At 57.3% G+C, this 57671-nt stretch carries 41 protein-coding genes, 5 tRNA genes and 2 pseudogenes (2 of these 48 running past the window's edge); 17 read left to right on the plus strand and 31 right to left on the minus strand.

Translation table 11 applies throughout. The features are described 5' to 3' along the window. The 14 genes and pseudogenes from ybeY to lepA form a co-directional block, all read right to left on the minus strand. A protein-coding gene (gene ybeY, locus HMPREF0576_RS05475; RefSeq protein WP_004007262.1) for an rRNA maturation RNase YbeY crosses the window boundary here: on the minus strand, window positions 1-362 show its 5' portion. It extends 91 nt beyond the left edge of the window; only the first 362 of its 453 coding nucleotides appear in the window; the start codon lies at window positions 360-362; its stop codon lies off the left edge, out of view. A 2-nt stretch (window positions 363-364) separates the two neighbouring features. Then, entirely contained in the window at window positions 365-1375 is a 1011-nt protein-coding gene (locus HMPREF0576_RS05480; protein ID WP_004011039.1) for a PhoH family protein, read from the minus strand. Between the two features lie 2 nt (window positions 1376-1377). Continuing rightward, window positions 1378-2280 (minus strand): RsmE family RNA methyltransferase, encoded by a 903-nt coding sequence (locus HMPREF0576_RS05485; protein ID WP_004011040.1) that lies wholly within the window; start codon window positions 2278-2280, stop codon window positions 1378-1380. Continuing rightward, window positions 2277-3398, minus strand: coding sequence for a molecular chaperone DnaJ (gene dnaJ / locus HMPREF0576_RS05490; RefSeq protein ID WP_004007265.1), 1122 nt, complete (start codon window positions 3396-3398; stop codon window positions 2277-2279). The genes HMPREF0576_RS05485 and dnaJ overlap by 4 nt, the downstream gene beginning before the upstream one ends. Window positions 3399-3466: 68 nt before the next feature. After that, a complete protein-coding gene (gene hrcA, locus HMPREF0576_RS05495) occupies window positions 3467-4546 on the minus strand; it encodes a heat-inducible transcriptional repressor HrcA (RefSeq protein WP_004007266.1) in 1080 nt (359 codons plus the stop codon). Window positions 4547-4674: 128 nt separating this feature from the next. Continuing rightward, on the minus strand, window positions 4675-5814 hold the full coding sequence (locus HMPREF0576_RS05500; RefSeq protein ID WP_004011041.1) for a hypothetical protein: 1140 nt from the start codon (window positions 5812-5814) through the stop codon (window positions 4675-4677). Continuing rightward, the gene (locus tag HMPREF0576_RS05505; RefSeq protein ID WP_236585834.1) at window positions 5811-6581 is read right to left on the minus strand and encodes a hypothetical protein; all 771 of its coding nucleotides are present in this window, start codon (window positions 6579-6581) and stop codon (window positions 5811-5813) included. Before HMPREF0576_RS05505 ends, HMPREF0576_RS05500 begins: the two co-directional genes overlap by 4 nt. Window positions 6582-6709: 128 nt before the next feature. Continuing rightward, window positions 6710-10567: a cell wall-binding repeat-containing protein gene (locus HMPREF0576_RS05510; RefSeq protein WP_245527346.1), complete on the minus strand. Its 3858-nt coding sequence runs from the start codon at window positions 10565-10567 to the stop codon at window positions 6710-6712. Window positions 10568-10948: 381 nt separating this feature from the next. Next, a pseudogene (locus HMPREF0576_RS09185) lies at window positions 10949-11143 on the minus strand (Txe/YoeB family addiction module toxin); the annotation flags it as partial. 67 nt (window positions 11144-11210) lie between these two features. Continuing rightward, complete coding sequence (locus tag HMPREF0576_RS05515) at window positions 11211-11468, minus strand: type II toxin-antitoxin system RelB/DinJ family antitoxin (RefSeq protein ID WP_004011044.1); 258 nt, start codon at window positions 11466-11468, stop codon at window positions 11211-11213. 375 nt (window positions 11469-11843) lie between these two features. Then, on the minus strand, window positions 11844-13283 hold the full coding sequence (locus HMPREF0576_RS05520) for an ATP-binding protein (RefSeq protein WP_036324286.1): 1440 nt from the start codon (window positions 13281-13283) through the stop codon (window positions 11844-11846). Between the two features lie 125 nt (window positions 13284-13408). After that, window positions 13409-14824: a radical SAM family heme chaperone HemW gene (hemW, locus tag HMPREF0576_RS05525; RefSeq protein WP_004011046.1), complete on the minus strand. Its 1416-nt coding sequence runs from the start codon at window positions 14822-14824 to the stop codon at window positions 13409-13411. Next, on the minus strand, window positions 14824-15771 hold the full coding sequence (trmB, locus tag HMPREF0576_RS05530; RefSeq protein ID WP_004011047.1) for a tRNA (guanosine(46)-N7)-methyltransferase TrmB: 948 nt from the start codon (window positions 15769-15771) through the stop codon (window positions 14824-14826). The genes hemW and trmB overlap by 1 nt, the downstream gene beginning before the upstream one ends. Further along, window positions 15771-17621, minus strand: coding sequence for a translation elongation factor 4 (lepA, locus tag HMPREF0576_RS05535; RefSeq protein WP_036324289.1), 1851 nt, complete (start codon window positions 17619-17621; stop codon window positions 15771-15773). Before lepA ends, trmB begins: the two co-directional genes overlap by 1 nt. 239 nt (window positions 17622-17860) lie before the next feature. On the opposite strand from lepA, the gene rpsT reads away from it, so the two are divergent. Beyond that, window positions 17861-18124, plus strand: coding sequence for a 30S ribosomal protein S20 (rpsT, locus tag HMPREF0576_RS05540; protein ID WP_036324291.1), 264 nt, complete (start codon window positions 17861-17863; stop codon window positions 18122-18124). Between the two features lie 318 nt (window positions 18125-18442). On the opposite strand, the gene HMPREF0576_RS05545 is transcribed toward rpsT, so the two are convergent. Further along, window positions 18443-18919, minus strand: a complete 477-nt coding sequence (locus HMPREF0576_RS05545; protein WP_004011050.1) for a hypothetical protein — start codon at window positions 18917-18919, stop codon at window positions 18443-18445. Window positions 18920-19136: 217 nt separating this feature from the next. Here HMPREF0576_RS05545 and HMPREF0576_RS05550 point away from each other — a divergent pair, with 217 nt between their 5' ends. From HMPREF0576_RS05550 to HMPREF0576_RS05565, 4 genes are all read left to right on the plus strand, one after another. Further along, complete coding sequence (locus HMPREF0576_RS05550) at window positions 19137-22058, plus strand: leucine--tRNA ligase (protein ID WP_004011051.1); 2922 nt, start codon at window positions 19137-19139, stop codon at window positions 22056-22058. Between the two features lie 89 nt (window positions 22059-22147). Further along, a complete protein-coding gene (locus HMPREF0576_RS05555; protein ID WP_004011052.1) occupies window positions 22148-23086 on the plus strand; it encodes a metal ABC transporter substrate-binding protein in 939 nt (312 codons plus the stop codon). Then, on the plus strand, window positions 23083-23889 hold the full coding sequence (locus HMPREF0576_RS05560) for a metal ABC transporter ATP-binding protein (protein ID WP_004007282.1): 807 nt from the start codon (window positions 23083-23085) through the stop codon (window positions 23887-23889). The genes HMPREF0576_RS05555 and HMPREF0576_RS05560 overlap by 4 nt, the downstream gene beginning before the upstream one ends. Continuing rightward, window positions 23886-24779, plus strand: coding sequence for a metal ABC transporter permease (locus HMPREF0576_RS05565; RefSeq protein ID WP_004007283.1), 894 nt, complete (start codon window positions 23886-23888; stop codon window positions 24777-24779). Before HMPREF0576_RS05560 ends, HMPREF0576_RS05565 begins: the two co-directional genes overlap by 4 nt. Window positions 24780-24788: 9 nt before the next feature. On the opposite strand, the gene HMPREF0576_RS05570 is transcribed toward HMPREF0576_RS05565, so the two are convergent. Continuing rightward, window positions 24789-26264: a hypothetical protein gene (locus HMPREF0576_RS05570; RefSeq protein WP_004011056.1), complete on the minus strand. Its 1476-nt coding sequence runs from the start codon at window positions 26262-26264 to the stop codon at window positions 24789-24791. A 159-nt stretch (window positions 26265-26423) separates the two neighbouring features. On the opposite strand from HMPREF0576_RS05570, the gene HMPREF0576_RS05575 reads away from it, so the two are divergent. Then, window positions 26424-27452 (plus strand): ComEA family DNA-binding protein, encoded by a 1029-nt coding sequence (locus HMPREF0576_RS05575; protein ID WP_004011057.1) that lies wholly within the window; start codon window positions 26424-26426, stop codon window positions 27450-27452. An 867-nt stretch (window positions 27453-28319) separates the two neighbouring features. Continuing rightward, window positions 28320-29036: pseudogene (locus HMPREF0576_RS09560) on the plus strand (ComEC/Rec2 family competence protein); the annotation flags it as partial. Between the two features lie 43 nt (window positions 29037-29079). Here the strand turns inward: HMPREF0576_RS09560 and holA are convergent. Beyond that, window positions 29080-30168 (minus strand): DNA polymerase III subunit delta, encoded by a 1089-nt coding sequence (gene holA, locus HMPREF0576_RS09565; protein WP_004011059.1) that lies wholly within the window; start codon window positions 30166-30168, stop codon window positions 29080-29082. An 86-nt stretch (window positions 30169-30254) separates the two neighbouring features. Here holA and HMPREF0576_RS05595 point away from each other — a divergent pair, with 86 nt between their 5' ends. Beyond that, entirely contained in the window at window positions 30255-30755 is a 501-nt protein-coding gene (locus HMPREF0576_RS05595; protein WP_004011060.1) for an HIT family protein, read from the plus strand. A gap of 177 nt (window positions 30756-30932) precedes the next feature. Next, window positions 30933-31008, plus strand: a tRNA-Lys gene (locus HMPREF0576_RS05600). Between the two features lie 300 nt (window positions 31009-31308). Here HMPREF0576_RS05600 and nusG read toward each other — a convergent pair. The 6 genes from nusG to HMPREF0576_RS05630 form a co-directional block, all read right to left on the minus strand. Continuing rightward, entirely contained in the window at window positions 31309-32124 is an 816-nt protein-coding gene (gene nusG, locus HMPREF0576_RS05605) for a transcription termination/antitermination protein NusG (protein WP_004007289.1), read from the minus strand. 45 nt (window positions 32125-32169) lie between these two features. Further along, the gene (gene secE / locus HMPREF0576_RS05610) at window positions 32170-32430 is read right to left on the minus strand and encodes a preprotein translocase subunit SecE (protein ID WP_004007290.1); all 261 of its coding nucleotides are present in this window, start codon (window positions 32428-32430) and stop codon (window positions 32170-32172) included. A gap of 164 nt (window positions 32431-32594) precedes the next feature. Continuing rightward, a tRNA-Trp gene (locus HMPREF0576_RS05615) sits at window positions 32595-32670 on the minus strand. Between the two features lie 180 nt (window positions 32671-32850). After that, window positions 32851-34056: a pyridoxal phosphate-dependent aminotransferase gene (locus HMPREF0576_RS05620; protein ID WP_004011061.1), complete on the minus strand. Its 1206-nt coding sequence runs from the start codon at window positions 34054-34056 to the stop codon at window positions 32851-32853. Between the two features lie 90 nt (window positions 34057-34146). Next, window positions 34147-34473: a hypothetical protein gene (locus HMPREF0576_RS05625; RefSeq protein WP_004007292.1), complete on the minus strand. Its 327-nt coding sequence runs from the start codon at window positions 34471-34473 to the stop codon at window positions 34147-34149. Window positions 34474-34778: 305 nt separating this feature from the next. Beyond that, window positions 34779-35924 carry a tyrosine-type recombinase/integrase gene (locus HMPREF0576_RS05630; RefSeq protein ID WP_004011062.1) on the minus strand — a complete coding sequence of 382 codons (1146 nt, stop codon included), beginning with the start codon at window positions 35922-35924 and terminating at the stop codon, window positions 34779-34781. 85 nt (window positions 35925-36009) lie between these two features. On the opposite strand from HMPREF0576_RS05630, the gene mnmA reads away from it, so the two are divergent. Both mnmA and HMPREF0576_RS05640 read left to right on the plus strand, forming a co-directional pair. Next, window positions 36010-37239, plus strand: a complete 1230-nt coding sequence (gene mnmA / locus HMPREF0576_RS05635) for a tRNA 2-thiouridine(34) synthase MnmA (protein WP_004011063.1) — start codon at window positions 36010-36012, stop codon at window positions 37237-37239. Window positions 37240-37389: 150 nt separating this feature from the next. Then, entirely contained in the window at window positions 37390-39978 is a 2589-nt protein-coding gene (locus tag HMPREF0576_RS05640; protein ID WP_004011064.1) for a glycogen debranching protein, read from the plus strand. 27 nt (window positions 39979-40005) lie between these two features. Here HMPREF0576_RS05640 and HMPREF0576_RS05645 read toward each other — a convergent pair whose 3' ends face one another. Together HMPREF0576_RS05645 and trpS are read right to left on the minus strand one after the other, a co-directional pair. After that, window positions 40006-40341: a hypothetical protein gene (locus HMPREF0576_RS05645; RefSeq protein WP_004011065.1), complete on the minus strand. Its 336-nt coding sequence runs from the start codon at window positions 40339-40341 to the stop codon at window positions 40006-40008. Then, entirely contained in the window at window positions 40341-41468 is a 1128-nt protein-coding gene (trpS, locus tag HMPREF0576_RS05650) for a tryptophan--tRNA ligase (protein ID WP_004007297.1), read from the minus strand. The genes HMPREF0576_RS05645 and trpS overlap by 1 nt, the downstream gene beginning before the upstream one ends. 207 nt (window positions 41469-41675) lie before the next feature. Here trpS and HMPREF0576_RS05655 point away from each other — a divergent pair, with 207 nt between their 5' ends. Continuing rightward, a complete protein-coding gene (locus tag HMPREF0576_RS05655) occupies window positions 41676-43289 on the plus strand; it encodes a cell wall-binding repeat-containing protein (protein ID WP_004011066.1) in 1614 nt (537 codons plus the stop codon). Window positions 43290-43513: 224 nt separating this feature from the next. Here HMPREF0576_RS05655 and rpmG read toward each other — a convergent pair whose 3' ends face one another. The 3 genes from rpmG to HMPREF0576_RS05665 all read right to left on the minus strand — a co-directional run bounded on the left by rpmG (window position 43514) and on the right by HMPREF0576_RS05665 (window position 43921). Beyond that, window positions 43514-43684 (minus strand): 50S ribosomal protein L33, encoded by a 171-nt coding sequence (rpmG, locus tag HMPREF0576_RS09190; RefSeq protein WP_004007299.1) that lies wholly within the window; start codon window positions 43682-43684, stop codon window positions 43514-43516. Between the two features lie 53 nt (window positions 43685-43737). Then, window positions 43738-43811: transfer RNA gene (locus tag HMPREF0576_RS05660), tRNA-Met, on the minus strand. A gap of 37 nt (window positions 43812-43848) precedes the next feature. Further along, window positions 43849-43921 (minus strand) — tRNA-Thr (locus HMPREF0576_RS05665). Window positions 43922-44288: 367 nt separating this feature from the next. Between HMPREF0576_RS05665 and HMPREF0576_RS05670 the strand changes: the two genes are divergently transcribed. The 3 genes from HMPREF0576_RS05670 to HMPREF0576_RS05680 all read left to right on the plus strand — a co-directional run bounded on the left by HMPREF0576_RS05670 (window position 44289) and on the right by HMPREF0576_RS05680 (window position 45658). Next, window positions 44289-44912: a vitamin K epoxide reductase family protein gene (locus HMPREF0576_RS05670; RefSeq protein ID WP_245527348.1), complete on the plus strand. Its 624-nt coding sequence runs from the start codon at window positions 44289-44291 to the stop codon at window positions 44910-44912. 16 nt (window positions 44913-44928) lie between these two features. Continuing rightward, window positions 44929-45552 (plus strand): hypothetical protein, encoded by a 624-nt coding sequence (locus HMPREF0576_RS05675; RefSeq protein ID WP_004011068.1) that lies wholly within the window; start codon window positions 44929-44931, stop codon window positions 45550-45552. Between the two features lie 25 nt (window positions 45553-45577). Next, window positions 45578-45658 (plus strand) — tRNA-Leu (locus HMPREF0576_RS05680). A gap of 976 nt (window positions 45659-46634) precedes the next feature. Here the strand turns inward: HMPREF0576_RS05680 and HMPREF0576_RS05685 are convergent. From HMPREF0576_RS05685 to HMPREF0576_RS05695, 3 genes are all read right to left on the minus strand, one after another. Then, window positions 46635-49451, minus strand: a complete 2817-nt coding sequence (locus HMPREF0576_RS05685; protein WP_004011070.1) for a sulfide/dihydroorotate dehydrogenase-like FAD/NAD-binding protein — start codon at window positions 49449-49451, stop codon at window positions 46635-46637. A gap of 18 nt (window positions 49452-49469) precedes the next feature. Beyond that, window positions 49470-54491, minus strand: a complete 5022-nt coding sequence (locus HMPREF0576_RS05690; protein ID WP_004011071.1) for a 2-oxoacid:acceptor oxidoreductase family protein — start codon at window positions 54489-54491, stop codon at window positions 49470-49472. Between the two features lie 172 nt (window positions 54492-54663). Then, entirely contained in the window at window positions 54664-55368 is a 705-nt protein-coding gene (locus HMPREF0576_RS05695; protein ID WP_245527349.1) for a PKD domain-containing protein, read from the minus strand. Between the two features lie 315 nt (window positions 55369-55683). Here HMPREF0576_RS05695 and HMPREF0576_RS05700 point away from each other — a divergent pair, with 315 nt between their 5' ends. Continuing rightward, window positions 55684-56478 (plus strand): endonuclease domain-containing protein, encoded by a 795-nt coding sequence (locus HMPREF0576_RS05700; protein ID WP_245527350.1) that lies wholly within the window; start codon window positions 55684-55686, stop codon window positions 56476-56478. 965 nt (window positions 56479-57443) lie between these two features. Next, window positions 57444-57671, plus strand: the beginning of a protein-coding gene (locus HMPREF0576_RS05705) for a cell wall-binding repeat-containing protein (RefSeq protein WP_004011077.1). 1632 nt of this gene lie beyond the right edge of the window; only the first 228 of its 1860 coding nucleotides appear in the window; its start codon is at window positions 57444-57446; the stop codon falls past the right edge of the window.

Below are 57671 nucleotides of genomic sequence, written 5' to 3' on the forward strand. Positions count from 1 at the left end.
AGGTGCAGCAATCCGTGAACCGTCAACAGCAACATTTCTTCAATAGGAGCGTGCCCGGCGTCACGGGCCTGTTCCGCGGCGACGTCAGGGCACAGCACAATGTCCCCCAGCACCCCGGCGGCACTGGGCACCCCCTCGCGCCCCGGTGTCAGTTCATCCATCGGAAAGCTCAACACATCGGTGGGACCGGGCAAATCCATCCACTTGACGTGCAGGTCAGTCATAGTCTTAATATCTACAAACATAATGTTGACCTCAGCGGCAGGAGACACATAGAGCTGTTCCAGGCAATACGACACCAGGTCTACGAACTCACTCATCTCCAGTTCCCACGCGGTTTCGTTATTGATTTCCACACTCATGGTTATTTCCTTCCCAAGCCCTGTGGGCTGCGCAATACGGTTTGGCTTTCGTAGGTGTCATAAGCGTTGATGATTTCCCCGACCAGCGAGTGACGCACCACGTCGGCTGCACTGAGGTAGCTAAACGTAATGTCAGGAACATCGCTGAGGATTTCGCTGACCTGTTTTAGACCGGAGGGCTGACGAGACGGCAGGTCTATCTGAGTAATGTCCCCGGTCACGACCATCTTGGAGCCGAAGCCCAGGCGGGTCAGGAACATCTTCATCTGTTCACTGGTCGTGTTTTGAGCTTCGTCAAGGATGATGAAACTGCCGTTCAAGGTGCGTCCGCGCATATACGCCAGGGCAGCGACTTCGATGGTGCCGTCGCTCATCATGCGACTAATGGTGCCCGTATCGAGCATTTCGCGCAGAGCATCATAGAGCGGGCGCAGGTAAGGATCGATTTTGTCAGTCAAGGTGCCGGGCAGGAACCCCAGGGTTTCCCCTGCCTCCACAGCCGGGCGGGTTAATATGAGTCGGGTAACTTCCCCTTCCAGCAGCGCTTTTACGGCGCGAGCCATTGCGAGGTAGGTTTTTCCTGTCCCTGCCGGTCCGATACCAAAAGTGATGGTGTGGGAGTTAATGTCGTTGACGTAGCGGGCTTGACCCTCCGTTTGCGGACGAATGACTTTTTCTCGGCTGACGAAAACCGCTCGGTACCGGGCGTCTGCAGCCCGTGCGGGCAGCTCCGAAAGTGCCGGAGCGAGCCGAGCGCGTTGATTAGTTTGCAAACCATAATCCGGTATAATTCGTTTTATCTTGTTAGTCTTAGTGAACTGTGTCTGCACAGTCCGCACCGCCAGTTCCAGGTCCACGTCCGGACCTTGAATAAAAATCTCATTCCCGGCAACCCAAAAGTTAACCATGGGAAACTCTTCTTCCCATTTGTACAGGTTGGCATCATTCACCCCGAGGACTTGAATCATCGGGATTTCCTCCGGAACTTCAACCGTGACTCGTTTCTGGACCATAGTCACCTACTCTCTGGCGGCATGCCCCGCCAAGATCCCAGCTGGGATTGAATAACCGCCAGCGCCGCAGGTCCGGCGGAAGAACAGCGCAAAACAGTCGGTCCCAGCAGTGCTGGACGCGCCCCCGCTGCGGTGAAAGCCGTCAACTCCGGAGCGGTAATACCACCTTCTGGTCCCACAATGACCGCAATGTCCTCCGGGGTCTGACCTGCCCGTGCCAGAGGAATCAGCATTTGCGCCAGGTGCTCCGTGGCGACCTCGTGTAGGACGAACACTGCGGTCCCGCCCTGCACCATCGCCTCGACTTCAGAAAAAATCGTGTTCGCAGCCGGTTTCACCGACTGAGTTTCTGCCCCCTGAGGTTCCGGCACAATGTCCCCGCCGCTTTCCAGGTACTCTGACACTTCTGCCAGCCTCGCCTGACGTGATTGTTTCATAGCAGAAACCGCCAGATTACGCCACTTTTCCCGACCTTTGGCACGCTTCGCGACGGTATCCCAGCGTGAAACCGAGCGCGTAGCCCCCCAGGGGATGACTCGCCACGCACCCATCTCCACTGCGGATTCCAGCGCCTGTAAATCGCGTTTTTCCTTGGCTAATGCCTGAATCAGGGTGAGACGCAAGGGCGGCACGGGGTCTGCCACCGCATCCGCAAGCAGACGCAACCGCAACCTCGAATTCTGAGCCGCAACGACTTCTGCCCCAGCGCGCCAGCCCAACCCGTCGACCACATCGACGACCTCACCCAACCGCAGTCGCTTGACCGTAGCATGATGAGCCTCCGCGCCAACTATAGAAATTTCCTCCCCCTTGCGATAACCGCGCAAACCCGCAAATTCAGTGGCTGGTGATGTGCCCGCTTCCCCCGCGCTATCACCCGAAAACCAGAACGTTTGCCGGGTCATTTCCGACCCTTCCGGTGCACTCCGCCAGTGTTCCCGGAGGAGCTGTCGGCAGGAATCGGGGATTCCTCGCCACGCAACCGCGCCAGTTCGCTGAGCAGCTCACGCTGACGTTCATCCAGCCCGGTGGGGACCTCGATATTGAGGTGCACATACAAATCACCGCGACCTTGGCGGTGCAGCCTACCGACCCCCAAGCCTTTCATAATGATGACTGACTCGGGCTGAGAACCAGCCTCGACAGTGATTTTCTTGGTCCCGTCCAGGGTCTCCAGGGAAAATTCCATGCCCAGTGCTGCTGCAGTCATGGGAATTCGTAAGGAAGTGTGCAGGTCGTCGCCACGGCGCTGCAGGACTTCGTGCGGCAGCTCGTGAATTTCCACGTACAAGTCGCCTGACGCACCCCCGGCAGGTCCCGCTTCGCCTTCACCAGAGAGACGAATCCGCGTGCCGTTTTCCACCCCGGTTGGAATTTCCACCTTAATGTTGCGCGTGGCGCGCACCCGTCCTTCCCCGGAGCAATCCGCACAAGGGCGTTCGATGATGGTGCCGTGACCTTTACAGGTTCCGCACGGGGCGGTAGTCATTACCTGCCCCAGGAAAGACCGCGCCATACGTTGCACAGAACCGGTCCCGCCACAGGTAGAACAGGTTTTAGGGCGGGTTCCCGTCGCGCAGCAGCTACCTTTGCAAGTCTTACATTTCACAAAGGTATTAATCTTAATTTCCCGCTCGGTGCCAAACGTGACGTCTTTCAGCTCCACGTCAATCGTGGTCAGGATGTCTTGCCCGCGCCCCCCGCGCGGTGTAGGTCCACTGGTGGACGAAGCGGCACTAAAGAACTCATTGAGGATGTCCGCAAATCCAAATCCGGCAGCGTTGGCTCCATTGAATCCACTGAATCCGCCCCCACCGAACCCGGAACCACCCAGGTCATATTGCTGGCGTTTCTCTGGGTTGCCCAACACATCGTAGGCAGCACTGACTTCTTTGAATTCTTCCTCGTGTTCAGGACCAGCCACGTCAGGGTGCAGTTTACGCGCTAGTTTGCGGTAGGCACTCTTAATTTCGTCCTGTGTAGCGTTACGGCTCACGCCGAGGGTTTCATAGTAGTCGCTCAAAGTTTTTCTTTCCTGCTTGTCTCTGTTTTCGTCCGCTTCTCTCGGTTACTGGTCCGGATAGCTTTGGTTTACTGGTTTAAGATTCGTGACAGATACCTAGCTACTGCCCGTACCGAACTCATCGAGCTAGGATAGTCCATGCGAGTGGGTCCAATCACCCCCACGTGGGCTTGACCGGCTCCTGCTGGAGCGTAGCTGGAAGACACGATGGCGGTATCTTTCAACACCTCGTGACCAGATTCCTCACCGATAATCACGCTCACTGGCTCGGCTTCGCGCATCTCGCCGAACAGTTTCAACAGCACGACCTGTTCTTCCAGGGCTTCAACCAAAGCGGTCAGGGTTTCGTTAAACGCACCTGAGCGCGACAGGTTCGCCATTCCTGCCATCACGATTCGCGTCTCTACCGCACCTTGCTCCAAGGCCGCCGCGATGTTTTGTGCCAAAATAGTAGCATTTTCTCGCAGGGCTTGATTGCCCACAGTAGCCAGCCATTCTTGCAAAGCAGCCTGTTGGGCAGGAATATCCGACTGTGCAAACACGGAGGTGAGCGGAGTGCCGATAGAACTGAGGTCTGCCTCGCTAACCTCGTGAGGAAGGTTCACCAGAATCTGATCCACCCGTCCCGTTTCGGAAATAATAATCGCCAATACTTTGCAGTCCGGTCCCGCCCCCAAACGCACCAGCTCCAAATGGCGCAGCCCGGAAGGATTGAACGCCGGAAACTCCACTACTGCCGTCTGGTGCGTCATCTGCGCCAAGAGGCGCACCGTACGCTCCATCACGTCCTCCAGTCCCACCGCGGAAGTAAAGAATTCGGTGATGGCTTTTCTCTCGGGTGCGGAAAGTGGTTTGATGGCCTCGATTTGATCCACAAAGTAGCGGTAGCCCTTGTCGGTGGGGATACGACCGGCAGAAGTGTGGGGCTGGCGAATCAGACCTTCTTCCTCCAGCTGCGCCATGTCGTTGCGGATAGTCGCGGCGGAAACTCCCAGTGAGTGCCGTTCTACCAGAGACTTCGAACCGACCGGTTCTTGGGTTTCAACGTAGTCAGAAACGATGGCTCGCAGCACTCCCAGACGCCGATCCGCCGCCTTGTCTGCCATCGTTCCTCCTGTTTCTCTCTGAGCTTGCCAGACAGTCGCCATGCTGACTCACGAGCCTTAGCACTCACAACCTCCGATTGCTAATCTTACCCCGCTTTGGCGCAAAACTCCCATCCCAGACCCCTGCCAACCGACCAAGCCCAGACTTTCCTGTGCCCGGTCCGACCTCACTAGTGCAAAGGAGAGACAGTCAACGGCCACGGCGATGTCCGCGGAGGCAGAACTCGTGCGAAAATGCCGCCGATGACGGCAGCGACAGCGAGCATAGTCAGCAATATACCGGACACGGAGGTCGCTACGGAGGTGGCGTTAACCCCTGCTGTTAGGAACGGACCCAGCAGCGTTACCGTCATGACTGCACCAGCTTCAGAGCCGAGGACTTCACCCAGCAGCAAAGACAACACTGCCGCCCCCAACAGTAGCCAGATGATAGCAGAGCCGCTGGAGACAGCTTCGGCAGGGATGACGCCCGCGGTGTTAATGAGCTGAGCCATCCACAGGGCAGAAGCGGCGGTAGATGCCACGTAAGCGACATTCAAGACCGCCTGCAAGCCGGCATCTGCCAACCACTTATATCCACTGGTAGACAGCGCCATAACCATGACTACCACCCACACGATTCCCCCCAAATCTGCCAAACCAATCGGCGTGGAGAGAGTCAAAACGATGGAAATGAGAACCAGAAGGAAGGGAGACAACAGGATGAGGGCAGCGTGAGTCTTTGACGAACTGCGATGAACGGTGCCTTCCGCCGTCACTTCCGCGGTAGCTTTGGCAGTTTGTTTCCAAGATTCCCCGTCCGCGGAACGCATTTTTTTCATGGTCATTTGGCTGACCTGTGGCGCAGAGAGAATCGCGACCAGTCCCGCGAAAATCGCCAAAATTATCAGCAAAACCAGCATCAGTAACAGCAGGAAATGGTCATCGACTAACCCTGCTCCCGCTACTACCAGCAACAACGCTACGGTGGTCAGAGGCAGACCGTGAATCGAAACGGACCAGGCCTCCCGTCGCTGCCAGGTGACCTGGCGTCCCAGCAGAGTGTGCAGAGCGGACAAATACCGCTCCATCAGCCCGGATTCCACCATGATTCCGCCGATGATCATCCACAGGATGACCCCGGAAAAAGAATACAGATTAAACGCCCCCACCAGGGACCGCAGTCCCACTCCCGTTACTTGGTTACCGGTCATGAGCGCCAGATTTCCGAGCAATGCCGGCACCCCCAGGGCAAACATGATCGGTACTCGGATAGCCAGGAGCAGCACCGCTATCAGGACAGCTAAAACGACGATTACGGTTGCTGTCATTTCGCGCCGCCTTTCGCAGAGCCCGATTTGCGCGGGACGTTTCGACCCGTCGCCTGCACTCGAATGACTTTCGCTGTGTTGCTGGGCGTTTTGCCTCGCTTTGTGGGTTGAGACTTCTCGGTCTTTCCCCGGCGAGTCGCAGAAGGTCGGGGGGACGGTTTTTTGGTGGCGGGCGCCGGGGAGGGCGTGGGGTTCTCTGCTTTAAGTACCCGATATGCCCCGATAAACGAACGCAGCGTGGTGTACAGCATCCCTATTCCGCCGATAAACACCGGTATGACCAGCACCGACATCGAGACACCGAGAGACTTTATTTCTTCGCTACTGACGCTGATGGTGGTGACAAACCCTACCACCGTAGCTAACAGAGCAAATAGCACTCCCATCGCCTCCCCAATCAGATTTTGCAGGGAGGTGCGTTCTTTTGGATCCCCCAGACGCGGTAAGCCCCACACCGTAAGCGCGACGAACAAACTCAGATAGGTGACCCATACCGCCAGGACTCCGCCCCACACTTCGACGGCAAAAAGCGAGATTTTGACAGGATCCGCAGCGGAACCTAACCAGGCTTGCGGCGACGGAAGCTGAAAACCGCCCCACCCGAGGACGGCGATACGGCTCGCTCCATGAAAAATGGAGATTACTGCCAGCACCGCGGACAGTAACATCACGACGAGTCCCGTGAGACGCAGCCACAGCGAACCCGGCACAGCGGAATCTTTCGCGGCTGCGCTCGAGACTGGTACAGTTGGCTGATTTTCACTCACCTTTCGAGTCTATCCGGAAAGCCCCTATCGTTCCTAGTGTTTGAGTCTCAACCCCGAATTTTTCAGCAAATGAAAGGGGGCGACAGTGTTAACACCGTCGCCGACCCAGTTATTCAGTTATTCCGGATTTATTTCTTTCCAGTGGATGGTGTGGTTTTGCCGCTCAATGCCTTGGCCAGGGCATCCAAATCGGAAACTCCCAGCTGACTCATTACGGTCTTGAGAGAATCAGTGTCCTTAATCATCCCCCTGACGCGGTTCAAAGCATCTTGCTTCGCCTTTTCTTCCGCAGCCTTGGTTTGCGCTTCCAGGGCGGCTGATTCTGCCAGGGAGCCTTCCACGACCTTGGAGGCATCGTTGTTCAGTTTGGCACCATTCACCAGTTCAGCAACCTTCGGGCTAACCGCGGACGGACCGCCCACCACGATGGTCTTTTCCGAACCGTGACGGCGCAATGCCTGGTAGGACGGCTCCGGTAGTTCCTTGGCACGAGTCAAAATCAATGCCGCATTTTGATCCGCTGCCAATGCTCCGCCAGAAAGGGCATCGGGGAATGTCTCGCCGCTGACCAGTACCGCAGCCGTGCTACCAGGCTGCGACGCTGCCAGATTTGCCGCGGTTTCATAGCGGTCCCTGCCCATGATCGGTTTGATATTCACCGACATAGTCGTGGGCCAAGGGGTATTTTGCACCGCGCGCACTGCCGGTCCGCCGACCGCAGTAATCTGCAGCGGGCGGGTCTGACCCAACTCTGAGATATAGCTGTAGGTGGCAGGATCCAAGGTGTTGCCTTTGCTCAGCAGCATCAGCGAACCAGTGCGACCAGCTGCTGCCCCGGCGACTAATGCGTCCGGGAAGCCGACGCCATCGGCAATAAACAGGTTCAGCGGCTTGTGCGGGGCTGCCCCGATGAGAGGTTCCGTAGCACGGTTGACCGCCACTGCGGTGTTGAAACGGTCCGGTCCGGCAATACGGTGGATGTTTACCCCGGCATCGCGCAGTTCAAACTCGTCGTAAGGCGTCATCGGTACCTGACCGCCCACCAAGTAAAGGTTCTTCTTGCCCGAAGCCTTAATTTGGTCCATAACTGCGGGCTCCAAGCCGGTCTTCCAAGTGGTCAACAGAATCGGCGCGTGCAACCCGGCAGCAAACGGTGTGGCAGACAAACCGTCAGCAGCCACATTCCCATCAACCAGGACGATGGAATCCCCAGGGAATTTACCGAGCTTCCACGCCGCTATCGCACTCAATACCCGGTTGCTGCCCTCAGCACGCAGGGTGTTCTTCGACAGGGCCTTGGCCAGGCGCTTTTCGTCCGCCTTAGCTTTCTTGTCCCGCTCCGCCTGAGCCTTCTTAGCTTCGTCCGCAGCCTTCTTCGCCGCAGCCTCAGCGGCCTTCTTCTTGGCTTCCTCTTCCTTCTTCTTCTGAGCCTCGTACTTCTCCTTTTCCTTGGGGGACATGCCCGCAGTCGGGTCGTTCGGGTCGGGTTTGACAACTTTATCGTTGACTAACTTTCCGTAGGAGTTGAGGTTTTTCATGTCCTCGGAGGACTTGATAATTTTATTCAGAATATCCGTCAGGTTAAAGAAGGCCTTATTGGTCTTGTCAAGCAGACGGTCCATATCCTGAGCCGTTAAGTTTGGATCAGCCAGTTCATCACGAACTTCGCGCAAATTTTTCTGGTCGCTCTCTGCACCGTTATAGGCCAGGTTTGCGTTGTTATAATCCTTGATTGCCTTCTCATAGCCTTGGTCATGCATCATCTTTTTGAAGCTTTCCGGCATAGCTTCATACATCTTTACCAAGTCGGAATGATATCCCTGCATCTGACCGTATTCATTGGAAATACGCTTCATCAAATCCGCCTGTTTCGCCAAGATGCCCTTGATTTCCTGACGCATAGCCTCACGGTCAGCATCATTAAGGGTCCCACCCTTCTTAAGCAGTTCCGTCATCCGATTCATATTCCAAATCTGATAACGTGCCTCCAACATAATTGGCACAGTTTCGTTGAGCGCCTTGTAGTAGGAATCGAGTTTGCGCGGTACTACTGATTCGGCGGCGCCTTTGGTCAGGTAGGTGTTATAGGGGTTATTATCAAGAATAGTCTGATTAACTGGAACAGGCTTCTTTGGATACCCAGCATCACAGACAGTCTTTGACGTTACTGAATCAACATGGCAGTGAGCCGCATTGTCCGCTTTGAGAGCCACATTGTCTGCTTGCTTTTTCAGCTCCTTGAGGTAGTTGGTCATTGCTTGGGCGTATTTAGTCCGAAAGGCATCGTCTTCCTTCAGCCAATTATTCTGAGCAGTTTCCACCTTGTCACGCACTTCGTTAAGACCTGATTTAACGGCTCCCACCGCATCACTCACAACCGGATCGAGATGCTTGACTATTTGTTCCTTTATCTCAAGTTGTACCTTGTAGGCCTTAATCTTGCTATCTAGGTCTTCCTTGGCTTTTTTCTCCTCCTCAGCAGCAACTTTCCACGCGTCACGGTTCGCGGCATCCGCGGGATCCGCAGTATAAATCGCCTCAGCTTTCGCAGTAGTTGTCTTAGCCTTGTCGTAGGTAGTTTGGGCTTCGTTCTTGGCATTTTCAGCTTCGTCTATTTTACTCTGGACTGCAGCACGCTCTGTGTCATAAACCTTTTGGTCAGCTAAGGCGCGCTGGTACATAATCGACATGTCCAGAGGATTAGCACCATCAGCAGAGGTGCACATTGCCAACAATTCAGCCGGTTCTTTGGCGATATCCTTGATGTATTTAGGGTCTAGATACCCCGGAATTTCATAATTTGGAGCCAAAGTCGTAGGGGATTTGTAAAGCGATTGATTAATTTCGCCCGCGACGGTCGGATACGCACCAGCAAGCTTAGTGATGTACTCGTTGTGAGAAATGACCGAGTTCTTCGTATCAGACTGGTTCGTTTCAGCGTAGTGCTTAAAATCGTCTATCGGACCAGCTGGCGGCGGAGTCACTTGAGAACAGAGTGCATCCCGCAAATCTGTGTACTGCTTGACTAAATCTGCCTCACTGGACGCTTTAGCTTTCTTTTCCAGAACACGCTGCACGTGTTTACGATAAATCCAGTCCGAGACATTAGCTTCACCAGTGTCCATGAATACTGGAGCACCCTCCGTGGAATACCCCACCAAAAGACCTTGCAGCTTACCGTCTGCAGTGATGACCGGAGTACCCAGTTCTTTCACAGGGTCCTTGGATACGCGAGTCCCGTCAATCTTGAAGGCCGGGACAATATCATTCTTATCGCTAGCGCTGGGAATGTCGAGCCGAGGAATTGCCCCGGAGGTTTCCTGGAAATGTTCCCAGGTCATCGGGGACACCTCGTACTTGCCCGTGGCTCGGAAAGCAATCTGTTTGTCCTTCGTATTTATAGTGATGGCAGAAGCACCGGGAGCGGGTACGAAATCTGTGGTTTCCCAGCCCACCATGTTCACTCTGGTTCCGTCTTGCACGACTCCCGTAGCCTTTGTAACTGGCGAGATTCCCTGTACGTCCCGGTCAAGTTGCACAATGGAAAGCCCGTAAGTGGTTTGCGTCGGAGTCTCCACCCGGACAGAGAAATAAACCCGCTTATCCGCATCAGTCGTGCTTGTGGCATCTTTGCCGAATGTCACCCGGGCAGTTTTTGTAGCCAAATCTTCCATTTTGGTCTTAGCGCGGTTGAAGATATCTCCATACGGATCGTTAGAAAAGGAGAAACAGTCAGAGGAAGTCAACACCTCATTTTTGGATACCAACACACCGGTACAGGTCTTGTACTTTAAATCTTTCCCCCCTAGGGGCACTGCGATCTGAGCCACCGCTGCGCCATTTTTCCCCAAGTCACTGGTCTGCCAGTCTGGTCCACGCAGAGCGTTCGCCGGGGCGACGCCCGCAAAAGCTAAACCGAGCGCAAATAGACCCACGATGCCCGCGCGGCGCATTTTCTTCACAACGACGTAGCCGTATGTTTCCACTTTTTCCTCCTCGAATACCATCCATGGATTCGCTCGCTGCACCCTCCGGATGATGACAGCATAGTATTCCGAATACTCAGGCGTTTAGTTCGGCTAGCTACCTTTAATTGTGAGACTTTTAGCATCATTTCAGCGAAACCTCGCACACATCCCAGCGATTTTCCATAATTGCAGGTCAGCACCTCAAAGCGCAGGTCATACGACTGCCAATGCGCAAATCTTTTCCTCGCTTTACTAAATCTTGACCACCATGTCCGAACAAATCCTGTCCGTTGCCCCACGCCCCACCAGGCGGGGCTTCGTTTCGCAGGACCACAAGAGGGACGACCACAACCCCATCCGCCCGGGTGTGCGCGACATTTCCGGTCCCACTCGACAGCGCTAATCCTGGTAGTGTCCTCGGCACTGCAGAATCTCTAAAGTATCTCCTCTAAGACGATAGACCAGCCGGTTTTTCTCATCTATACGCCGACTAAAACACCCTGACAGCTCTCCTTTGAGCGGCTCGGATTTTCCCAATCCAGAAATTGGATCCCGCTGGGTATCCTTCACCAACTTATTAATTCGGCGTAATGTCTTGCTGTCTTGGGTTTACCAATACAGGTAGTCCTCCCAAGCCCCTTCAAACCAAACGAGACGCACCTCACGCCTCGATCAGGTTGCGTTCCACGCCTTCACCGGCATCCAGCGCAGACTTTGCATCGCGCAGATTGCGCAGGTTCGACTCACTATAAAACGGGTCGGGACGTGAGACCTCGAACGGGATGCGGTTTTCCCCGGTCGCTTTCTTTGCGAAAATTGTAAATGCGGTGGTCATGTTCATTCCCAAGTCGCGGCAAAGTTCTTCCATCGCCACTTTCAACTCCATGTCCATCCGAATCGTCACATTTGCTGTAGCCATTGCACTCACCTCGCACACTATTATACAACTAACGCACCACTAATTCACTCATGAATCTGTGCCAAGTCTCACCACCACGCGGGGCTTAGTTTCGCAGGGCCGCAAGGGGAACAACCATCACCCCATCCGCCCGGGTGTGCGCGACCTGGCTATACAGAGTTTTTCGCTAGTTTTATCCAGGGTTTTTCGCCGAACGCGGTAAGGACAAGTGGGCAACTGCACCACACCAGACGCCATAAGACCAGGTAAAACGACCTCTGGCTCCCCTTGCACCGGGTACTTAACCCGAACTTCCCACTTAACATAACACTTGGGGAAGTTAAGTGGGAAGTAAGTGGGAAGTTTCACAGCGCGCTTTTGCCCCATGCGCTCCGCTCAACGAACCGAGAGAGTCCGATAACGCTGTTTAGGGCTACGAGCCGGTTCCATCGGTTCCACCAAACCTTCCTCAATCAGCTGGTTGACTGCCCGCTGTACAGCGGTGCGACTTAACCCCGTAGCCTGAACAATCTCGGTGGTACTGCCAGTCGTGCGCGAATTCAAAATAGCGAGCACATGGTCTTTTGCGCTCGCATAGGTCTCGGTCTTGGCGACATGACGCCGCTCAAAAATAATAGTGAAGCTGGTCAAACTCTCGCGAACTTTTGCTGGAGGCATCAGCGCATCGGCTAGAGACTGCTCTATGACAGCGAAACCAGTGCCACGGTTCTCGGCTACCAATCCCCCATCGGGAGTTCTCACATTTTCCAAAAAAGTCGCTAACCACTGATTTCGAGTCGAACTAAGTCCGTCTTTACCCAAAGAATCCACCGTGACACCCCCGAACAGACCACCCGGACTTGTGATTTCCAACCTGTCTACAAACATATTGACCTGCACCTGCGTCCCCCTCGCGGTCGGAGAGTAGTCCCGGTGCAACAAAGCGTTGACAATAGCTTCGCGCACCGCAACCAGGGGATAATCGGGCAGCTCCTTACGAAAAACGTCATTGATGAGCGCACCCGTGCGCATATTGGCACGCACTTTTCCGATAACCGCCTCCACTAATTCCGGAATAGAGCCCGTGAGATTAGCGCTTTCCAGCAAGCGTAAACCCTTGGTGACATCGCCTTTGGAAGTGCCCGGATACAGTCCAAAAGTCACATTGAGACGCGGGAAAAATTCCTGCGGATACTCCCCCATAGCCAGCAGCGCAGCCAACGACGGGTGACCGTCCTTGGCAACGTGCAGACGCGCATAGGCGGTTTCCGCGCCTTGTGCAAAAGTCTTGGGACGCAAAGACTTTTGTCCCGTCAAGAAATCCCGTAACGCCACCGAGTCGAGGTCCTCGATGCCCGCAAGCTCCACATATTCGGTGTCCCACAGCGGTTGATGCTGTTCCTCTAACAGCCGGTCAACTTCATAGTTACGCATCATTTGGTCGGCATCACCGACCCGCAAATAACTGCCCCGATAAACGCCTTTCTCAGTCACGTATGCGGGACGTTCACTAGCCAGCACCGGCTCGATGGTGGCGACCAACAACTGGATATTTTCAAAAGGGACGATGTCGACCTGCGGGCGCAGGCACGGGGTAATCTGCGAGCACCGATCGATTAGCGCGTTGCGGGCAGCCAGAGCATCGAATTTGTCTACGGGGGTAAAACCGTCCGCTTCGGAAAGTCCGAAAATCAGCAGCCCTCCACTCGCATTGGCGAAGGCGCTGAGGGTCTCTAAAACCGACTTGCCCACCCCGGTCTTGACTTCGACATTTTGTTGATCTGCTCCGATTAAACGCAACTGCGTGATGATTCTGGCGAGTTCTTCCGCGTCCATTTTTGCCCCTTTACGCCCGACACTTAACCCGAACTTCCCACTTAACATAACACTTGGGGAAGTTAAGTGGGAAGTAAGTGGGAAGTTCGACCGCAACAGGTGCGACGGTCACGACCTGGACCTCTCTATGACACCCCTGCCAAGCGCTGAATTACCGTGTCAGCCAGCAGCCGTCCGCGCCGGGTCAGCATCGCTCGACCCGCGCCGCTGGTCAGAGCGTCGGGTGCCGACCTGCTCTGATGCAAAATCTCGTCCTGGTGGGGAAGTCCGTCCCCCTGCGAACACTGTCCGACCGATAGTGAACCGTTCTTTTGCGCCAACTCACGGTCCCTCGACGTGGCATCTTCGGGCAGCAATGCGCCGTCCAGCAAGCCCTCCCCCGCCAACTCGCGCGCCTCAGAAAGTAACGCTGCCTGGTCAACCCCGAATTCGCCGGCATATTCACCCAAATCCAGGCCCTGCCGCAGACGCAAATTCAGCAGGAGTCTCTCCAGGCGGGCGCTGTCCCCCGTGACAATTTCCTGGCCGTCAACAGGCCGGTGTCCCGCCTGCAGGGACTGCATCCACTTTGCGGGGTGACGCAAGTTCCAAAAGCGCGTACTACCCAGGTGTGAGTGGGCGCCGGGACCGAAACCATACCAATCTTGGTCACGCCAATATGCCAGGTTGTGACGGCATTCGTGGCCCGGGCGCGCCCAGTTGGAAATCTCGTACCATTGCAAGCCTGCCGCGCTGAGCGTCTCATCAGCCAGCTCGTATTTATCCGCCTGGTCGTCGGGGTCCACCGGAGGGATGTCACCCTGCGCGAGGGCACGCCCCAGCGCGGTCCCCGGCTCGATAACTAAGGCGTAACAGGAAACGTGGTCCGCCCCAAGCTCCAGCGCCGCATCCAGCGAGGTCCGCCAATCCGCCAAGCTCTCTCCCGGCGTGCCATAAATGAGGTCCACGCTGACCTCGAGTCCCTGCGCGCGCGCTGCCCGCACGCCTGCCACCAGGTGCTTTTGCTGATGCGTCCGATTCAAAGTCGCCAAGACCGCAGGAACCGCCGACTGCATCCCAAAAGACACCCGCGTAAAACCGCCTGCCGCCAGGGCTTCTAAATACTGCGGCGTCACCGTGTCGGGGTTTGCCTCGGTCGTTATCTCCGCGCCCGGCACCAGCCCGAAAGTTTCGCTCAGGCCGCGCAAGACTCGTACCAAATCAGTTGCCGGCAAGACTGTCGGGGTTCCCCCGCCGAAAAACACACTGGTCAGGGCGCGACTGTCTTGGCGACCGCCGCCCTTGTGACTGCCGTCCTGGCGACCAGCGCCACCAGCACCGCCCTCGTGACCGCCACCCTTGTGCCCCCCGTCCGGGCACACCGCGACCGACACGGAACAATCCGGTGCGTACAAACCGATTTCACGGAGCAACGCCGCCGCGTAGCCCCCCACTCCGGGACCCAACGACAGATTCGAGTAAGTATTGAAATCGCAGTAGCCGCAACGCCGCAAGCAATAGGGCACATGCACGTAAGCGGAGAGCGTGCGCGGCGAACCCATCAGGCTTCGTCCGCCCCATACCACGGCTCACGCGGGACGAACCCGGACTCGACGGGCTTCTCCGTCTCGCTAACCCGTCCCAAACGTGCCGTCACTTGGAACGAAGCTGTCTGTTCACGTTCTGCCGCCGAACCGCGCGCCAGGCGCACCACGCACAAATCGTGCACACCGCGACCTTCACGAGCCGCCCGGCGTTCAAACGCCGTCACCACCCGACCGTCGAAACGTGGCGCAAACCCGCCGCGCTGACCTTGTGGATCGCTGACATCGGGACGCTGTCCACCATGCGGATTGGACAACCCGAGGGTGGACTCAACCACGTCACGCTGCTGCCAGGCGTAATCGTCCCAGTCAGTCGCCAGACGCCACCGTCCCCCATCCTCCAGCAGGTCAGCCACGATTGCCGCAAACTCCGGCGCCACCAGACGCCGCTTGTGATGGCGAGTCTTTGGCCACGGGTCGGCGAAAAATGTCCACATTTCGTGTACCGTAGCCGATTCCAGCAGAATAGGCAAGGCTTGCAGGGCGTCGACATCCACAACTTTCAGATTGGGCAAGCCGTCATAGTTACGCACCGCCGAGGACACGATTTTTGCCACTCCCGGCAGCCACACTTCGAATCCCAAGTAATTGTTTTCCGGGTGCAGCGCGGCTGCGTGGGTGATTTGTTCGCCGTTACCGCAGCCGACCTCGACAATGAGGGGAGCTTCACGACCAAATACGACGCGAGGATCCAAGCGTTCCCCTTCGGCTACCATCGTCGGTCCTGCCCCGCGTTTCACATCCAGCAAGTAGGCGTCTTTGAATTTTTCAAAAGTCTTTTCCAGAGTCTGCCCCATGCGATCGCCACGTCGGGCAAAAGTCCGCACCCGCGGGAAAGGACGTTGACGGTCAGGCATTTCATCGTCACTGCCGGACGGGAGGTCGGCTCGAATCGTTTTGCCCATTATTTTTGCGTCTCCTCGTTGGATAGCGCGGCGATGAAGGCTTCTTGGGGAACCTCGACTCGCCCGATGGCTTTCATACGTTTCTTGCCGGCCTTTTGTTTTTCCAGCAGTTTGCGTTTCCGGCTGATGTCACCGCCATAGCACTTGGCAAGCATATCTTTACGCAGCGCCCGAATGTTTTCCCGAGCGATAATGCGGGTGCCGATAGCTGCCTGAATGGGCACCTCGAACTGTTGGCGCGGAATGAGTTTACGCAGTTTCGTCGCCATCGCCGTCCCGTAACTGTAGGCATTGTCCTTGTGAACGATGGCGGAAAACGCGTCGACCTGTTCCCCATTCAGCAAAATGTCCACCCGCACCAGGTCGGCAGGAGCCATCCCATCCAGGTGGTAGTCCAGCGAGGCGTAGCCTTTGGTACGGGACTTTAGCTGATCAAAGAAGTCGTAAACAATCTCGCCCAATGGCAGGGTGTAGTGCAGTTCCACCCGGTCGGAGCTCAAGTACTCCATGTTCTTCATAGTGCCGCGTCGATCTTGGCACAGTTCCATGACTGGACCGACAAAGTCTGAGGGGGTCAGAATCGTCGCGGTTACTACCGGCTCGAGGACTTCCTTGACTTTGCCTTCGGGGAACTCAGAAGGGTTCATGACGTGAGTTTTACTGCCGTCCTCCGACACCACCACGTATTCCACATTCGGGGCGGTAGAAATCAGCACCAGGTCAAACTCGCGTTCCAGACGCTCGCGGATAATTTCGAGATGCAGCAAGCCCAAGAAACCACAACGGAAACCCGACCCCAGAGCGGCTGATGATTCCGGCTCAAAAGTCAACGACGCATCGTTTAGTTTCAGCTTGTCCAGCGCGTCGCGCAACACCGGGAAATCGGTCCCGTCAATCGGATACAGTCCCGAAAACACCATCGGCATCGGGTCGCGGTAGCCCGGCAAGGGCTCGTCGGCGCCCTTTTCCGCAGCAGTAACGGTATCGCCCACGCGAGATTGGCGCACGTCCTTTACCCCGGTAATGAGGTAACCGACTTCGCCTGCCCCGATTCCTTTCGTAGGAATCGGCTCCGGGCTGATGACTCCGAGTTCCAGCAGCTCGTGGGTGGTGCCGGTGGACATCATGTTGATTTTTTGACGGGCTGTGAGTGAGCCGTCCATAACACGCACATAGGTCACGACCCCGCGATACGTGTCATAGACCGAGTCAAAAATGAGTGCGCGGGTCGGGGCGTCGGGCTGTCCAGCGGGCGGCGGGACCTGGGAGACGATTTCGTCCAGTAGTGCCTCCACGCCTTCTCCGGTCTTGCCCGAGACTCGCAAGCAGTCCTCGGGCTGGCACCCGATGAGGTTCGCCAGTTCTTCGGCGTGCTTTTCCGGCATCGCGCCGGGCAGGTCGATTTTGTTGAGCACCGGGATAATGGTCAAGTCCCCTTCCAAGGCTAGATAGAGGTTCGCCAGGGTTTGCGCCTCGATGCCTTGGGAGGCGTCCACCAGCAGCACCGCTCCTTCACAAGCCGCCAGGGAACGCGAGACTTCATAGGTAAAGTCCACGTGACCAGGGGTGTCAATCATATTTAGGGCATAGGCTTTGTCGCCCACCTGCCAGGGCATCCGCACGGCTTGGGATTTAATGGTGATACCGCGCTCGCGTTCAATGTCCATTCGGTCCAGGTATTGGGCACGCATCTCGCGTTCCGAGACGACCCCGGTCAGCTGCAGCATCCGATCCGCCAACGTCGACTTCCCGTGGTCGATGTGGGCAATAATCGAAAAGTTACGGATCAGGGACGGGTCGGTGGCGGCGGGCGCAATCGACTGTAACAGGGCATCACCAGGAATGGGCATGGATTTCCTTATCTTTCTCGCTAGACATTCCATTTTGTCATTTTTCCCCCGTTTGCCCAATCTATTTCCGGGGGACAATCATCACCGCTGCTAATTCCGCGCCGAGCGAGCCTAGATGCCGGACCAGAGGGCCGTGCCCTCCCCTCCTGCTAATTTGCGGATGCGGCATAAATTGACGTAGGATATTACCTTGTGTGTCGCCAAAACCGGCGAAAATCAATACTTTTGAGGGAAGAACATTGGCAAATATTAAGTCTCAGATAAAGCGGATTCGCACCAACGAAAAGGCGCGCCTGCGTAACCTGTCCGTGCGCTCCGAGCTAAAGACCCTGGTGCGCAAGACCCGCGAGGCTATTGAAGCTGGGGATAAAGCCGCAGCCGTAGCCAACTTGAAGGTGGCTACCCGTCACCTCGACGTGGCAGCTTCCAAGGGTGTCATCCACAAGAACCAGGCGGCTCAGCGTAAATCTAAGCTCGCCACCCGCGTTGCTGCCATGCAGTAACCGGTTTCTCTAAGCTATTTGAAAACGTCCACCTCGGTGGGCGTTTTCCTTTTACCCACGAGAAAACCCGGTGTGGAACAGAAACTCGGATTGTCTGGCGAATGCGCGCGGCTGAAAACCCGGGATAAAACCTATTTAAACGCTTCGGTGTGCCATATATGGCACACCGAGCCAAATTAATAGGATTAACGCCCCCCGTTTCCGAAAAATACGCGCGAGGAGCGGGAGTACCAGCCCCGCACCAAGACCGGCAACCAATACCCCAGGCAGGGTTCATTGCTGCTCAGGAGCGGGCAACTGCAACGTAAAGGCTGCCGCTCAGCCTTGTTCATGGCAAACTACGTACACGGAAGAAGTGTTGCACTGTTTACGCGCTTTGGACACGAATCGCTCTTCGTTGGTAAATCCACCGCCAAGGGAAACCTTCTTGCCGATTTCCAAAACAGTTCCATCCGGCAGAGTTACAGATTTGTCTGAGATCTGGCTTCCTTTGGGCAATAACGGCACTATCGCGGGAACCTCGTCATCCCCTTCGAGGACCAAACATCCTTGCTCATCAACCTGCAGTATTCCAGTTACCAAAGCTTCCATACACATATCACTAGACATGTCATTCACGATGGTATAGAAATCCGCAGTTGCGCTGGTAGACGGGCTTGCCGGTTGCATTGTCGGGCTAGCCGCCGAGGCGTCATCAGCGGGCTGCGTGCCGGACCCACCGCAAGCCGACACACCAAATGCGAGAGCTGTCACTGCAACTATCCCCAACGCACTATTGCGAATAAACGTATTCATGATATTTCTCCCGGAGTCCGAATAACTGTTGAGAAAAAACCTAGCTTGCCGGCAATTTTATCAACCCGGATATTTGGTGTAAATGAATCAAATCCGCCGATTACAGCGTCGCATGGTCGCCTCGACACCGATTTAATACCCTCTGGGTCACGACTTTTTCGCCCGTAGGTCCCCTGGTCTAAACTGGATACGTTGATTGTCGGAAAGAAGAGGAATAATGGCTGAAAACACCCCGGATACCCCAGACACCCCGCAGTACCGCTACACGGCTCAGATGGCAGGGAATTTGGAAGCAAAATGGCAACGGATTTGGGACGAGACAGGCGCTTTTAACGCTGATAACCCCAGCGGTCCCCTGGCTGGTGACCTGGCAAGACGCGAAAAATACTTCATCCTCGACATGTTCCCCTACCCCTCCGGCAAAGGTCTGCACGTGGGACATCCGCTGGGCTATATCGCCACCGACGTGGTCGCCCGTTACCAGCGCGCCCAGGGCAAGAACGTGCTCTACACCATGGGTTACGACGCGTTTGGTCTGCCCGCAGAGCAATACGCCCTGCAAACTGGCCAGCATCCAGCCATCACCACGCACGAAAATATTGCCAACATGAGCAAACAGCTGGCGCGCATTGGCTTGTCCCACGACCGGCGGCGCTCTTTTGCCACGACCGACCCGGACTATTTCAAGTGGACCCAGTGGATTTTCCTGCAAATTTTCAACTCTTGGTATGACCCCGAAGCTCCGCGCCGCGACGGCTCCGGAAAGGGCGCGGCCCGGCCGATTACCACCCTTGTGAAACAGTACGAGGACGGCACACGTCCCACCCCGGATGGACGGTCTTGGACCGAACTTTCCGCGGTGGAACAGGCAGAACTCATTGATGCCGAACGTTTGGCTTACGTGGCATACGCGCCGGTGAACTGGGCACCGGGCTTGGGCACGGTGCTGGCTGATGAAGAAGTCACCGCCGAGGGACGTTCCGAACGTGGCAATTTCCCCGTGTTTAAGACGAAACTGCGCCAGTGGATGATGCGCATCACCCGCTATGCAGACCGTCTGGATGCCGACCTGGCCACGATTGACTGGCCCGATAAGGTCCGCACCATGCAGCACAACTGGATTGGCAAGTCTTTCGGCGCCACCGTAAACTTCCAGGTCGAAGCCGGTCAAGGGCCACAGCCGCAGACTTTGCAGGTCTTCACGACCCGGCCCGACACCCTGTTTGGCGCGACTTTCATGGTCATTTCCCCGGAACATCCGCTGGTGGGGGCCGAGGACTGCACGGACACGGAATTGCAGGTACCAGACGCTTGGCCGGAGGGGACCCGACCGGAGTGGACCGGCGGATACGCTACCCCGCGTGAAGCGGTCGCGGCATATCGGGCACAAGCCAGTGCCAAGAGCGACAGCGAACGGACTGCGGAAACCGACTTCACCGAAAAGACCGGCGTGTTTACCGGCATTTTCGGGACGAATCCGGTCAATAGTTCCCTGGTGCCGATTTTCGTGGCGGATTACGTGTTGATGGGGTACGGCACTGGCGCGATTATGGCTGTGCCCGCCCACGACGAGCGCGATCACGCCTTCGCTCGGAAGTTCAACCTAGACATTATCCAAACTATTTCCGGTCCGGACGGCCTGGATGTGCAAGAGGAACCTTGGACCGGCGACGGTGTCATCGAAAACTCTGCCAACAGTGAAATCAGCCTGAACGGTCTGGGCAAGGCTGAGGCTATCGCGAAAATCAGCGACTGGCTGGCCCAGACCGGGCGGGGCGAAAAGACCGTAACCTACCGTCTGCGCGACTGGCTGTTTTCCCGGCAGCGCTACTGGGGCGAGCCTTTCCCCGTAGTTTACGGCGCTGACGGGCGGGTTCACGCCCTGCCCGAAGAGATGCTGCCCCTGGAGCTGCCCGAAGTGTCGGACTTCCGGCCCCGGACTTTTGACCCCGACGACGCCCACTCCACCCCGGAGTCCCCGCTGGGTCGCGCTACGGACTGGATGACCGTCGAGTTGGACCTGGGCGAAGGCAAGCAGACCTACACTCGTGACCAAAACACCATGCCGAACTGGGCGGGCTCGTGCTGGTACGAGCTGCGCTACACCGACCCGGACAACTCCACGGCTTTTGCCAGCCCCGACAACGAAGCCTACTGGATGGGTCCGCGTCCCGCAGCCGGCAACCTCAGCGGCGGCACGGATTTGTACGTGGGCGGCGTGGAGCACGCGGTGCTGCACCTGCTGTACGCGCGTTTTTGGCACAAGGTCCTCTATGACTTGGGGTATGTGTCCAGTTCAGAGCCGTTCCATCGCCTATTTAACCAGGGCATGATTGAGGCTTACGCCTATACGGATTCGCGCGGGCAATACGTCCCGGCCGACGAAGTGGAGGGCAGCGAAGAGGACGGCTTTACCTGGCAGGGTCAGCCGGTCAACCGCGAGTTCGGCAAGATGGGCAAGTCGCTAAAGAACATCGTCACCCCTGATCAGATGTGCGCGGATTACGGCGCGGACACGTTCCGGGTTTACGAAATGTCGATGGGGCCGCTGGATATGTCCCGCCCGTGGGACACTCGCGCGGTGGTCGGTTCCCAGCGTTTCCTGCAGCGGCTGTGGCGCAATATCGTCGATGAAAACACCGGCGCGCTCACCGTGACCGATGACGCCCCGGATTTGGCGACCGCGAAAGTGCTGGCTCGCACCATTCACGATGTCACCGTGGAGTATGACAATCTGCGCGTGAACACGGCTATCGCCAAGATGATTGTGCTCAATAATCACTTGACCGGGTTGCCCCGGGTGCCGCGTGAGGCCGCAGAAGCGCTGGTCGTGATGGTCGCCCCCATCGCTCCGCACATTGCGGAGGAACTGTGGGAACGTTTGGGTCACCAGGGCGGAATTGCCCGTGCTACGTTCCCGGTCGTGACCGATGAGTCGCTGTTGGCTGCCGAGGAGGTCACTTGCGTGGTGCAGGTGGCGGGCAAGGTGCGCGCGAAAGTCTCGGTGGACCCCGAGATTTCCGAGGCGGATTTGCAGGCAAAAGTCCTGACGGAACCGGCGGTGGTGAAGTTGCTGGACGGGCGCGAACCGAAACGGATTATCGTGCGTGCTCCGAAGCTCGTATCCTTGGTTTTTTAGGATTTGTCAGTACAAAAAAATCGCTAAATTACGGGATTTCAACGGTTTCGGGCTTGCAAAGTTAGGTATGCCTAACTTAGGCTATACCCATGAAGAGAATTAAAAACAAGCAAATTAAAGAAACCTTGACCGTAGCTGCGCTTTTGTGCCTGGGAGCCTCTCTCAGCGGGTGCGGCGGGACCCCCAGCTCCAGCTCGGATTCAGCCGCACCAGGCAAACCCCTGGTTCTCACCACATTTACCGTGTTGCAGGACATGGCTCAAAACGTTGCCGGAGACCATCTGGAAGTCCGCTCTATCACCAAACCTGGGGCGGAAATCCACGATTACCAACCCACGCCCTCGGACTTGAAGTCGGCGCAGAAAGCGAAACTGATTTTAAATAACGGGCTGGATTTGGAACGCTGGTTCACGAAGTTTACCGCCGATCTGGATGCCAAAAAGGTCAATGTTTCGCAGGGCGTAGAGCCCATTCCGATTACCGAAGGCGACTACAAGGGTAAGCCCAATCCCCACGCTTGGATGAGCCCGAAAAACGGCGCCCTCTACGTGAAGAATATGGCAAAAGCCTTCTGCGATTTAGATGCAAAGAACTGCTCCGAGTACCAGGAAAATGCCAAACAGTATGGCGCCAAGATTGAAAAAGTCGGCGAGGACATCACTTCCACACTTTCCCAGCTCGACCCGTCACAACGCACTTTGGTCAGCTGTGAGGGAGCATTCTCGTATCTGACTCGCGACTATAACCTCAACGAGAAATTCTTGTGGGGCGTAAATGCCGAAGGAGCCCTCACGCCCTCTCGCGTAGCGGAAGTGGAAGACTACGTGAAGCAAAACCACGTTCCCGCAGTTTTCTGCGAGTCCACCGTGGGAGACAAAATGCGACCCGTTGTGGAAGCCACAGGTGCGAAATTCGGTGGGGAATTGTATGTTGATTCCTTGTCAGACTCAGATGGAGACGTTCCGACCTATCTGGATCTGTTGCGCTACGACGCAGATTTGATTACCCGAGGATTGACTCAGAAATGAGTGATGCTCTCGACAACCGCATAGAGCCAGGCGGGGCTGAAGCTGAGTCCAGCTCAAATTCAGCCCCGCCTATATTAGAAGTCTCAGATTTGCATGTTCGTTACGGAGCTAATGTGGCACTGGAGGGTGCCAGTTTAACCGTGTCGCGCGGTCAAATTTGTGGTCTGGTAGGGATGAACGGTTCGGGAAAATCAACACTGTTCAAATCCATCACCAACAGCGTTTCGTATCAAAAGGGCAGTATTAAAGTTGCCGGAATTGACGCGAACCAAGCCCGCAAACAGCGACTGATTGGTTATGTTGCGCAAAATGAGGAAATCGATTGGGACTTCCCGGTTAACGTAAACCAAGTCGTCATGATGGGACGGTATGGATTTATGGGACCGACCCGTCGTCCCAAATCTGCAGACGTGGCAGCGGTGCAAGCCGCGTTAGAAATGGTGGAGTTGCAAGATTTGCAACAGCGCCAAATTGGGGCGTTGAGCGGCGGTCAAAAGAAAAGGGTGTTTATCGCCCGCGCGATTGCACAAGGCGCGCCCCTCCTGCTCCTCGATGAACCGTTTGCCGGAGTAGACAAATACTCCGAAACCAATATCGTCGATTTGCTGCGCAAAATCTCGGCAAAAGGCACCACGGTGGTGGTTTCAACCCACGATTTGGCTTCTTTGGAAAAGCTCTGCGATGAAGTGGTTTTGCTGTATCGTCGCGTAGTTTATCAAGGTGATCCCGCCGGCGCCTTAGACCCGCAAAACCTCGCGAAAGCGTTTGGATTAAATCCCGCCGCGTCAGGAGGTGGACAGTGAATTTTTATGAAGCTTTCATCGAAATGTGGACGCAGCAGTTTATGCTCCGGGGCATCATCGTCACCGGAGTCGCGGCGGCGGTTTGTGCCGTGTTGTCCTGCTGGTTGGTCTTGATTGGCTGGTCACTGTTAGGTGACGCCCTGTCCCACGCAATTCTTCCCGGAATCGTCGTGTCCTACCTCTTGGGAACGCCCTTCGCAATAGGCGCCCTCGTGGCAGCTTTGCTGGTGGTGGGATTGATTGGCGCAGTGCGGGGGCGCGGACGAGTCAAAGAAGACACCGCTATTGGGGTGGTATTCACGACAATGTTTGCCTCCGGTCTGGTCTTAATCAGCCTGTTCCCCAGTCACATTGATTTGCACCACATTTTGTTTGGCGACATGCTCGGCATTACCAGAGCCGATATGTGGCAGGTCTTGATATTGAGCCCACTCGCTCTGGTGCTGTTGTTATACAAAAAACGGGATTTGGTGCTGTATGCCTTCGACAAGACTCACGCCCACGCTATCGGCATCTCTACAAGCTGGTTGGCGACTCTGTTGCTGGTAGCTCTGTCTTTGACGGTCGTGGTGGCGATGCAGGCAGTGGGCGCAATCCTCATCGTGGCACTGGTGATTACCCCTGGCGCAACCGCCCGGCTGCTCACAAACCGGTTCAACGCTATGCTATGGATAGCTCCTTTGCTTTCCGTATCCTGTGTCGTGCTGGGAGCTTATATTTCTTACTGGTTCGATACCGCGTCAGGAGCCACAGTCGTGCTGCTTGAAGGCGTATTGTTCCTGATTGTTTGGCTGGTGGATTTGCTTCGTCAACAGCGTCTGCAGCGCTATCATGGCGCGCAGTCTGCCGCCCCCGGTCCTGACCCGGAACCTCAACAGGTTGCTTCTTGAGGCACCCCTCTAGGGCAGGCCGAGGTAGCGCAACACTGCCTTGGCACTGCCCTTGTTGAGGTCACCCAGCTGCGCCAACTGGCCCAACCCTGACCCCAGGACAAACGTATCCCCGGTGGTGGCAGCTCCTTTCAATGGCGGCGCGATGCCTTCCCAAAGGAATTTCCCGTCGACGACACCGTAACTCAGCAGCCCCCCGTTGCCCTCGGTAAACACGGCTTTTGTCGCGTCAGAGGTCAGCGGAGTCCCCGGAGCTTTCAGATTGATGGTGACGCCGTCCCCGGTGGTCCAAGTTTTGGCAGCGCAGCCGGGCCAGGACGCACAGGTTTCCCCGCGGTTCGCCAAAAAATACGTCCGATTGGGCATGAGGACAGGGATTTTCCCGGATTTTAGAGCTGCCATAGCACTGTCAGTGTCTAGCCGAAGTCCGGCGCGCAGTTGGGTGTGCAAGGCTTGTGCCGCCAGCGCGGGGCACTTGCCCTCCCCCACTATCGCGCCGTCAGAACCGTAGACCTGCCAATCAATCTGCCCGTCGCCCTGCGGATCTGCGGACGCGAAAAATCCGGCTTCCAGCATCGACATCTGTGCGGCAGTACCAAGTTTAGAGGTGTCCAGGGAACCGATTTTCGTATTGATAATCTGAGAATAGCTCCAAGTATTTTGCCGGTTAGACCCGTCTTGGTTCGAAGTCGTCACCCCCAGCAGGGTCACTGACCCCCGAGTTTGCACCGATAGGGGCTGGGCAGCCTGCGCATTCGGCACCATGAGCGGGAATTTTCCTTTCCAGGCAAAGTCTGGCGTGATGTAAACCGCTTGTGCCCCTGCCGAATTTCCCTCTCCAACCGCAATAGGAACCACCAGGAACTGGTCAAAAATTGCCCCCAACACGTGCTCGCCGGTCGCTAAATCCCAAATATCATTAGGCAAATCCCCCACCGCGACATTGCCCCTAGGGTCAATCCGCACCACCTTTTTGGCTTTATCAGATTCACAGGTAATCGAGCTCTGCCACAGTTGTTTCAGGCAATAGTCCAGGGGCAGGTCATCGTAAGTTTTCGACCATTTGGCGGTGCCGGTGGTTTCGTCTATCAGCGCAATAGCCTGGGTTTGGGCTTTCCCATCAGTGCCCTTGACCAGCACCAGCTGTTCATTTTCTGCCAGTTTAGCCGTCACACCGGTAGCGGCATCCTGGGCAGCCAGAGAGTCTTGCGCATCCTGATAGCCCCACACTTGTGCCGTGCGCGGATCTTTCATTTTCGCGGGCATCGCCAGGGTCCAGGCTTCTTTCAGCGGCGCCACCGTGGTGATTTGTTTCACTTCCGCTTTGTTGCGAATCCGGGCGGTATCACCAAACCACTGCATCGTAGCGGTCACCAACACCACCACTGCCAGGACCAAAATAGCTGCGCCAATAATTCGTTCGACCAGGCGAGGCTGGCGCACCGCGGCCGCAGAATTACTTAAATCCGGTTTCTGTTTTCTCACTGCTTTAGTTTATCCCAGCGATAGCAACGAAAAACTACCTTTCAAGATGTTTTCCACAAGGGAAGGCAATTCCGGGTTTTCCACAGGTAAATCTTTTCGGAGTTTTCGCGCCGGCGGGTCGCGATTAGTTTCACAAGGGAGGGTCGCGCAGTTCCCGGTGTGACGGAGGAGGCAGCCAGGATGCTAAATAAGTTTGGGCAAACGGACCGTGACCGGCTCACGGCCGGGGTGTTTGAGCGAGCCAGAGCCGCGGGGGTGGGTTATCTGGACGAGGCCGCGCCGGATTACCCCTCCGCGCGCCGCGCCACACCATCATCCGAATACAGCACGGAGGGGATGCCACCGGCTCGTGGCGCTCTGACGGGGCGTGCCGAAGACCTGGTGCACGGTTTTGAGAATAGCCTCCAGGTCAGACCCGTAGCACAGCGTGAACAGCGGTTACGCCTGGCTCCCAGCCCGCGGGTGGCGACCTTAATTGCAGTATTTATGCTGGTGTGCGGGCTTTTAGTGGTGGGTTGGCAAGTCTTGGCCGCTCCCCCCGCGGCTCCGCCTGCCGGGGTGCTGTCCGGGGACGCCACGGGGAAACCGGATTCCAAAACAGACAGTTCCGCCGGACCGGGGGCGGCGCTGGCAGCTGTGGAGAGAAAATCTGGAACAGCAGGGGTCCGAAAGGACGGTGGTGCTTCCTCACCGGGCGCTGCCCCGCATCTATATCTTCCTGGCGCAAACGGCGCCGAAGTGGTGGTTCACGTGGCAGGAGCGGTGAGCCGCCCCGGCGTGGTTCATCTGGCAGACCCGTCGCGGGTAGCGGACGCTCTGGAAGTGGCGGGGGGAGCCTTGCCCGAAGGGGATTTGAGCACTCTGAATCTGGCTCGTCCCCTCACGGATGGGGAAATGATTTACGTGCCTCGACCTGGAGAGACTCCTCCGCCGAGCGTGGGTGGAAATGCGAACAGTGCCCCGGACGGAGGCACAAAATCAGTGGGAGGCGCAGGCGACAAGGTGAACTTGAACACCGCCGACCTGGGAACTCTGCAGACTCTGTCCGGTATCGGTCCCGCCCTGGCGCAACGTATTTTGGATTACCGCGAGTCTAACGGGCGTTTTGCTTCGGTGGATCAGCTCGACGAGGTTAGCGGTATCGGTCCGGCACTGATGTCGCGTCTGCGCGATCACGTGTGCGTGTGAGGATTCGCGATGACTGCGCCGAGTGAAACATCGCTGATTATCCGACGGTTGCGCACCGATCAGGACTACCGGGCTGCCCCGTTGGATTTACGGTTGGCGATTCCGGCAGTGAGCCTGTGGGGGGCGCTCTTAGTGGCAGGAAGTCGTGGAGAGTGCGTCGCCCTCGCGGTGAGCCTCGGATTTGCTCTGGTTGCGGTCATTTCAGCGGTTGCGTTGGGGTGGTTCAATCGTTCACAAGGGCGGGGAGGCAGTCGTCCCGACCACGCATCTGTCCGCGTGGGGACACGCGGCACCAACACCCCCACCCGCCGGCGTCATCGCCTGTTTCCGCGCGGCTCCGGGCTGGCTACACTGCTGATTACTGCCCTGGTGATTGCCATCGTTTTTGGCACCCTAACGCTGCGTTTAGAGCTGATCTCGCGTGATTACCTGGCGGTAATTGGTGCGCATCCAACCGCCCGCTTTGACATAAAAGCCCAGGTTATTTCCACTCCGAAACCGAGCTGGGGAGACAGCTACCGCGTTGACTTGAGAGCGACCCGTCTGACTTGGCACGGCTTTACTTACCCCACCCGCGCCCGGTTGCAGGTCAAAGGTGCCGGCTGGGACGAAGTCCCGCTCGGCTCATGGGTACGTCTGCGTACCGGTCTGGCTGGTCGGGACCTATCCACTCAATACTTGGGCTATGCGAAGTCTCCGACCACCCCCGAAGTTATCGGACCTCCCACCGGACGGTTTGTGTTTGTCAATGCGGTGCGCCAGCGTCTGCGCCAGGCTACGTCTGGTCTCTCAGAATCAACGGCGGGAATGATTATGGCGATGAGCTTGGGTCTAACTGTCGCCCAAGATCCCCTAGATCGGGAGTCTATGCAGGTGGCAGGATTATCGCACCTGACTGCTGTTTCTGGAATGCACCTCAGTGTCCTGTTGGCCCTGGCGCTGGGATTGACTGCCCGGAAACCTCGTGGCGTGCAAGTCGTGGCGGCGGCAGGGATTATGGGAACTTTCCTGACCATGTTGGAAGGCTCTGCCTCCGTCACTCGCGCGGCGGTCATGGGGGCGTTAACGCTGGTGGGGTTGGGGATAGCCCGCCCCTCCCGCGCGGTGTCCTCCCTGTCCGCGGCGATTATAGGAATGCTGCTGGTACAGCCGTTCCAAGCAACTTCCTGGGGCTTTGCCCTGTCCGTAGTGGCTACGGGCGCTATCGTGACCGGCGGACCTTACTTGTCTGCCTGGTGCGCTCGGTTTTTGCCGCGCCTGCTGGCGCTGCCACTGGCTGTTTCCCTGAGCGCGCAGCTGGCTTGTGCGCCGCTGATGTTGGTGATGCGCGGGAAACTGCAAGTTTATTCCCTACCCGCGAATCTCTTAACCGGAGCGGTGTCCTCCCTGGTGACCGTGGGCGGTTTGGGGCTGGTTGCCCTAGCGGCTCTGGCGGGACTCCCGACCGGTCCGTGCGCTATTTGCGTCCTGCCGGTACGGTTATTGGAACAGGGGGCGGCGCATTTCACCGGGTGGGCTGCCGCATGGATTTCGGGCGTGGCGCGATTCTTTGCCAGTCGCCCCGGAGCGGAAGTTGATTGGTTAGAAAACCCGGTGGCAGGAGTGGGTGGACTGTTGATAGTGGCACTCAGTTTCGCGTGGGTGACATCCCAACTGGCTCACGCACGCCGCTGGCATATCGGCACACTGCCAAAACCATGGCTTCCAGGGCATATTCCGGATCCCGCGACGCCCCCTTCACGGCTTCGTCCGCGCGGGCTACCGCCAGGATGGCTAACCCCAGCCGCTCGTCATCCCAGCGCGGTGCGACCGCACGGATTCCCTGAGCAATCCGTCCAAACAGGGGTTTAGGCGGGTCCACCAGGTCCATCGCCGCGACCGCGGGAGGCAGCGAGGGGGCAAGGGACGTCAGTATCTGGCGGATTTTCGTAGCCATCGCGGAGACAATCAATACCGGCGCCACTCCGGTCGCTAAAGCATGACGTAACAGTCGCAGCGCTTCGCCAACATTGCCGGTCACCGCCGCATCAGCGACGTTAAACCCGGTCGCCTCCACCCGACCTTGTAAATACTGATCGACTTCAGCCAGACTCAACGGCTGAGACGGATCTCCCACCGTTTGCAGCAGCTGGGTGGTCACGGCGAGCAATTCCTCGAACTCGTCCCCCAGCGCCGCCACCAGAGCCGCTACTGCGTCCGGGTGGAGAGGACGCCCCAGTCGTCCCGCCTCAGCCTGGAGGAACTGTGCTTTTTCTTCCGGCCAGCGCAGTTCGTCACAGGCATACACATTTGCGGCACCCTTTTTGCACAAGTCCAGGACCTTTTTCCCGTGATTTCCCCCCGCGTGCCACAGCACCAGCGAAGCGTCCGCCGTGGGCTTTTCCAAGTAAGTTTCTAAATCCTGGAGCAGCTCCGGGTTCGCTTGTTCCAGTCCGGGAATGATAATCAGCGGCATTCCTCCAAAGAGAGAAGGAGAAGTCAGTTGGCTCAGACGGGATGATTCATAAGTCCGGGGGTTGACCTCGGTGATTTCCGGGGGTTCCATCGCCCCGGCTCTCTCTGCCGCGTCCAGGGCCGCCGCACGCAAGCTGGCTATGGCACGCTGCGCGAAAACCCGTTGTTTTCCCAGCAGCAATACCACCGGAGCCAAAGCTGCACGCGACCACGGTTCAAAAGCCGACTTGGAGCCTCTCGGAGCGTTCTTCTTCGTTGCCACGCTTTAACTCTACATGCCCCCTCGAAGACAAAATTCCCCTACTATAAAAGCGGGACGACGCCGGGAAGGCTCTCCGGTCCCACCCGATGCGCCCGTTCCTCGGAAAAACTGCCCGACCGGACTTTTGCAAGCGAAAGGAAAACTTGATGGCCAGCGTATTTACAAAAATTATCAACGGTGAAATCCCCGGCAATTTTGTTTGGCAAGATGAACAATGTGTCGTGTTCGCCACCATTGAACCGCGCAGTGACGGTCACATGCTGGTGGTGCCGCGGGAGGAAGTCGACAACTACCTCGATGCCGACCCGGATTTGATCGCGCATCTGTCCCAAGTTGCGCAAATTATTGGGCAAGCCGGACGCGATGCGTTTAACGTGTCACGAGCCTTGATAGTGGTCGCCGGTTTTGACGTCCCCCACCTGCATATTCATGTGATTCCGACCGATTCTATGCAGGTACTCAATCCCGATGCCAAAGCGGCGGGAGTCGCGGATGACATCAAAGCCAGCTGTGAAAAACTGCGCAACGCCCTGGTGAAAATGGGTTATAGCGCCAATGTTCCCGTATCTTTGGAGTCCCTGGGATAACCGTGTCGCGCCGAGCGGCGCGTTAGTTCCGTCGCGCAGATTCCTAAAATCGCTGCAAATAGGCAGGTAAAAGCCAGTTCGCCAGATTTGCCTCCACGAATCTTAAGAATTGCGGCTCGTTCAATTTGTGAATCTTCCCTCGGAGCGTTAACATTGTTAACCGCGCCTAAAGCGCATGCACCACTAGCTCAATTGGCAGAGCAACTGACTCTTAATCAGTGGGTTCAGGGTTCGAGTCCCTGGTGGTGTACCACTCAGAACATCGCGATTTCAACAATTTCTCTCGCTAGTTTCCGATATTTTACCCCGCTCAATCGCGCGCAGATTAAAGATTAAGCGCGACCTCTCCCTCGTGCCCCCTCGCGGATTCCCGGCGCAATCAGCCAGCCTTCCCCGCCAGCTTTGAGAGTTCAGTTCCGCACCTCCGGCTGGACGAAAAGCCAAGTTTAACTGCGGCTGCTGATGAGATGACCCAGCCCGGCTTACAAGCAAGCCCTAAAAACCCCGGTGGGCGCGGGATGGAAATCCCGCGCCCACCGCCAAGCCTCAAGAATCAGTCGATTTTGGTGACCTGGTTGAAGTTCAACTCCACCGGAGTCTCGCGCTCGAAAATAGTGACCAGCACGGTCAGCTTCTGGGTTTCGGCGTTGACCTCGGCAATCGTCGCGGAGAGCGTCTCGAACGGACCGGAGGTAATAGTAACCGACTGACCCACCTCGAAATCCGCCGCCACCGGGGCAGTCCGCTGCGTCGCTTGTGAAATCTCGACCTGACCGTCTTCCACCGCCACTTTCGCGGCTTCCTTGGCGGTCGGAGCCAGCATATTGACCACTTCCGTAAGCGTCAACGGCAGCGGATCTTGCTGGTTACCGACGAAACCGGTCACAGCCGGGGTGTCCTTAACCAAACGCCAGGAGTTCTCATCCATGTCCATACGCACCAGAACGTATCCGGGGATGCGCGGACGCTGCACCACCTTGCGACTCTTGGGCTTAACCTCGACGTGTTCCTCCATCGGAATCTCGACCTGGTAGACGTAATCTTCCATGCCGGGATTATTCGCCACGCGCTGTTCGATGTTCTGTTTCACACGCTTCTCATAGGAAGAGTACGTGTGTACCACGTACCACCGGCCTGGCAGGGCGCGCAGCTCGACTTCGAGGGCCTGTTTCGGGTCGAGTTCTTCCGTCTCGGTGTCCGCAGTATCCGCGGCGTCCTCGATGATTTCACCAGTTTCCGGGTCCACATTGGCGGGAACTTCCTCCAAAGCGTCCTCGGCGGGCTGAGTGTCCTCAACCGGCTGGCTAGGTTCCGGCTGGGCTTCCTCAGCCACAGCGGCGTTTTCTTGCAATTCGTTTTCGTCTGACATTCTGTATTCCTCGTGGGGTAACGATGTTGAAAAGACCAAACTGGTCTAGCTAAAGATGACGTCGGTGAGGGCTCCGAAACCCAGATCCATCAACCCGACCGCGGTCATGATAATGGCCACAAATACAATCACGACCAAGAAGTAGCGCCACAGTTCTTCGCTGGTGGGATAGACGACCTTTTTCATCTCATCCACGACTTGGCGGAAAAACTGCACGATACGTGCAAAAAAGCCAAGATCTTGCTCAGCGCTAGGGGTCGGCTCGGCTTTTTTCGCCGGCTGAATGGCACCCTCGGTTTCTGCCATTATGTGTTCCTCCTGTAGGCAATTTTTCCCCGCCCAGGGCACACTTCACCCTAAGCAAATTAACGGGGGGATGAGTCAAATTATAGTCGAAAACCCTGCCTAAAGCTAATCGTCCGGGGCTCACCGACCAGACTCGATTGCTCAACATGGTCGATTTCAGCTACTGGCAGGGAAGACAGGACTCGAACCTGCAACCTACGGTTTTGGAGACCGTTGCGCTACCAATTGCGCCACTTCCCTAGGTTGAATCTCGCTTTCACACCGTCAGGTGGAAACGAAAAACACAGCGTCCTCAATGATAGGGCAAAGCCCCCCTAACTTTCAAGCGCACCCACACTGAACCGAACCAAACCAAGTCAAACCCAAAATTAAACCGGGGGCAACGCACTAATGCGCCACCCCCGGTGAAATCCAAAAAACCTACTTCACTTTTGCCAACAAATCCTGCACCCGGCTGACCCCTTCGACCAGGTCAGCGTCGGAAAGGGCATAGGACATGCGGATGAACCCGCTGGGACCGAAGGCTTCGCCGGGAACCACCGCGACCTCAGCCTTGTCCAAAATCATGGCTGCCAACTGGGAAGAGGACTCGATACGCTCCCCGTCCAAGCTGCGTCCAAACAAGCCCGTCACATCGGGATACACATAGAACGCGCCACGCGGCACAGGTACCTGCAAGCCGTCAATCTCGCTCAGCATCCGCACGATGGTCTGACGGCGCTGGTCAAAGGCTTGACGCATCTGTTCCACCGCATCCATCGGACCGGTCAATGCCGCAATGGCAGCCCGCTGGGCGATGTTGCACACGTTGGAAGTCAGGTGGGATTGGAAGTTAGTGGCAGCCTTGATGACGTCGGTCGGACCGTTCATCCAGCCCAGACGCCACCCGGTCATGGCGTAAGACTTCGCCACGCCGTTGACGATTACGCAGGTGTCTGCCAGTTCCGGAACCAGCTTCAGGATGTGGGCGGGCTGAGCACCGTCATACAGCAGGTGTTCGTAAATCTCATCACTAATGACCCACACGCCCTTTTCCACAGCCCACTGACCGATAGCGGTCAGTTCCTCGGGGGTATAGACCGCACCGGTCGGGTTAGAGGGGGAACAAATCAGCAGGACCTTGGTCCGCTCCGTGCGTTTCGCCTCCAAGTCCTCGGGCGTGACTTTGTAGTCCCGATCAGCACCGGCAAAGACTTCCACCGGAACGCCTCCAGCCAGGCGAATTGCTTCGGGATAGGTGGTCCAATAGGGTGCCGGCAGCAACACTTCATCGCCGGGGTCGACGGTGGCGGCAAAAGCCTGGAACACGGACTGTTTCCCACCGTTGGTGACGATGACGTTATTCGGGTCAATTTCGTAGCCGGAGTCGCGTAAGGTCTTGGCAGCGATAGCTTCGCGGGTAGCCAGCATCCCTTTACCTTGAGTGTAGTGGTGGTTGGCGGGGTCTTTACACGCCGCCACGGCAGCTTCCACAATGTAATCGGGAGTCGGGAAATCCGGTTCACCAGCGCCGAAGCCGATGACAGGCTTTCCGGCAGCTTTTAGTTCTTTAGCTTTACTATCGACAGCGAGGGTCGCGGACGGGGCAATGGCGGCAAGGCGCGCAGAAACACGATTTTTACTCATGACCCCATTCTTGCACTTTTCATCAGGGCGACGCACCCTTTCGTCGCGCCGGGCAGGTCGGGTGGCGGGAAACGCGCGCCCGGAATAACCCTATTTCCGCAGTTCCGGGCAGGATTCTAAATCCTGTTTTACCGACCGGGCGGTCCTGACGTAATAGAGCACCGCCGCTGCCACCATCACGAGGCTGACCACGATGGAGGGATAGTCTCGATGCGCCGTGAGGGCAATCACAATCAGCGTGACCGCTGCCACCACCGTGAACCCCAGCACCACGCGTGCCAGGAAAATGACACGTTCGTATTCTTCACGAGTGCTGTGGGGTCTGCCTTGCGAGTTACAGGCAGCGTCTGCGCCTACCTCGCTGTCTGTCGACTGACCGTCGGGCAGTCCACCGGTTCCTGCTAAAGGTTCATTCACGGCTTTAGCCTATCAAAGCCGATGAACAGAATCGGAACGAAAGCTCCCCCTGTTCCCGCTGTTTCCACAGGTTATCCACAAGGGGTGGGGACGGGTTAGTGCTTTTGGTGCGGAAAACCGCCAGCGGCTCTGCTTCACCGTGACCCCTCCCTTAACACCACCCTGAACTGCGGCTTTGTAATGCTTTACCTGAGATTACGCCATTTTTTCGCCCCCCTTATCAACCTGGACTTTACCTGCACATTTCCACCGTAGACTCACTAATCCACAGTTTTTCCACAAGCCGTGTGCATAACTCGTTCGCCCTAGGCAGCGGCTCGACGCAGGGTGCTCTGGCGCATCCGACTCAGCGCCCCGGCGACATCTCCCAAGTCCGGTTCAAACAAGTCTGCGTACACATCGAGGGTCAGCGAAGCTGACGAATGTCCCAACATCCGCTGCACCGATTTCACGTTCGCGCCTGCCGAGACTGCCAAAGTGGCGGCAGTGTGACGCAGGTCGTGTATGTGCAATCCGGCTTGTCCGACCGCCAAGGCTGCCATGTCGAAGTGTAAGCGCAGGTTAGAGGCTCGCAGCGGGGTGCCATGTTTGGTGGCAAAGAGAAAGTCGTCACCCCCGCGGGTCGCCCTGGTCAACACCCGCAAGTCCCGCCGCAAGAAATCCGGAATCGGCACGACTCTGGTGCGACCGTTCTTGGGAGTGCCAAACACCTGCCGCCCCGACACCTCCGACACCGCCCGCTCGATTCGCATAATGCGCCGATCTAAATCGAGGGCAGCGGGGGTCAACGCCAGGGCTTCCCCGATACGCAAACCGGTGTAGCCCAGCAAGCGCATCAGAATCTCCAGCTGGTTGCCATCCCGTGCGGGAGTCTGTCCACCGCGCACCCTACCCAGCGACGCCAAACCGGTGTCAATCGCCCCGGCCCGAGACTTGCGCCGTGTCAGGTACCCGGCACGCCCTTTCTTGCGCAAGAACACCACGTTTTGTCCCCACCCGACGGGCAGACTGACCCCAGCGGGATCGCGGGTCAAACGCCACCACCCAATCTCTAGCGCCAGAGATTCCAGCTGCAACACGCTCAAGTACCGATGGCGTCCGGTACGGCACACTGTCGGCAACGGCACTCCGGTTGCCACGTTGCTTTCTATCTCCCCCAAACGGTTCGCCAACGCCAACACCTGCCCCACGATTTGATACGCCTGGCGCACCCCGGTGGGGCTGACTCCCTGTTCCGCAAGCTTTGCGACCCAAGAAACGACCTGCAGATAGCTGACCTGTTTCGGGGACAGTTCCCCAAATTCCAGATTGACCATGTTTAGCATCGACCGATAGCAAGCCCTGGTGGTCGGCTTTAAATCGACCCGGCTCTCTAACCAAATCCGACCAAAATCGGAGAAAGTTTGCGGTTCCAGGTGCGAGCGAGAGTCGGTGATTAGCTGATTTTCCATTGTTTTTCCTTTCAAATAGGCATCTTCCCGAGGTGTCGGGACCGGCGAGTGCCAGCTCAATGGGAAACGGTAGAATGTGAGGTCATTGAGGAGGAAAAACTTGGCAAAAATTTTAGTGGGACTATCCGGCGGGGTGGATTCGGCAGTGGCAACCGCGCGCCTGCAGGCTGCCGGTCACGAGGTTTCGGGATTCTTTATGCAGTTGGAGTCTCCCTCCCGCCCGTGGTCGCGACCTGTCACCTCCGCCGAGCCGGTGGACGCCCTGGCTGATGCGCATCGAGTCGCGGATTTCCTGGGGGTCGAGCTGCAGGTGTGGGACTTGGCAGAGCGTTTCAACCGGGTCGTGATGGATTCGTTCGCGCAAGCCTATCGTGACGGTCTGACCCCGAACCCCTGTGTGCATTGCAACCGTTTCATCAAGTTCGGCTATGTCATCGAACGCGCTCGCCGGGAGGGCTTCGATTATGTCGCGACGGGTCACTATGCCCGGCTGTGGCGTCCCGGTCAAGTAGGCTTGATTCCGGTGGGAGTCCCCCCGACCGTCGCGGAGGGCGCGTTTCCGGACTTCGCCCTGCTGCGCGGGTCAGCGATAGGTAAGGATCAAAGTTACGTTTTGGCAGGGGCACGAGCGGAGGCGCTGGCGCGAGCCGTGTTCCCGCTGGGTGACGTGACGGACAAAGCCGCCACTCGGGCAGAAGCGGAGGCACTGGGAATCCCGGTGGCGGGCAAGCGCGATTCTTTCGATATCTGTTTCATTCCCGACGGAGACACACGTGGCTTTTTGCGTGGCTGTATCGGGGCAGCCCTCGGTCAGATTGTGGATGAGGACGGGGCAGTGGTCGGCTCTCATGATGGCGCGTTCCAATACACGGTCGGACAGCGTCGCGGTCTGCACATTCCCCGTCCTCACCAGGACGGTGCTCCCCGTTACGTGGTAGGCACGGATGCAGAAACGAACACGGTGTTCGTGGCTCCCCGTCAAGCACTGACAGTCACGGAAATTCAAGCCGGTCCGGCAGTGAACTGGTTGACAGACCCCACCAGGCTGGGGCTCGGCGCAACTGGTGAGGGCGAGTTGGACCCGGTCGGGTTGACCATTCAGTTCCGCGCCCACGGTCAGCCCGTCACGCCCCGGGCCGTGCATCTGGAATCCGGCACGGACGGAACCAAACTGCAGGTGGCGCTGCCGCCCACCGCCGGAGTCACCGGAGTGGCGCCGGGACAATCCCTGGTGCTCTACCAAGACAGTTCCCAGGGGGACCGAGTCATCGCCCAGGCAACCATCACCGCTACGGATTGCGGACCGGACTTGTGACCTCGGAAATCATTTACGAAAAACTCCAGTGCCTGAAATCGGACAACCGGGGGGAATTCCGGACCTGAAAAAGCCCGATTTACCAGCCACAAGTTAGGCAAAGCTGATAAAATCCGGCAGGTGAAGCGTTTTCCCGGTAGTCTCGACTCTATGACTGTCCAAGAGAAAGGGACGACGCCGACATTTGCCCCAACTGACGTGATTGCGGAGGAACCGAAGCTCGACCCGCATCATTTGGGGCCCACGATTACCCAATCCGGGGTCGCCTTTTCCGTATATGCCCACCAAGCCACAGCGGTAGAGCTATGCCTGTTCGACGCTCCCGACGAACACGGGCACTACCAGTCCGAACGGCGGATTCGGCTGCGCGGACCATTCCGCGGGATTTGGCACGGCAACATTCGCGGTGTGCGCCCCGGTCAAGTGTACGGGTATCGGGCATACGGACCGTGGGATCCCGACGCGGGATTGTTTTTTAACCCGCAAAAGGTCCTGCTCGACCCTTACGCAAAAGCGATTACGCGGACCCCTATTCTCAGCCCGCAGCTCTATGCCCACCAAGTCGATGCCGAGCTGAAGCCCGCCACCCACGAGCTGACCATGGATCCGCTTGATTCCGCGGATTACAACGCGCTCTCAGTCGTGGTCAACACGCATTCTTTCCCGGTGGCGGACCACCCGCGCACCTCATGGCCGCGCACCGTCATTTACGAAGCGCATGTCAAAGGTTTGACCCGCCAACTGCCCGGAATTCCCCCCGAGCTGCAAGGCACCTATGCCGGTTTAGCAAACCCCGTCACCATTGATTACCTGAAGAACCTGGGCGTGACCGCGATTGAGCTGCTGCCGATTCACGCCAAGATGCCCGAACCATTCCTGGCGGAACGTAACCTCACGAACTATTGGGGCTACTCAACTTTGAGCTACTTTGCGCCCGAGCCTACCTACGCAACCGAAGCTGCCCAGCAGCAAGGTCCACAAGCCGTACTGGACGAGGTCCGTGGCATGGTCTCGTTGCTACACCAAGCCGGTATTGAAGTCCTGTTGGACGTGGTTTATAACCACACCGCTGAGGGCGGCACCCTGGGTCCCTCCCTCAGCTTGCGCGGTCTGGATTCGCAATCTTACTACATCTGGAATCACTGCTACCCCAACGAAATGGTGGACTTTACCGGCTGCGGTAACACGGTCGATTTCACGTCCAACCGGGCAGTGGCGCTGCTGCTAGATTCGCTACGGTATTGGGCTGGGGAAGTCGGGGTGGACGGTTTCCGTTTCGATTTGGGGGTCACGTTGGGACGCAACCGCGAACAGTATGCCCTGCGCCACCCCTCTTTTGTTGGCATGGCGACCGACCCGGTCCTGGCGGGATGTAAGCTCATTGCCGAACCGTGGGACATGGGACCGAACGGGTGGCAGACCGGCAACTTCCCTACGCCTTTTGCGGACTGGAACGACCGCTACCGCGACGGTATCAGGGGATTTTGGCTCACCGACGCGGCAGCGTTGGCGCAGGAGCGTCACGCGCACGGTCCGCACGAGCTCGCTACTCGCGTCTCCGGGTCGGCTGACCTCTACGGTTCCAACATCACTGAATACAACCGCGGACCGGGAGCTTCCATCAACTTCATCGCCGCCCACGACGGCTTCACGATGGCAGACCTGGTGACTTTTGACCACAAACACAATGAAGCCAATCTGGAAGGCAACCGGGACGGGACAAACAACAATAACTCGTGGAATCACGGTCACGAAGGTCACGTTCTCAGAGGTAAAGAACTCGGGGACCTACTCTCGCTCGAAACAACGACACCAGACGACCCCACCCCGCAATCCGGGGAAGGCATCTCCCCCCGATTCAGCCGGATGGATCCCACCACCCCGTTCCAGGGGGATCCCCTGGAACGGGCCGAGACGGTCGAAATCGCGACCAGCCGGCTAAAGGCCTTACGAAACTTGTGGGGAACCCTGGCAATCAGTTCCGGGACACCCATGATTTTGGCAGGTGACGAGTTTGGGAACTCACAAAACGGCAACAATAACGCCTACTGCCAGGACGGACCGATTTCCTGGTTGGATTGGCATTGGCAGCCCTGGCAAAAGGGATTGTTCGAAACTGCCCGCTACCTGCTACGTTTACGTGCTGAGCACCCGGTCATGCGTCCCGATGAGTTCGCCTCCGGGATGCCTCAAGACGGGGATAAACTCCAGGATCTGTCTTGGTACAACCGCGAAGGCGAACCTTTAACCCCCGGCGCCTGGCATGATCCGAGTAACCGCGTGCTCCAGATGTTGCGTTCCGGCGCCCCTTGGGACGACGTAGATTTGCTGGTCATGATTAACGGGACCAGGGATGAAGTCCAGATTAATCCCCCGCGGGCGCGTTCCCGCGTGTTTAGGCTGGTATGGGATTCCACCTGGCCCGACCCGAGCGCCCGCGAAGGCAACGCTGCGGAAAAGCTGCAGTTGTTGACCGGTTTGAACTCTGCGGTGCCTTCACCGCAGTCTCGTGACACGAATGACCCGGTCGCGCTGTTTGCCGAGGAGGTCGGAGTCACCCCCGGGTCCGGAATCCGTCTGGCAGAAGTCATTTCTGAGCTGCCCGTGACGGTACGCGGGATGAAGTCCCAAATGGAGCCGTTCTCGATGCGGATTTTCTTTGCGGAAGTGCCGGATAACCCCTCCGAGAACGAAAAAATCGATTTGCTCAACACCCTGCGCAAAGTCCAAAAGCGCTAAGGCGACGCCCCGCCCTTGTGAACGCGACTACTCGTCTAACAGATAGTCGCGACGCCCCAGCCTTTGCGGCGTCGCTTTCGCCAGCGAGGACGGGTAGGGTTTGTTTTCCCCTGCTGCCCCCGGACGCCCTTTGAACTCGCCGGCTCGGAAAGAATCCTCCCCGACTTCATATGCCCATTCCAGCAGCATGTCAGTAGTTTCTTCGACCAGCTCACCGCGGGTTTCCGGGCTGACCGACGCGCCTTGATGATCCAGATTGATAATCCATAGGGCGCGCTCTACCATGCGGTCTGCCACAGCCTGAGCATGGTCGCGACGCCGAATCAAGTCCTCTGGCTTCTTGTGATAGTCTTGCGTTTCCATCAAACCCCGTAGTTCATTCCCATAGCGACTTTCATTTCGCGCAGCACGTCGTTGGCTTCATCGCGGACTTTTTCGTTGCCGCGTGCCAACACACTCCACAGGTATCCTTCGTCGCGCATCAGCTCGGCGCGACGTTGACGCAGCGGGCGCAAGTGTTCGTTCAGCGCCTCTGTCACCAGGGCTTTCAGCGCCCCACCGCCACCGGCACCGATCTCCGCGGCGATGTCCTCGGGAGCCTGCCCGGTACACAGCGAAGCAATGAGCAGCAGGTTTGACACTTCCGGACGCTGGACAGGATCGAAAGTAATCTGGCGGTCAGAATCAGTCACGGCTTTTTTCAAGACTTTCGCGGTGTCGTCCTCGCTGGCGCGCAATTCCACCGTATTGTGCCGGGACTTGCTCATCTTTTGACCGTCAGTGCCCAGAATCATCGCGCCCTGGCCCAATAGTCCCTGCGGCAGGGGCAGCACGCCATGCCCGGTCTTTTTACCGGTCTGTGGGTCGCGTTGCGGATAACGTTTGTTGAACCGTTTGGCGAGCACCCGCGCTTGTTCCAAGTGCGGCAGCTGGTCCTGCCCCACCGGCACCAGGTTCGCCTTGGCGCACAGGATGTCCGCCGCCTGATGTACCGGGTAAGTCAGCAACAGCCCAGACATGGGACGCGCGGCGGCTTCCAGCTCGGCTTTTACGGTCGGGTTACGGTGCAGTTCTGCCTCAGTCACCAGGGACAGGAAAATGACCAGCATTTCGTGAATGGCAGGAATCTGAGAATGGCAGAAAATCGTGGATTTTTCGGGGTCGATTCCCGCTGCCAGGTAATCTGCCACCAGGTTTAACACGTATTCGCGCACGTTGCCGAGGTTGTCCCGGTCAGTAATGACCTGGTAATCCGCGATGAGTACGGTGGTGTCAATGCCAAGGTTTTGCAGGTCCACCCTGGTTTTCAAGGTGCCAAAATAGTGCCCGATGTGCAGGAATCCGGTGGGTCGATCCCCGGTCAGGATGCGGTACTTTCCGACATTTCCCGCCGCGATGTCAGCTGCAATCGCTTTCGAGGTTTCCTGAGCCGCCTTCAAGGTAGCGCGTACTTCCGTCTCGCTGGGCACCTTATTTTCATCCTTAGTCATTTCTTCACTCACCGTTTAAGTCTAACCCACTAACCACGAAAGGCATTTTCAAAAAACCTTGCATGTTATAGTTATTCGTGTCTGTAAGAATTCCCACTTTTGAAACGTATTAGGGGCGTAAGGACTTCACCATCCCCTGCGAGATGCAGAAGTAATCAATAGGATGAGTACGGAAATCATCCACCCAACAAGTTAGGAAACACAATTATGAAGAAGTCTGTTTTGACTTTCGGGGCGGCTGCAGCTGCCCTGGCTATGACCGTGCCGATGAGCGCGGTTGCGGCAACCGATTCTGACCGTTACGCTGGCGCAGGCCGTTACAACACCGCGATTTCGGTGGCCAGTGCTTTTGGCACCTCGGACGTGGTTTATCTGTCTCGCGGCGACTCCCAAGCCGACGCAGTCGCCGGTGGCAAACTGCCAAAGGGTCCCCTTTTGCTTGTCAACGACTCCCCCAGCGTGCAAAAGAACGTTGCCGAAGCCATCACTAAGTTAAAGGCCACTAAAGTTGTGGTGCTGGGTGGCACTGGCGCGGTTAGCGACGCCACGGTAAAGGCAGTTGCTGGGAAAGCCACCGTGACCCGAATTGCGGGCGCGGACCGGTTTGGGACAGCAGCTGAGATTTCCAAGAACCTGTTCCCCGAGGGCAAGACCAGCGCCAAAGTTTACTTGGCTAACGGCATCACCTTGGTCGATGCCCTGGTTGGTGGCACCATGACCGATGGCGCCCCGGTTCTGTTGACCAACGGCTCCGGCACTTTGCCTGCCGCAACCCTGAATGAAATCAAGCGCTTGAAGCCCTCCGAGGTTGTCGCTTTGGGCGGCGAAGGCGCGGTTCTGCCTGCCGAATTGAACGCGGCAGCGACTGCCAACGGTGCTGGCGGCGGCTCTGGGATGACCAAAGATCAAGCGAAAGCTAAGCTCCAAGCTGATCTAGATAAAGCAGCTCGTGAAGCCGATATGAAACTCGATGGCTGGTACACCCTGGCTGACGGTAAAACTGCTGACGACTTCGTAAATTCTGGCTGCACAAAGGCTAGTAACGACAAGGAGAAGAAAGCTGTCAAAGAGCTAATCACCTCGACGTTCCCCCGTCTGAAGGTTGACGAAGTAAAGACCGGCTGCACCGATGCAATTCTGAAGTCTGACACTAAGCCGGGTGCGGTTGCCCTCACCGATGCCCCACCCCAGCAGACCGAAAAAAATGCTAAGGGCAAGCTGGTAGCGACCTATGTCGGTATTAATAACGTCAAGACTCAAGCAGAGCTGCAGGAAGCTTTAAATAATGCCAAGGCTGCTTACCAGGACAATAAGACTGATACAGCTAAGAAAGAAGCTTATGATAAAGCTCAGGCTGCCTACGATGCTGCCCCGAGCAAAGCAGAGAAACAGCTCCTGATTGCTCAGGCAAATCTAGCTGCTGATAAGGCAAAGACTGCTGCTCCGACTGATGCTGCCATCCAGGCTTACTTGGGCGGAGCGGGAGCCAAGGCTTCTCGTATCGCCGGGGCGGATCGCTACCTGACCGCTCTCGAGATTGCCAAGGCGCAGTACCCGAACGGCACTAACGCCAAGGCTCTGTACTTTGCTAACGGTATGGCTTCGGCAGATGCCACCGTCGCTGGTTTCATCGATAATAAGGCTGAACTGGCCGGTCCGGTTCTGCTGACACAAAAAGACTCTGCCTCCGCGGAGGTAACCGCTTTTGCCAAGGCGGCTCGCACGGCAAATGCGGCGCTGGCTGGTAAATTCAAGGCTCTGGGTGGCGTAGGCGTAATCTCTGATTCCCTGGTTGACCAGTTCAAAGACTTGCTGAAGTAAGTTCTTCGGGCTTTTTTTGGGGGGGCGGCTACGGCCGCCCCCCCTCGTTTACCCACGCACACTTCGCGCCCGGTCCCACCCAAAGCGCCACGCGCCCCGCGGAGACACATACCACACTTGTGACCCTCGCAGAACCCCGCGCCCCGCGCTTGTGACCCCGCTCTTGAGACACGAAAAACCGGCGTCACCATAATGGCGACGCCGGGAAACTTGTGAAAAGACCCTTAGCGGGTTTCCTTATGCGACGTGGACTTCCGGCAACGCGGGCAGTACTTGTTCAGCTCCAAGCGATCCGGAGTGTTGCGCCGGTTCTTCTTGGTGATGTAGTTGCGCTCCTTGCACTCAGAGCACGCCAACGTAATCTTCGGGCGAATGTCTTTCGATTTTGCAGCCACTGTTTTACTTCTTTCTAATCGCTTATCCCCTGCGGTTATCCGGTTCGGGTTCGTAGCGGGGGAGGGATTCGAACCCTCGACCTCACGATTATGAGTCGTGCGCTCTCACCAACTGAGCTACCCCGCCTCGCTGCTCAGCGGCGCGAACCGTCAAGCGTGAAGCGAGCCCCGGCAGAGAATCGAACTCTGGACCTTCTCCTTACCATGGAGACGCTCTGCCGACTGAGCTACCGGGGCAACGAAAGTTTAGTTTACAGGATTCTGGCGCTCGTGACAAACTGAGCTCAACGCGCAGCTCTATACGTTTTTCCGTGAGGTTTTCGGCTGGTTCTTTCACCGGTCCGTTTAGTTTCGCGCGCAGCAGGGAATTGTGGGGGTTTCAGCGTTTTTGTACCGGTTTCAGGCGTGGGGTGAATGCTGGGATTTTTTGGGCGTCACGCCCCGACGAAAGTTGGCGAACGGGACCGGCGGGGCAAAGTTGGCGAACGGGACCGGCGGGGCAAAGTTTGCGAGCGGGATTGCCAACTCCCCAGTCTGGTCCCATTTCCGCGCCGTACCGGCACACCAGGACCAGTGTGCAGACATAAAAGTTAGAATAACCCTCATGAAGCAAGAACCCGACGACGGGACGACCCTGAACGACTGCGCTGGTCGACCCGCCACCTCCACCCTGGTGTTGCTGTTAGTGCTGACGTTCATCGCTATGGCTGCGAGCGCGGAACTGGTGCTGTCAGAAATTCAGACGCTGAAACACCCCGCGGAGCATCTCGGATGCGATCTGAACCCGCTGATTGGCTGTTCGGCTTCGCTCACGACCTGGCAGGCTCACCTATTGTTTGGCATCCCGAACGCGCTGGTCGGAGTCGGGTTATTCGCTGGTTTGGCAGGTGTGTTCCTGGCTTGGTGCAGCGGGCAGATACCGCGCTGGCTGGGGGTGCTGATTGAAGCGGGGCTGACCGGAGGAATGGTGCTGATTGCGTTTTTCCTGCATCAATCCATTTTCGAGTTCACGAAACTGTGCCCGTTCTGTTTTATCGTCTGGACCTGCACGATTATCTTGTGGGTGCAGCTTGGGGCGGCACTGATGCGGCTCGGCTGGTTGTTTCCGGGCACCGGGTTTGCCCGGATTTGGACGGCGCAGCGTTGGCTTATTACCGCGATTATCTTGCTTTTGATAGTCTTGGTCGTAGCAGTGACGCTATCAGACAAACTTGTTTACTTATTCTGACCGAAAGGCGAATGCGGTGCGGAGAGAACTGACCGACGATGAGGAACAATTTTTAGAGACTATCCGCACGATGCTTTTGGCTCGACCGCGCGCCCACGCCGATGCCAGTCGCGAAAACATGCACCGCTTGGCGCGTTTGGCCCAGGCTTTTCTGGCGTCGCCAACGTCGCTCAATAACCTGGTGGGACCCGTCTGCCGGACCGGTAATGTTTGTGACTGGCTGGGCGTGTCTCGCCAAGCGATTATGAAAGCCGTGCGGGATGGGCGTTTGCTGGGATTTCGGACTTTGGATCGGAAGTGGGTTTACCCGGCTTGGCAGTTTTCCTCAGCCCAGGCTTACGCGAACTGTGTGCGGATGTTACCGCCCGTAGTGGATATTTTGGGTTCGCGTGGTTTGAATGATTTTGACCGCGCCAAGTGGTGTTTTACGCCGAACGTGCTGTTGGCGAAGGCTGCAGCAGGTTCGGATCAGCCCGGTCCGCAATCTGAATGGCCTTCTCCCGAGGGGTGGATTCGCAATGCAAAACCGCTGGAGGATTTGATTCTAGCTGCCAAGAAGGCATCCCCGGCTCCCCCGGATTCTCCCCAGGCGCTGCCGACACCGCGACTGTCGGACATCGCGCTCGCAGATTTAGCTTGAAATCCGCTACACTATAGTGGCGCCAGGGCGAGTGGCGGAATTGGTAGACGCGCAGGATTTAGGTTCCTGTGTCTTTGACGTGGGGGTTCGAGTCCCCTCTCGCCCACTTTTGTTTACGCGGGGGCGCCCTTGCGGTGCCCATGCGTAAACATACAGTCAGCAGAGCGACTCGAACCCCGTGAGGGCTAGGGCGTTAAGAAAACGCGTCAGCGTTTTTAGCCCTAGCGCGAGCATCCACGATGCGAGCGAGACGTGGTTTTGCGCAGCAAAACCACGGAGTCCACTCTCGCCCACTTTTGTTTTCTCTGGGACACCACCTCCCTCTCTCGCGAGCGCCCGCACCAAAACAAGCAAACAAAACCAAGCCAATGGTGGCGAAAATTTGAGCATACCTGCCCGGGGTGTGAATATAAGGTGGTATTTGGGCAGTAGCTGCCATTATTGGCAGCTACTGCCCTATTTCCACCCTATAAATCCACGCACACCCCGAAACTTGGCAGCAGACAGCCCCTCAATTCCTCGGATAACCTGAAATAACGCCTATTTAAACGTCTCGGTGTGCCATATATGGCACACCGAACCAAATTAATAGGATTAATGCCAGCATTCGCCGGGATTGTCTCAGGGCTTGAGATTTTGACACCGTAAAACCTTGCGATAAACCTGTACGTCCTGTCCGGCTTGCACGAACGACCGATTTCGCTAAGCACCATGCCGTCTCTACGCTGCTAGAATCTAACCTACCTGCGGGTTTAGAAAATCAACGCTCAGCAAGGACGCCAATTCTGGTTTGAAAACGGTCGTTAGTGCAACTACTCCAAAGCCATTCCGGGGTATAGACATGATTTGGTCCGGCGGGGTACCCTTGCGCCGCGGGAATTTAGGCGACTGGCGGGGCGAGGAGCGTTGGGGGGGCGACTCAGCGAGAGGCTGGGGGGTGAGCGTTTTGCGACAATAGTCGCGCAAAACGCGAGGGGGCACTCCCCCTTACGCCTCTCGCGAGCGCCCCCGAGCGACAGCCCCGCACCAATATCTAGCGGAGTGACTCCTCGTGCCCGACCGAAATATCCGCAGTAAATTGCTTACCTGAGGGCAGCTTTTTCCTGAGCCTTGAACTGATTGAATCGGGGCAGGAATTTATCCCAATCGATAGCGTGTCCATCCAGCTCAGGACCGTCAATACAGGCGTGTTTCCGCACCAGCTTGCCAGTTTCCGGGTCAATGAAAGGCACCATGCAGGCTCCGCACATCCCGGTCGCGTCAACCATGATCGAGTTCAACGACGCCACGGTAGGCACGCCATATTTACCCGTCAGCAAGCAGACGAATTTCATCATAATAGGCGGTCCGATAGTGGTGATTTCCGCAATCTGGCGCCCATCGCTGCGACCGTCCCGCAGCATTTCTTCCAGCGGCAACGTCACCACACCCTGACGCCCAAACGACCCATCGTCCGAGGTCAGCACCACGTCCAGCAAATCCGGATACTGACGACGCAGCACTTCAACACGCTCCGGGCTGACCCCGGCCGGATCCCCATCCGGGTCGGTCCAGAACAGCAAGTCGCGATGGCGCGCCCCCAGCACCAGGGTCACGTGATTGCCCAGCTCCAAGTGTTTACGGACAATCGGATAGGCGGGCGCTAACCCGACTCCACCAGCCACAAAACACACACTTTGGGTGGCAGGGTCGAATTGTTCCATCTTTGACGCCAGACCCAGTGGTCCAGCAATCCCGTAAAACGCTTGACCAACCTCCATCGCGCACATAATCTGGGTAGATTTACCCACCGCTTGCACCACGATGTAAATCCAGCCCTGTTCCCGGTCGAAATCGGCAACGGTCAGGGGAATCAGCTCGCCTTTCTCGTGGGTCATGAACCGGGCAAACTGTCCGGGCTGCACCGCACGGGCGACCGCCGGGGCGTGCAGTTTCATTTCCCAAGTCCGTTCCGACAGTTGGCGTTTTTCCAAGATTCGATAGGCTGAGGCGGCGCTTTGCGTGTATTCCCAAGCGCGTTGCACCCGCTGGCGGACTTCCTCCGGTTCCAATTTGGTCGCCAAATCCCCCATCTGGCGGGCGGCGGCTTGGCCATCTCCGGCTGCCTTAATCGCGGTAGACCCGCCGCGAGAAGCGTCTCCGCCGGAGTAAATCCCCGCTAGATTGGTGGCTTGCGAGGGGGTTTCTGCCGCCCTATCAGCCCCATCAGCCGTACCTGCACCAGCGCTGTCAGCCTCACCGCCAGTGGCATCTTTACCGACCTTGATGGCACCCCACTGCTGCACCGCTAGGTCGGGCTGGGAATCGCGGATAATCGGGTTGGAACTGTTACCCAGCGCCATAATCACCAGGTCAGCGTCCATTTCCAGGATTTCCCCGGTCGGTTGGGGACGGCGCCGCCCGGACTCGTCAGGCTCCCCCAGCTCCATCACCCCTACGCTGGCTCCGCAAACATGGTGGTTTTCATCCTCGTGAAACTCGGTGGGCGAGCGCAGCTCAGCCACCACAATGCCCTCTTCCAAAGCGTGATGCAGTTCCTCCACGCGAGCCGGCATTTCCGCCTTGGTCCGCCGGTACACAATCGTGACGTGACCGCCCAAGCGCCGGGCGGTGCGTGCCGCGTCCATCGCCGTGTTTCCTCCGCCAATCACCAGGATTTCTTTCCCCGCGACTTCTGGCAGGGGCGTGTCATAGTCGGGCAGGTTGCCGTGCATCAGGTTTACGCGGGTCAGGAACTCGTTGGCGCTCATGACCCCGTTGAGGTGCTCGCCGGGCACGTTCATGAACTTTGGCAGCCCCGCACCGGTACCGACGAAAATGCGCCAAAAACCCGCTGCTTTCAGGTCATCTAAGGTCGCGGTCTTACCCACCACGAAGTTCGTCACGAAACGCCCGCCCAGCAGGCGAATCTTGTCCACCACGTCGTCGACCAGCTCGTTAGGCAAGCGGAACTCGGGAATCCCGTATTTCAACACCCCGCCCAGGGTATGGAACGCCTCGAACACGGTGACCGGGAAACCCTGGTTCGCCAGCAAGAACGCGTTAATCAATCCGGAGGGACCCGAGCCGACGATGGCAATCGGGGGCTTTTCCGCGGTTTGCCACGGGTCGGGGCGCCCCTCGAAACGCTTGAGAATCGCCTCGTTGCCGTGCACAATTTTCTCTCGCTGGGGCAAAAACCACTCCAACTGACCAATCTCGATGGGACGCGCCTTGTGCACACACACCCCTTGACATTGCAGCTCCTGGGGACATACCCGCCCGGTCACGTTCGGCAGCGGGTTTGACTCTTCCACAACACGCAGTGCTCGGTCAAAATCGCCCTCTGCAATAGCCTGCATCACGTCCGGGACGTGAATCTGCACCGGGCAGCCCCCGACTTTGCGCCCCCGTAGGAATTCGCCCAGCTCACAGGGCCGATCCGCGCAGTGTTTATCCCGCATGGATTCCAGCCACACAAACAGGTCGACTTCCCGCTGGGTATAGCCCTGGGTCAAATATCCCAAATACCCTTGCGTGACCAGGTCAAAGTCATGTACCCGCTGGGACGCCGGGCGCACGTAGGGAGCGACGTGGCTGGCAGCGGGCCAGTTGTCGCTCAGACCCGCAAACATCGGGTAGCGCTCGGACAACCAGGTGTCAATCGCGCGAATGAACACGCGTTTCTTGCCCAGCGGCAAGTTCCACAGGAAACGCATCATGATGCGTCCCACCGTGTCCTCGCGTTCCAGCAGTTCCCAAATTTTGCGGGTCAGCGCCTCGGGCAGCTCTCCGGTGTCAAAAGCCGCGTGCAGCTGCGCCAAGCCTTCAGCCACAAACATGGCTTGAAACAGTTTCGGGTCGGCGTTAAACCGGCGTTCCAAAATGTTGAGTTGCACCGTGTTCATCGTGCCAAGCATCGGTTTCCCCTCCCCCGGTCACGAGATGATTTCCGCGTCACAGTTCGCGACGACTTTCGCAATGCGGGCGCGCAGCTCGTCGGTCACTTTCACGTTTTCCAGCGAGCCGGGAATCAGCCGCGCCACCGGGGTGGACTTGCCGTCAATGATTTCCGTAGAAGCCTCGAAATACTCGGGAATCTCTTGATAGCAAGTCTTGCAGTCCGTGCATTGGGCTATTTTCTCTAGCTCGTAGCGAAAGGGAGTACCGGAACCTGCGGGCGCGGAACCGCTCACTTCAGTCCCGGAGGCGCCGCCAGTCGAGCTGGCTCCCCCACCGAATCCACCCAAGAACGGTAATGGCGTCGTGGTAGTGCCGGTCGCAGCGACTTCTGCCATCGCTTTCGCCATGAGTTCAATCATTTCTTCTTGCGACTTCGCGGCGGCGTCACGAGTTTCGGTCAACTTCTTTTCCAGGTCAGCCTGGGCTTTCCGCGCCGCAGCCAGGTCTTGCCCAGCCAGGTATTGCAGGAAAGTCCAGTATTCCCGGCACTGCTCGGTCAGCTTCACGATGGAGGGCGACACCTGGATTTTCACCAGATTCCCCTCCGCGCCGGTCGTATAGATAAACGGAGTGGCGGTTTCCCGCGCGGTCGCATCCATTTCTATATATTCCGCCACCAGGGTCGGGTTTTCGGCATTGTCCGGCAGCGGTTTGAAGTGTTTCTTAAACCGCAGCTCAGAGTAGGCAAAATCTGCTGGCGTGTAAGGCAGGTCCAGCAGCTGGGTTTTTCCGTCCGCATCGTGGTAGTTGAGTTTGTAGTGTGACCAGAGCTTCTTTACATCCGGGTTGCCGTCGATGATGAAACGGTCACTAAATTCGGCGTGTGCTGGTTCGTGAACAAACAGCGGGCTGACACGTGATTTCACCGCCATCCGACTGTGTTCACTAGCCATGTCGTCCCCGATTCCGTGTTCGGGCTGGCAGGGAGTGTACACGTCTATCAGCGCCGGGTAGTCGACTTGAGCCAGTGCACGAGACACGTTCTTGAGGAAGTGCCCCTGGTAAGCCGTGGAGGTAGACACCACGAGGACGTTGGGGTGCATCGCTGCCAGCAGACCCAACTCTTTGCGCTGCTCGGATTTACCTTTCAAATATTTTCCGTAACGGGACAGGTCCGCGTCCTGCCCCTCCAGTGAAGCCGTGGACGCCTGACCGCCCGTGTTGGAATAGGCTCCCGTGTTCAACACCAGCATCTTTATGGGGGTTCCTGATGCCATGATGCGGCTCATCGCCCCAAATCCAATGTCATAAGACGCCCCATCGCCGCCGATGGTCATCACCGCCGGCATCAACGCGAGTTCCTCGTCCGTAAAGTGCTTCCATTCCGGAGCATCGTTGGGAATCGCCGCGCCGGTCGCGCCCGCGAGGATGGCACGGGCTTGACGCAGCGCTAACACGTCCATCGACAAATCGGCTGCCAAGCCCTCGTAAATACCCTTCGCCAGAGGCTGGGCATCTTGGAACAGCCCGTTGACCCACGGCTGCTGGTAAGGGTTAAACGGCGCAGTCGAAGCATAAACCGAGGAACACCCAGTCGAATTCGCCACTACCGCGGCCGCCGGACCCCGCCCGCCTGCCGGTCCTTCGTAACGGTACAGACGCTGCTCCAGACGCGCACGCACCTTGTCAATCAGCTCGCCCAGCGCCGTGTCGGTGACAGCGTGACGCTTTTCTTCCAACGCTGCTACCAATTCCTCAAGTTCCTGACGGTGACGCAACACTCTGCCATTGTTGATGTCGTTAGCCAAAGCCATGGTTTGACGCACGGCAGTGACTTCGCCACATCCACGGCACGCTCCGTGCCCGCCAATGGTCGCGTAATAGTTGTCGCGGTTCAGGAAGATCCGTTTCATGTCGAGGCTGGGTCCGCCGTTCGGGTCGCTGAATTCGCTCGGCGAGTTCGGCAGTTTTGTCAGGAACGCAAAGCGCTGCTGCGCCGTGTCCAGCACCTCGTCGTCTTGGTCGGTACCAATCAGGGCGTGCGGACCACACACCGCCACGCATTCCAGACAGCCGGTACACTTCCACGGGTCGACAGTCGCGCTGAACAGGACTCCCGCACCGGGTTGGCGTTTTTCAGTAGAGTCAAAGAACGGTCGGGTGCGTGCCACCGGGAAGGTTCGTAACGTGTCTGCCACCGCCGCTACCGCCGCGGGGTCGGCATTTTGTGAGGTCGCCACCTCGGTAAAGACATCCGCAATTGCCGGACGCGCCTTCGTGTCCAACAGTGCCTGGCGCATCGCCCCGGCAATCGCCTCCACCTGCGATTGCAGGCTCGCGCCGGAGTCACCGGTCTGTTCTATGGCAGTCTCCAGCAGGGTGTCAATAGTGAACACTGTGTTTGGAATCGCCCCATCCGGGCACGCCAGAGCACATTCCATACAGCCGGTACACACGCTCGGGTCGAACACCGGAATAGTGCGGCGGAACAGACCCTTGTCCTTTTCTGCCGAGGACGCCGGGGGCAAGAAATAGCCAGTGCCGGGATAAACCGGGGCTTCGCTGATAGTTCCCTGCGCAAAGGGCTCCGCCACGACCCGCCGGAAATAATCCCGATCGAACAGCCCGGAGGTCAACGCACAGCCACTGGCACCACGCTGGCACATTGTGGCTGACAGGGAGGCGTTCAAAGCCTGACGAGAATGCCCGGATCCCGCCGTCGCGCCTGTCGACCCGCCCGCCGAATCAACGTCGAGCTGTTCCCAATCGACCTTTTGCGTCGCGCTCGCCCCGTCCTGGACCACAGCCATATTTGCTTCTACAATCGCCGGGCCTTTCGCCCCGAATTTGTGCTCGATTTGTTCGCGAATCTTTGCCAGCATGTCCGCTTCGCTGGCCCCGGAAGCAATCCGGTCCACTTTGGTGGCGATAGCCCCGATAAAAGCCACACCCATCATGCGGGTTTGCAAGCCCGGATTGGGGGCGTGTTTCAGTGCGACCCCAAAAGCGTCGAGGATAAACAGGTTGATGTGCCGATCCCGAATGATTTGTTTCGCCCGGCGCGGCAGACTCGCCCACAGTTCGGCGGGAGTCTTGTCAGATTGCAGGATAAACGTCCCGCCCTCCGCCAAGCCTTTCAGCGGGTTCGTGTGCGCAAACACCATGTGGTCCGGGCTGACCACAATCTCTACGTCCTCCAGCTCGGCGTTCGTAATCCTGATAGTCTCCGGGCTCAACGTGATGTAGTAGTTCGTGGCAGCCCCCGATTTTTCCGAACCGTACTTCGGGGCAGCTTTGCTGTGCAAGTGCAGCATTTCTGCCAAAATGTCTGCCAACAGTTTCCCGGTCGCAATCGTGCCGTATCCCCCGACCGAGTGGAACCGAATCCGCATCGCTTCCTTAGGCAGCAGGTCTTTCGGGTTTTCCTCCAGGTGAAGAGCCATCTTGGTAGTTTCCGGGTAGGCTTCACGCAGCCGGTCCTGCATCGCTTTTTGTTCCCCGGTCGCGTCATCGTCAAAGAACGTCGAGCCGATATAGAACTCGGGAGCCAAGTCACCAACCTGCATCGCTTTGAACGTGGCGATGAGGTGACGCGGCTGGACGTCGTGACCGCCCAAGCCAAAGAACCCGGTGGACAGCTGGGGCATTTCCTCAGTCTCTACCGCCGGAATATCTGGGTAGCGCGCAGGCAGATTGCGCTGCACCGCCGCCGCATTTTGCCCGGCTTTCACCAGCGCGCTGTTGACGAACTTGGTCAACGCCGCCTGGTCGGAACGCTCCAACACCGTCACGGCTTTCGCGCCTTTGAGAGCCGCCACCAAGTCAGCCTCCGGGAACGGCTGCAACATGACAATCTGGACCAGACCGACCTTGAGACCCCGACTGCGCAAGTACGGCAGCACCGCCCGCACGTCCTCGCAGATCGAACCGACCCCAACCATGATGAAGTCGGCATCCTCGCAGTTAAAGGTTTTCACCGGGGCGTAATCGCTGCCGGTCAGGGCGTTATATTCGTCCATCGCCTGGCGCACTAGGCGCGGCACGTCCGCCACAAAGTGGGTGCGGTGGTCGGCTACCCCGGCTTGGAAATCGGGCTGGTTTTGTACCGGTCCGGTCAAGCCCGGGTTGTCAATATCCACCAGGGATGGAATCAGTTTGCGGGTACCTCGCGCCGGCGCATTGACCCACTGGCGACGCCACTTGGCGACTTCCGCCGCGGGCAGATGCCCCGCGATTTCCCGGTCAAACAGCTCTCCGCAGCTATCGTTTTCGATGGCGTCAGCATTATCAACAGACTGGAGGAACGACCGCAGCGCCTCGAGGGAGGCGGGCGCCAGCACCGACCTTTTGCTCTCCAGGAACTGACCAAACTGGAAAGCCCGCCCTTTGGCACCAAACAAAATTTCCTGAGCGGCGGTGGGGCAGGGAATGTACCCCTTGGGATCGCCCAAGTATTCCTTTACCAGTTCGGCTTCCGGCAGGCGCGCTTCGCTCATCATGTGGGAAGTCGCGAAACCATCCATGCAGTTCGCCACCGGAATCAAGGACAGCGACGAGGCACGGTAAGAAATCAGCGCCAGATTCGCGGCCTCCTCCGGGTTCGCTCCAAACAGGACCGTGTAACCGGCTGGGAGCAGGGCATATACGTCATCATGGCCACCCATCACGTTCAGCGAGTGGCGGGACACCACGCGCGCCGCAACCTGCAGCACGAAACCGCCGATGCGCTTGCCGACAGTGACATAGTGAGACTCCAAACCGTAGAGAATCCCCTGCGAACTGGAGGCATTCGAGATGAACTTGCCGCCGGTCAGCGCCGCGCCCATCGCCCCAGACTGAGCGGAATGCTCCCCCTCCGGCTCAAAGAAGAAGGGGTGCTGTCCCCACACGTTCTTTTGACCCGCCGCTACTGCGGCTTCGAACGTTTCCGAGATTTCCGTCGAAGGCGTGATGGGATACCCGATGACTCCTCCACACACCATGTTCATTACGCGGGCAACCGCACCGTTGCCGTTGATCACTTCCACTTTGCCGGGATACTTTGGCTGGTCTACCATTACAAATTCCTCTCGACGGGGTATTTTGGGATTGCGTGGCCGTGGCCCAGTGATTCGCATCCTACCCTGATTTTAGTAACGTCTCTTTGCCCACGCGAGGGCTCCGCGCGAGAGGCGATTTACCCGCTACCCTGGAACTGTTCGGAATTCAAGGGTTCGCACGGTTTGGCATTTAGGAAAGGTAGGGAATCAAGTATTTGACGAGGAACTCAGTTGAGGTACTTTCGGTGACGACATCGCCGGGAATTTCCTGAGGTTTGTCTTTCCCAATAGCCCAAGTCGCCCGCCAGTGGATTCGGCAGTTAATCGTGTAGCTGCCAACACGTTGATATTTATGAGTAACTGTCCCCTCTGGCCAGGGCGCTCCCGCATTCGCGCCGGAATCCGTGGTGTTGCCGTCACCCCATTTCCATTCAAACCGTATTGGGACGGCGATGATGGTCAAAGTCTGCGATGCCACTGTTTTTACAAACTTTTGCGGCTTCGCGTCCGCCCATACATACACGTCTTTATTCACCGCTACGTGACCTTTAGCGGGATTCATAAACAATTTGGGAGACTCAACTTTGACTTTCAGCGCCTCGCGAAGTTCCCGGTTCCAGTCATAGGAATTTTGTATGGAAACACCGTTTTTCGACTTTTTCTGACCTTTCGACCCGCCGGAGCCTTTCGTGGCGGAATTTGCCGAGGTCGAGTTGTAGCCGAAAGACTGGGAGCGAGAATCGGAAAAAGATCCGCTGATGACCCCCTGAATCACATTACCCATTCCGCTGAAGTCCCCAACGATGGCGTTCGCCACGCCGACCCCCGCGCCTGAAAGCGCAAATAAAGTCGCGATGGCTGCGGTAAACATCCGGGCACGTCGGGGAAAACTCACATTTTCAAGCTACCGTGAAGGTAGCGCACTGACCAAACCCGCGCCAACCGGTCGGGGACCCGCCGTCCTGGGATTTCACGCAAATGCACAGGTCTGACCTGCGATTTGCCAAGTTTTTTGCCAGCATTCATTAATCATTGGATTTATAAGGTGGAATATGGGCAGTAGCTGCCATTATTGGCAGCTACTGCCCATATTCCACTGTTTATCCACAGCGACAGCGAAACCGGGGTTTTCCACAGGTAATCTGAATCGGCATTGATTTTGTTTCCGGCCGTGTCGCAAAGTGGGGTTATGGAAACGATAAACTGTGGCGTGTACACAGTAAAACAGCTGCTCACAGAGTACTCCACGCGCGAAATTGCGGCTTTAGTTAAGGCTGGCAACCTGGTGCGAATTATGCGTGGCTGGTACGCCGGATTGGAAGCGGACCCGGATGTCGTCCGCGCGCTGAAACACGGAGGCCGGTTGGGTTGCCTGTCCGGGTGCGCAAAGTATGGACTCTGGGTTCCCCACCAAACCAACACGCACGTAATCTTGCCGGAAAATGTTCCCCTGCCCGCTGCAAGATTCGCCGAATTCCACCGCTGTATCGCGACCCAACACGCCCCCGTTTTCGGCTTAGAAGATTGCCTGTACCAAGCCATGCGCCATCATGATGCCGAGACGGGGCTGATTGTGCTGGAATCGGCGTTGCAGGCAGGATGCATCGGTTACGACCAAGCAAAACATCTGGCAACGCGGGTGCAAAAGAAAAAAATGGCAACGTACCGGTTCCTGAACCGAGGGGCACAATCCGGTAGTGAAACCAGGGTCAGGTTATTTTTCCAGCGCCGCGGGGTCAGTGTGCGTACCCAGCATCGGACTGCACCCGGATGGGTGGACCTGCTGGTCGGCAACTCGTGGATAGTGGAATGCGATGGGAGGGAGTTTCATGACAATCCCCGCGCTTTTGAGATTGACCGCGAGCGGGATTTATCGAACGCCACCGCTGGATATCTGACTACCCGGCTGAGCTACCGCCAGATCTGGCACGAGTGGGAACGCACCACTCAGAGATTGAGCGCTATTTTGCAAAGACGCCGACACCGCATCGCACCCCGAGTGTGACGGGATCCCCGGTTGGAGATACCCCAGGTAGGAAGTACTTATGATTGAAAGGGCTCAGATTCAAAGGGCTCAGTTTGAAAACAACCCGGATTTGAAAACACCGGGTAGGAAGCCCCCGGGTAGGAAAGTGCCCCAGATTTAAAAACACCACAGGTTTGAAAGCACCCAGACGAAAAAGTATTACGAGTTTTTAGGCACTCGGCGGTTTTACGGGCGGGCTTGTCGGTGAACTGTCAACTATTTCCGAAGATTTGTCGGCAGCCGGCTGTCGATGTCGCAGAGGCTCCCGTCCAGACTCCAGATGTTCAAAATTGATGGCAGCCAGAAAACCGAACTGCGGAACTCCGCTTGTTTGATAGTGGATATTAGATAACAACTGCCGGGATTTTTCAACGCCTGCGCCTGAATCCGGGTGCTGCGCCGTTGGCATCTGAGATTATGAGGTGGAATATGGGCAGTAGCTGCCATTATTAGCAGCTACTGCCCATATTCCACCTTATATTCTCATCTTTCATTGGTCACTGCCGAAGTTTTACCCCCCAGCATCGGACCGAATCGATCCGACATCCGAGGCGATTTTATCGTCAAAAATCCCTGCCAAATAGCTCCGAACTGGGGATTTGCCATACATAACAGCGGAGTTGACGATGCACCGGTGATTTTCGCCCCGCACTGATTCACCATCCCGGCTCGCTGCGCTTTAAACCCACGGCGTTTTTCTGTAGTCACACGACGCGTCCCCCAAGCCGTGCACAGATACCAACCCCATCACCACGGCGGCCTGAAGGACTCGAATCTAGACCTCTCGAAGACCAAATCGGCTCCGAGTAGAATTGCTTTCGTCGCCACCAAAACGTCCCGCAATCGTTGAAGCTGCGCGGTTTTTCAAAACACTCCGGCGACCTTTTCAATTCATCTGAGCAAAATTCCACCCTTTATTACCCAGAAGAAGGGTTTATTTGAAGATGAATTTGAAGAAGAAGTTTGTGATTGGTGCTGCTTCGTTGGCGCTGGTTGCTGGCATGGGCGTCGCTCCCGCGATGGCTGGCGAGATTTATCTGCCGAATGGTAACAAGGTAGAGCGTTTGTCTGGCCCGGACCGTGTGGAGACCTCTTTGGAGGCTGCGAAGGCTCGTATGGAGCAGTCCACTGTGGATACCGCGTATATTGTTGGCTATGATGCTGTGGTTGAC

Source organism: Mobiluncus holmesii ATCC 35242, assembly GCF_000185445.1.
GTDB lineage: Bacteria > Actinomycetota > Actinomycetes > Actinomycetales > Actinomycetaceae > Mobiluncus > Mobiluncus curtisii.

Bases quoted from the DNA above. Each gene is read 5' to 3' on its own strand.
- HMPREF0576_RS05515 (WP_004011044.1), bottom strand. From the start codon at position 11,468: ATGGCTACAGCAAATGTGACGATTCGGATGGACATGGAGTTGAAAGTG.
- HMPREF0576_RS05520 (WP_036324286.1), bottom strand. From the start codon at position 13,283: ATGGACGCGGAAGAACTCGCCAGAATCATCACGCAGTTGCGTTTAATC.
- lepA (WP_036324289.1), bottom strand. From the start codon at position 17,621: ATGCCCATTCCTGGTGATGCCCTGTTACAGTCGATTGCGCCCGCCGCC.
- HMPREF0576_RS05555 (WP_004011052.1), top strand. From the start codon at position 22,148: ATGAAGAGAATTAAAAACAAGCAAATTAAAGAAACCTTGACCGTAGCT.
- trmB (WP_004011047.1), bottom strand. From the start codon at position 15,771: ATGGGCAAAACGATTCGAGCCGACCTCCCGTCCGGCAGTGACGATGAA.
- HMPREF0576_RS05620 (WP_004011061.1), bottom strand. From the start codon at position 34,056: ATGAGTAAAAATCGTGTTTCTGCGCGCCTTGCCGCCATTGCCCCGTCC.
- secE (WP_004007290.1), bottom strand. From the start codon at position 32,430: ATGGCAGAAACCGAGGGTGCCATTCAGCCGGCGAAAAAAGCCGAGCCG.
- HMPREF0576_RS05500 (WP_004011041.1), bottom strand. From the start codon at position 5,814: ATGACAGCAACCGTAATCGTCGTTTTAGCTGTCCTGATAGCGGTGCTG.
- HMPREF0576_RS05550 (WP_004011051.1), top strand. From the start codon at position 19,137: ATGGCTGAAAACACCCCGGATACCCCAGACACCCCGCAGTACCGCTAC.
- HMPREF0576_RS05630 (WP_004011062.1), bottom strand. From the start codon at position 35,924: ATGGAAAATCAGCTAATCACCGACTCTCGCTCGCACCTGGAACCGCAA.
- HMPREF0576_RS05655 (WP_004011066.1), top strand. From the start codon at position 41,676: ATGAAGAAGTCTGTTTTGACTTTCGGGGCGGCTGCAGCTGCCCTGGCT.
- trpS (WP_004007297.1), bottom strand. From the start codon at position 41,468: ATGACTAAGGATGAAAATAAGGTGCCCAGCGAGACGGAAGTACGCGCT.
- HMPREF0576_RS05645 (WP_004011065.1), bottom strand. From the start codon at position 40,341: ATGGAAACGCAAGACTATCACAAGAAGCCAGAGGACTTGATTCGGCGT.
- HMPREF0576_RS05545 (WP_004011050.1), bottom strand. From the start codon at position 18,919: ATGAATACGTTTATTCGCAATAGTGCGTTGGGGATAGTTGCAGTGACA.
- HMPREF0576_RS05560 (WP_004007282.1), top strand. From the start codon at position 23,083: ATGAGTGATGCTCTCGACAACCGCATAGAGCCAGGCGGGGCTGAAGCT.
- HMPREF0576_RS05685 (WP_004011070.1), bottom strand. From the start codon at position 49,451: ATGCTTGGCACGATGAACACGGTGCAACTCAACATTTTGGAACGCCGG.
- HMPREF0576_RS05485 (WP_004011040.1), bottom strand. From the start codon at position 2,280: ATGACCCGGCAAACGTTCTGGTTTTCGGGTGATAGCGCGGGGGAAGCG.
- HMPREF0576_RS05640 (WP_004011064.1), top strand. From the start codon at position 37,390: ATGACTGTCCAAGAGAAAGGGACGACGCCGACATTTGCCCCAACTGAC.
- HMPREF0576_RS05690 (WP_004011071.1), bottom strand. From the start codon at position 54,491: ATGGTAGACCAGCCAAAGTATCCCGGCAAAGTGGAAGTGATCAACGGC.
- HMPREF0576_RS05670 (WP_245527348.1), top strand. From the start codon at position 44,289: ATGAAGCAAGAACCCGACGACGGGACGACCCTGAACGACTGCGCTGGT.
- hemW (WP_004011046.1), bottom strand. From the start codon at position 14,824: ATGGGTTCGCCGCGCACGCTCTCCGCTTACGTGCATGTGCCCTATTGC.
- hrcA (WP_004007266.1), bottom strand. From the start codon at position 4,546: ATGGCGACTGTCTGGCAAGCTCAGAGAGAAACAGGAGGAACGATGGCA.
- nusG (WP_004007289.1), bottom strand. From the start codon at position 32,124: ATGTCAGACGAAAACGAATTGCAAGAAAACGCCGCTGTGGCTGAGGAA.
- HMPREF0576_RS05595 (WP_004011060.1), top strand. From the start codon at position 30,255: ATGCGCCCGTTCCTCGGAAAAACTGCCCGACCGGACTTTTGCAAGCGA.
- HMPREF0576_RS05480 (WP_004011039.1), bottom strand. From the start codon at position 1,375: ATGGTCCAGAAACGAGTCACGGTTGAAGTTCCGGAGGAAATCCCGATG.